Origin of the sequence: Paraburkholderia tropica, assembly GCF_900109265.1 — a bacterium.
Classification (GTDB): domain Bacteria; phylum Pseudomonadota; class Gammaproteobacteria; order Burkholderiales; family Burkholderiaceae; genus Paraburkholderia; species Paraburkholderia tropica.
In genome coordinates this window covers 21,021-77,715 of the sequence record NZ_FNZM01000018.1, presented here as the reverse complement: position 1 = coordinate 77,715, position 56,695 = coordinate 21,021, and the positions used below count along the sequence as shown (strand labels likewise).

Here is a 56,695-nt window from a genome sequence, read left to right as displayed (position 1 = left end):
CGAGCGCGTCGAGCAGCGCTTCGGCGCGCGGGTCGCCGTCCGGATAGAGGTGATGGCCGAAGCCCGGCAGCGGAATCGCCGAGCGCAGATGATGCGTGACGACCTGATCCGCGCCCAGCCGGTTCACGTCGTCGAAGACGGCGCGCACGCGCCCGGAGGCGTCGCCGTGCAGCGGCCCCGAAAAGGTCGCGAGACCCGTGAGCAGGCAGCCGGGCAGCGATGCGCCGGTGGAGGCCGTGATGCGCGCGGCAAACGCCGAACTCGTGATCTCGTGGTCGGCGACCAGCACCATCGCCTTGCGGATCAGCTCCGCGCCGGATGCGTCTTGTCCCCAGCCTTGTGCGAGCCGTGCGTGGATCGGCGTGCCTGCGCCTCCTTCACGCGTGTCGCCGCACGCACCGAAGGCCCGCGCGACGGTCGCGACCAGTTGACCGGCTTCGGCATGCAGGGCCGCGTCCGTGCGCCCGAGCGTGGAATGGCCGTTGGCCACGAGCGCGGCGAGCGACGTGAACGCGCATTGGCGACCGCGCGTTTCGCCCTGTAGCGCCGGGCCGTCGTCGTCGAAGGGGAACGAGACGGGCGCGCGCGCGTTCCAGAGCAGCGTGGCGACGTCCTCCAGCGTGGCGTGCTGCGCGAGCGCGATGGTGTCGCGTCCGCGATAGTACGGATGCCCTTTCGCGAAGGTGGTGATGCCGCTATAGATGCACGGTTCCGCGCCGAAGATCGTGCCCGCCGCGAGCGCCTCGCGCTTGCGGCCGACCTGCTTCTTGCGGCACAGTCGCGCGACGTCGTCGGCGCGATAGAGGCTTTTGCGCGGATCGTGCGGATCGGGCATCACGGCGATATTGCCGCGGCTCGCGTAGGCGTAGACGGTTTGCGCTTGCACGCCGAGCTGGCGGGCGGCTTCGGCCAGAGTGATCCAGTTTCGCATGTGAAAACAGGGAACGACGTAGTGAAAACGATGCGGGAGCGACGCGATAAGCGATGCAGGAAGCGCAGCGCGCGCCGTCGACATCGTCCCATCTTGCAGGCTTTCTAGCGAAAAGTCATCTCGGCGGGGCGGCGCTCCAGCACCTCGACGAGCACTTCGCCCGGCGCGCGCACGAAGCAAGCGCGCACGCCGGGCCGGATCTGGCGCACCGGCTCGACGATCTGCGCCTCGCAGCACGTGAGATGGGCGAAGGCCGCGTCGATATCGTCCACGGTCACGCCGAAATGGTCGATGCCTTCGCGGCGCGTGCGCGGCTCGCTCGATTGAATCTGCGCAGGCGCGAGCGGCGTAATGAACAGATCGACACCGCCGACGCGCAAATCCACGCGCCCAGGCCGCCGCACGATTTCGGCGTTCAGGCAGCGCGCGAACCAGGCGGCCGTGGCTTCGGCGTCGGCGGAACAGAGTTGCAGATGATCCCATCGGCATTCGACGGGCGATGACAGGTTCGACATGCGCGACTCCAGTGGGTTTGCGTTTGCGTTTGCGTGTGCGTGTGCGTGTTCGTGCATTTATTCGAGTTCGATGCGGGAGAGCTTGCCGAGCAGCACGGAATACGAAAGTGTGCCGACGAGGCAGATCGCGCCCATCAGATTCAGCGCCCAGTAGAAGTGCCCCGTGTGCTGCGTGATATAGCCGATCATGAGCGGCGTGGTGACGCCCGCGATATTGGCGGCGAGACTGGTGATGCTGCTCGTCAGGCCCACATACTGACGCGGCGCGATTTCGGCCACGGCGGCCCACGACATCGAGCCCACGCCCTGCGCGAAGAACGCGACGGTCAGCACGGCGATCACGAGTTCGTTCGACTCGACGAAATTCACCAGCACGATCGACGCGCCCAGCAAGGTGCCGACGATCAGCGGCGCCTTGCGCGCGGCGGACACCGACACGCCGCGGCGGATGCAGAAGTCCGAAATGAAGCCCGCGCTGAGAATGCCGACCGTCGCGCCCAGAAACGGCAGCGCCTGGAAAATGCCGACCTTGATCATCGACATGTGGCGCGCTTCGACCAGATAGGTCATGAACCACGTCGTGAAGAAAACGAGCAGCGTGTTGTTGCAGAACTTGCCGAGACAGATGGCGAGAATCTGGCGATAGCCGAGCAGTTTGAGCGCCATGCGCCAGTTGAACTTGTCGCGCGGTTTGCGCGAGGCGGGCGTGACGCCGCCGTTGATGTGCTGCAATTCGGCGGCGTTCACGGCGCGATGCCGGGCCGGATCGCGATAGGTGCGATACCAGAGCGCGCTGAACAGAATGCCGAATCCGCCCGTCACGAAGAAGACCGTGCGCCAGCCGTACATCGACGAAATCCACAACAGCAGCCCCGTGAACAGCGGCGTGCCGATGTATTGCCCCATCACGTAGACGCTGGTGGCGAAACCGCGTTCCTGCACCGGGAACCAGAGCGTGACGGCGCGCGTGTTCGACGGAAACGCGGGCGTTTCGAGCGCGCCCATCGCGAGGCGCGAACCGAGCAGCATGTGATAGCCGTTCGCGAAGCCCTGAGTGAGCGTCGCGAACGACCAGCCCACCAGCGAGAGCGCATAGGCGAGACGCGAGCCGAGCACGTCGGTGAGCACGCCGCCCGGCACGAGCGCGATCGAATAGGCGAGGCCGAATGCGGCGAACAACTCGCCCATCTGCATCTTGTTCAGGCCGAGATCCTTCGAGAGCGAAGGCGCGACGATGCCGAGCGCCGAGCGGTCGACGTAATTCAGAATGGTCGCGATCAGCAGCATCGAGAGCACGGCATAGCGGACTTTCGTGCGCTTCTCGCTCTGCGACCAGGCGGGCGTGCCGGCGGGTAACGGTTGTTCCTCTGCGTATTTCATCGGTGTCTCCATGTCAGGCGGCTTTTGTTATGAGGTCCATGTGAATGGACCGGCCTGCAGCGATTGCGGCTAGCCGCGGCCGACGAAAGGCATCGTGGTGGCCATGATCGTCATGTCGAGAATGTTGGCCTCGGGCGGCAGCATCGCCATATGCACGACCGCGTTCGCCACATGCGCGACATCCATGCGCGCTTCCGGCGCCATGCGTCCGTCGGGCTGCATGACGCCCTGATTCATGCGCTCCGTGAGCGGCGTCGCCGCGTTGCCGATATCGATCTGCCCACATGCGATGTTGTACGCGCGGCCGTCGAGCGCGATCGAGCGCGTGATGCCGGTCACGGCATGCTTGGTCGCCGAATACGCGATCGTGTGCGGACGCGGCGAATGCGCGGAGATCGAACCGTTATTGATGATGCGTCCGCCTTGCGGCGTTTGCGCTTTCATCTGCCGATACGCGGCGCGCGCGCACAGAAACACGCCTGTGAGATTGGTGGCGACCACGTCGTTCCAGAGATCGGGTTCGTAGTCTTCGAGCGGCACCGCGCCCGCGTTGCGGCCCGCATTGTTGAAGAGCACGTCGAGACGGCCGAAGCGGTGCGCGATCTGCGCGAAGGCGCGATCGACGGAATCGGCTTGCGTGACGTCGGCGCAAAAGGGTTCAGCCTCGCCGCCTGCGAGGCCGATGGCTTCGCGCGTTTCCAGCAAGGGTTCGATGCGGCGGCCAATCAGCGCGACGCTGAAGCCGGCCTGGGCGAGCGCGATGGCGCTGGCGCGGCCGATGCCGGAGCCCGCGCCCGTGACGGCGGCGATGCGCTTTGAAGCGGATGGCGAAGCAGGATGCGAAGCAGACATTTCCCGTCCTCTGGTCGATTCGGTTGAACACGGAAAAAGGATTGCATTCGCCTGACACGGCCAGCAATCTTGATTCGCTCAATCAACATCAGAGAGCCTGCTGGCCGGGGCGCCCATCAGGGAATGTCCCGATGCGGCGTGTGCATTTCATGCGCGGTCTGAAACCGCGAAAACACCACGAAATAGGGCGCAAAGCTCAGCGCCAGGCGCCACGCGAAGCCCAACGGCGTGCGCGCCGCATAAGTTGATTGATCGAATCAAGATTGACGCGCCGGTGTGCGGCTTCGTAGTCTCTCGTCGTCATTCGACCCAAAGGAAAGCACGATGCCGGACACTCAACGCACCCGATTGCTCATCGCACGCAAGGTCCCCGCGGCCGTGGCGAAACGCGCGGAAACCGAATTTCACGCCTACGTGACCGACGCCGACATGGACGCGTGGTCCGTGGTCGAGTTCTGCACGAAGCACGCGTTGCCCGCCGTGCTGATCGGCAAGAAGTCGGGCTTGCAGGCCGAGCACATCGCTGCGTTGCCGCCGACGCTGAAGATCGTCGCGAACGCGAGTGCGGGCGTCGATCATATGGACGTGGCGGCGGCGCACGCACGCGGCATCGTCGTGACCAACGCGCCCGATGCGTTGACCGAATGCACCGCCGATTTCACGATGCTGCTCGTGCTGGCGGCCTGCCGCCGCGCCTCGGAATACGAGCGCATCATGCGCGCGGGCTGGGGCAAATCGTTCGGCATGACCGACATGCTCGGCACGCGCGTGAACGGCAAGACGCTCGGCATCGTCGGCTTCGGACGGATCGGGCGCGCGGTCGCGCGGCGCGCGCAAGGGTTCGGCATGCGCGTGATCTATACGGATATCCAGCGCGCGGCGCCTGCGCTCGAAAACGGCGCGACGTATTACGAAAGTCTCGACGCCATGCTGCCGCACTGCCAGGTACTGACGCTGCACGTGCCCGGCGGCGGCGCGCCGCTGATGACGGCGCGCGAGTTCGGACGCCTGCCGCAAGGGGCGATCTTCGTGAATGCGGCGCGCGGTGGTCTCGTCGATGAAGACGCGCTGTATGCGGCGCTGACGTCGGGACAACTGCGCGGCGCGGGCCTCGATGTCTATCGCGGCGAGCCGAACGTCGATCCGCGTTTCGCCACGCTCGACAACGTGTTTCTCACGCCGCACATGGCGAGCGCGACCGTGGAAACGCGCGACCAGATGGGCTTTACCGCGCTCGATAACGTCGCGGCCGTGCTCGACGGCGCGAGCGCGCTGAATCCGGTTTAAGCCTCGGCAGGACACTCGCCGCCGTGCAATGCGGCGGCGAGGCGGCAAGACTGCCGGGTGATCCCACTATGTCGGATCGAGCCGCGACCCTCGCGCGGCGGCTGCTATCTAAACAGATCGCGACAGCGATATCGAAACGGATATCGAAACGGATATCGAAACGGATATCGAAAGCGTCCGGATTTTCATTAGATCGATATCGCTCCGGTCCTTAGACTCGGACGGCGGCTTCTTTTAACCGCCGCGCATCGCTTTCTTCACTGTTCGTCTGCCCGCGCGCCGCGCTGCCGGTGCCTCGTCCAGGGGCAAATCCCTATGGGTCAGGTGTTTTGCGCAACATTAGTATATTAGAAAGCCTCCATCGCCCAGATGGAGAACAAGCATGGAGACCTGCGTCGCCGGGATCGACCAATTGGTCGCGACCCGGGCAGACGCCCGCCGCGAAGCGATTTTCGGAGCACGGATGTGATCGATAACATCGAGTCGAAACAAAGCGCGTCCCCCCTCATACGTTTTTCCGGCATCGGCAAATCCTTCGGCAATGTGAGGGCCTTGTCCGATATCGATTTCGATTTTCTCGCGGGCGAGTGCGTCGGCATCGCCGGGCATAACGGCGCGGGCAAATCCACCTTGATGGCGGTGCTCGCGGGCGTCTATACGCCGACCGACGGCCGCATCGAGACGCACGGCACGCCCGCGCCGCACTACGACGCCGACGCGGCGCGCCTCGCAGGCGTGCGCTGCGTGTTCCAGGAACTGTCGCTCTGCCCGAACCTGAGCATCGCGGAAAACATGTGCGTCGTGCATCCGCGACTGCGTGGACGCGGCTGGCGCAAACGCGCGAGCACGCTCATGCGCGACAAGCTCGCCGAGATCTTTCCCGGCTGCGGCCTGAGCGGCGCGGAACTGGTTTCGGACCTCACGCTCACGCAGCGGCAAATGGTGGAGATCGCGCGCGCGTTCACGGAAACCGACACGCCCGTGCGCCTCGTGATTCTCGACGAACCCACGTCGAGTCTCGACGCGCACACGGCCGAGCAACTGCTCGACTACGTGCGCAAGGCCAACGCGCGCGGCGTGACCTGTCTGCTCGTCACGCACATGCTCGGCGAAATCGAGCGCGTGGCGGATCGCGTGATGGTGATGCGCGACGGCAAACTCGTGCGCATTCTGCCGCGCGAGAACCTCACGCGCGACGCCATCATCCAGGCGATGGGACAGCACGTCGACGTGGCGAACGCGCCGCGCGACGATGCCGCCGCGCACACGGCGCGCGAGCAGGCCACGCGCGATTATCGCTGGGTGATCGGACCGCATCGGCGCGCGGAAATCGACGCGTCGCGCGGCGAAGTGATCGGCTTCGGCGGACTCGCGGGGCAAGGGCAGACCGAAACGCTGCTCGCCATCTACGACATCGCGCAGCGCGCCTCGCGCGACAGCGTGGCCTTCGTCGCGGGCGACCGCGCGCGCGACGGCGTGTTTCCGGTCTGGTCGATTGCGCAGAATCTCGACGTGCGCTGGCTCGGGCGCGGCGGCATGACGGCGCATGAAACCGCCGATAGCGCAGGCAGCGGCCATTCGAAAGGCCTCGGCTGGCTGATCGACTTCAAGGCCGCGCGCGCGCTGGTGGATACGTGGCGCGCGAAGATCGGCATTCGCGGCGCGTCGATGCAATCGAACATTCTCTCGCTCTCGGGCGGCAATCAGCAGAAGGTGCTGTTCGCGCGCGCGCTCGCCTCGAACGCCACGCTGATCCTCATGGACGATCCCACGCGCGGCGTCGATATCGGCACCAAGCGCGAAATCTACGCGCTCGTGCGCGCCGAAGCCGCGAAGGGCCGCACCTTCGTCTGGTACACGACCGAAAACGACGAACTCGCCTATTGCGACCGCACGTTCGTGTTCCGCTCGCGCCGCGTCACGCGCGTGCTGCACGCAGGCGAATGCACGGAAGACGCGCTGCTGGCGGCGAGCTTCGAGGAGCTGGCTGCATGAGTACCGTTCTGACCCAGGCGCGTTTGCGCACGATGCTGCCCGCCGTTTCGCTGTGCGCGGTGCTGGTGCCGATCCTCTTTCTGCAACCGGCCACGCTCAGCTATTTCGGCTCGAATCTGCTGCTCAATCTCGCCGTGCCGCTGGTGCTCGCGACGCTCGCGCAACTCGCGATCATCACCGTGAACGATCTCGATCTGTCGATCGGGCCGTTCGTGAGTCTCGTCGCGTGCATCGGCGCGACGATCCTTGATCAGCATCCGCTGCTCGGCATGCTTGCGCTCGCGGGTTGCGTCGCCGGTTACGCCGCCATCGGCGCGCTGATCGAGATTCGCCGCATTCCGTCGATCGTCGTTACGCTCGGGCTCTCGTTCGTGTGGAGCGGTCTCGCGATCGTGCTGCTGCCTTCGCCGGGCGGCAACAGCCCCGGCTGGCTCGGCTCGGCGATGAGCTTTCAGACGCCGCTCGTGGCCGCGCCCATCGTCTGGTCGGCGGTGATCGCCGTGGTCGCGCATTTTCTGCTGATGCGCAGTTCCGCGGGCGTGCGCAGCCGCGCGGTGGGCGGCAATCCGCGCGCGGTGAGCCGCTTCGGCTGGTCGCTCGTCGGTCGCCGCGCGCTGATGTACGGCGTAGCCGGCGTGTTCGGCGTGCTTTCGGGTCTCGCGCTGCTCGGCCTCACGACCTCTGCCGATGCGAACATCGCGCTGCGCTACACGCTGCTTTCGATCGCGGCCGTGATTCTCGGCGGCGGCGAATTCGTGGGCGGACGCGTGTCGGTGGTCGGCGCGGTGCTCGGCGCGATCACGCTCACGCTCGCGGCTTCGTTTCTTGCGTTTCTCAACATTTCGTCGGACTGGCAGGTCGGCATGCAGGGCGCGATCCTGATCGTCGTGCTGTCGCTGCGCGTCCTGCTTCAACGTAACGGAGAGCGCCAATGACGACGCCTCGTTCCGGCGGCGTCGCCGCCACGTCCGCCGATTCCGCCGAATCGACGCAAGCCGGCCTCGTCGCGCGCCTCAAGGCGCTCGACGCGCCGTGGGCCCTCTCGTTCGCGGGCGCGGTGCTGGTCTGGGCCGCGACGGTCGGTTTCTTCGGCTTGCCGGTGGCCGCCAACGTGCTCGAAACCGCGCTGGTCTACGGCATCTTCATGGTGCTTGTCGGGCTCGGCCAGATGCTCGTGATCACTTCGGGGACCGGCAACATCGACCTCTCGGTGCCGTCGACGATCGCGCTCGCGGGCGTGATCGGCATGCACGTGATGAACGGCAGCGACGCGCGCATCGCGCTCGGCATCGTCGCGGTGATCGGCGTGGGGCTCGCGGTCGGGCTCGCGAATTACGCGCTGATTCGCCTGCTGCGCATTCCGCCGATCATCGCCACGCTGTCGTCGAGCTTCATCATCCAGTCGGTGGCGATCACGCAGGGCGGCAATCTGCCCGCGCCGCCCGCCGCGCTCGGCAGCTTCGCAACCGGCCGTCTGCTGCACATTCCGTATCTCGCGCTGCTCGCCGTGGTGCTCTCGCTGCTGATCGCGCTGCTCATGCATCGCAGCGTGTACGGGCGGCGGCTCTCGGCGGTCGGCCAGAATGCGCGCGCCGCGTGGCTCGCGGGCGTGAACGTGCATCGCACGCGCTGCACGGCCTACGTGCTCTCGGCCATCATCGCCTCGCTCGCGGCCGTGTGTCTCGCGGCGGTGGCGGGCGGCGCGGCGCTCGACATGGGCGTCGAATACATGCTGATCTCGATTGCCGTGGTGGTGATCGGCGGCACGCTCGTGACGGGCGGCAAGGCGTCGATACTCGGCGTCTGGGGCGCGTCGATGTTCCTCTTCATGATGACGTCGATCCTCAACGCGGTCGGCGCGGATGCGGGCGTGCGCTCGCTCGTCTACGGCGTGCTCATCATCGCGGTCACGGCGGTCGCGGGCGGGCAGAAGCTGCGCTGACGACTCCTGATCATTCATCAGGATGCCTGAATAAACCGGATGTGCGCGGCGCAAAGATGCGCCTGCGCCGCTGCGCTTGCGCCCGCCATCTTCATCGAATAACAAGGAGACACCATGAACGCGCACGACCACGAAGTCCACGATCCGCGTTTTCGGCGGCTGATCCAGCCTAACGCGCTGTTGCAGAAGATCGCGGGCGACTGCCTGTGGACCGAAGGGCCGGTGTATTTTCCCGCGAGCGATATGCTAGTCTGGAGCGACATTCCGAACAACCGCATGATGCGCTGGGCGCCCGGCATGGGCGTGGGCGTGTTCCGCGCGAACGCGAATTTCAGCAACGGCAACACGCGCGACGGCGAAGGGCGGCTCGTGAGCTGCGAACACGGACGGCGCTGTATTTCGCGCACCGAACACGACGGCAGCGTAACCGTGCTGGCCTCGCATTACGACGGCAAGCGCCTGAATTCGCCGAACGATCTCGTGGTCGATTCGCAAGGCACGATCTGGTTCACCGATCCCGACTACGGCATTCTCAGCGACTACGAAGGCTTTCGCGCCGAGAGCGAGATCGGCGGCTGCCACGTGTATGCGTTCGTGCGCGGCGCGCCGGAACCGCGCCGCGTCGCCGACGACTTCGTCAAGCCGAACGGTCTCGCGTTCTCGCCCGACGAATCGACGCTCTATATCGCCGACTCGGGCGCGTCGCATGTCGAGAACGGTCCGCGCCATATTCGCGCGTTCGACGTGCGCGACGGACGGCTCATGAACAGCCGCATTTTCGTGACGATGGAGCAGGGCATTCCGGACGGCCTGCGCGTCGACGAACACGGCAACGTCTGGACCAGCGCCGCCGATGGCGTGCACTGCTATGCGCCGGACGGCACGCTGCTCGGCAAGATCCTGATTCCCGAAGCGGTCGCGAATCTCACGTTCGGCGGCCTCAATCGCAACTGTCTGTTCATCACGGCGACGACCTCGGTCTATTCGCTGCCGGTTGGCGTGCGCGGCGCGCGCTGAATCGACATCGCTGCATCCCGCAAGACAAGAACCCTTAAGAGGAGATGAAATTCGATGCGTAAATTGAGCCACATTGCCAGCGCGGTCGCGCTGATGAGCCTCGCGTTCGCGACGACGGGCGCGCACGCGCAGGTCTCGCAGACCAGCACCGCGACGAAGAAGATCGCGCTGTCGAACAACTACGCGGGCAACGCGTGGCGGCAGACCATGATCAAGGACTGGCAGACGGTGACGAACGAAGCGGTCGCGCAAAAGCGCGTCGCGGCGGCGCCCACCTTCACGACGGCCGAAAACCAGGTGACGGAACAGGCGCAGCAGATCCAGAACCTGATCCTGCAAGGCTATAGCGCGATCGTCGTCGATGCGGCCTCGCCCACGGCGCTCAACGGCGTCATCAAGCAGGCCTGCGCGGCGGGCATCGTCGTGGTCTCGTACGACGGCATCGTGACCGAGCCGTGCGCGTATCGCGTGTCGTTCGACTTCCATGCGTGGGGCGCGAATCAGGTCGACTATCTCGCGAAACGTCTGAACGGCAAGGGCACGCTGCTCGAAGTGCGTGGTCTGGCGGGCGTGTCGGTCGACGAAGCGATTCACCAGGGCATCGTCGACGAACTGAAGAAGTATCCGGGCATGAAGATCGTCGCGAGCGTCAACGGCAACTGGACGCAGACGGTCGCACAAAAGGCCGTGGCGGGCGTGCTGCCGACGCTGCCGAAGATCGACGGCGTGACGACCCAGGGCGACGATGGTTTCGGCACCGCGCAGGCGTTCAAGGCCGCGGGCCGCCCGACGCCGATCATCGTGCTCGGCAATCGTTACGACGAACTCAACTGGTGGAAGAACCAGGCGGGTGCGGGCTATGAAACGACCTCGGTGTCGAATCCGCCGGGCGCGGTGACGGCGGCGTTCTGGGTCGCGCAGCAGGCGCTCGCGGGCAAGAAGATGCCGAAGGACATTCAGGTGCCGCTCGTGAGCGTGACGCGCGAGACGCTCGATGCGGAGCTTGCCAAACTGAAGCCGGGCGGCGTGAGCGACAAGCTGTATACGGTGGACGAAGCCGTGGCGGTGGTCGACAAGAAGTAAGCTTGAGCCGATGTGAAAAAGGCGCCGCGTTGACATACGTGGCGCCTTTTTTATTGTGTCGATGCGAGCTTGTTGCGGACTTGTCGAGGACTTGTTGCAGACTTACTTACCCCAGCGCAGCACCAGCGGATCGAGCCGCTTCGCGACGCGCAGCAGACTCGCGCGCGTGGCCTCGGCCACGCCCGGCAGCGGCGCGCGCACGGCGTCCGAGGCGATCACACGGCCGGCCTTCATCAGCACCTTCGCGGTCGCGATGCCGCCCTGGCGATTCTCGTGATTGATGAGCGGCAGCCAGCGCTCATACGCGTCCTCGGCAGCCTCGATCTGACCGGCGGCCCACGCGTCCACGATCTGGCGGATGCCGTCGGGATAGCCGCCGCCCGTCATCGCGCCGGTCGCGCCCGCTTCGAGGTCGGCGATCAGCGTGATGGCTTCTTCGCCGTCCCACGGACCGACGATCGCGTCGCCGCCCACGCGGATCAGCTCGCGCAGTTTCGACGCCGCCTGCGGCACTTCGATCTTGAAGTAGCTCACGTGCTCCAGTTCGTGCGCGAGGCGCGCGAGAAACGGCACGGAGAGCGTGGTGCCGCTCATCGGCGCATCCTGGATCATCACCGGAATCGTGACGGCCTCGGACACCGCGCGGAAGAAGCCGTAGATCGCGGCCTCGCTCGCGCGCAGCGTCGCGCCGTGATACGGCGGCATGACCATCACCATCGCGGCGCCCGCGTCCTGCGCGGCGCGGCTGCGTTCGGCGCACACGCGCGCGCTGAAATGCGAGGTCGTGACGATCACGGGCACGCGGCCCGCGACGTGTTCGAGCACGCAGCGCATGACGGTTTCGCGTTCGGCGTCGGTCAGCGAAAACTGCTCGGAGAAGTTCGCGAGGATGCACAGGCCGTTCGAGCCCGCGTCGATCATGAAGTCGGTGCAGCGGCGCTGGCCGTCGAGGTCGAGATCGCCATTCTCCGTGAAGATGGTCGGCATGACCGGGAAAACGCCGCGATAAGGAGTAGGGGATGTCATGGTCATCGGTGATTGAAGCAGTCAGGCCTGGAAAAGAGTGCGGAGTGCGGGCGTTTCAGGTAATCGCGCCGATCTGCCAGGGCACGAATTCGTTCTGACCGTAGCCATGCAGTTCGCTGCGCGTGCGCTTGCCCGAAGCGGCGTCGAGCATCATGCGAAAGAGCGTTTCGCCGAGCGTGTCGATGTCGTCGTGGCCGTCCACCACGCCGCCGCAATTCAGGTCGATGTCGTCGGATTGACGCTTCCAGAGCGCGCTATTCGTGGCGAGCTTCAGCGAAGGCGAGGGCGCGCAGCCATAGGCCGAACCGCGTCCCGTCGTGAAGCAGATCAGGTTCGCGCCGCCCGCAACCTGGCCCGTCGCCGAGATCGGGTCGTAGCCGGGCGTGTCCATGAAGACGAGGCCTTTCGCGAGCACCGGCTGCGCGTATTCGTAGACGTCGACGAGATTCGTGCTGCCCGCTTTGGCGATGCCGCCGAGCGATTTTTCGAGCACGGTCGTGAGGCCGCCCGCCTTGTTGCCCGCCGAGGGATTGTTGTTCATCGACGCGTTGTGGCGCGCGCAATAGTCTTCCCACCAGCGGATGCGCGCGACCAGTTTGTCGCCGACTTCGCGCGTGACCGCGCGGCGCGTGAGCAGATGTTCCGCGCCGTAGATCTCGGGCGTTTCGGAGAGGATCGCGGTGCCGCCGTGGCGCACCAGCCGGTCGACGGCCGCGCCGAGCACCGGGTTCGCGGTGATGCCCGAATAGCCGTCCGAGCCGCCGCATTGCAGGCCCACGGTCAGATGGCTCGCGCTCACGCGCTGACGCTGCACGTGATTCGCCGCGCCCAGCATTTCCTTGACGATCTCGATGCCCCTGGCGATGGTTTTCGCCGTGCCGCCGCTGTCCTGAATCGTGAAGGTGCGCAGGCCCGCGTGTTCCTTGAGGCCCTGCGTTTCGAGCAGACGCGGAATCTGGTTCGTCTCGCAGCCAAGGCCGATCACGAGCACGCCCGCGAAATTCGGATGGCACGCGTAGCCGCCCAGCGTGCGTTGCAGCAGCTTGAGCGCTTCGCCTTCGGTGTCGACGGCGCAGCCCACGCCGTGCGTGAGCGCCACCACGCCGTCCACGTTCGGGAAAGCGGCGAGCGCTTCCGGATGAATGTCGCGGCGGAAATGATCGGCGATGGCGCGCGCGACCGTCGCCGAGCAGTTCACGGAAGTCAGAATGCCGATGTAATTGCGCGTGGCGACGCGGCCGTCGGCGCGCACGATGCCGTCAAAGCTTGCGCGTTCGCTATCGGCGACGAATGCTGTCGCGCGCGCGCCTTCGCTGAACGCGTAGTCGCGCGCGAATTCGCCCATGTCGAGATTGTGCGTATGCACATGTTCGCCGGGCGCGATCGCCTGACGCGCGAAGCCAATGATCTGACCGTAACGATGCACGGGCGCGCCGGCCGCGATCGCGCGCGTGGCGACCTTGTGGCCCGGCGGAATCAGGCCGCTGACGCGCACGCCGTCGGCTTCGACCGGCATGCCGCCGATCAGTTGTTCGAGCGCGACGACGACATCGTCGGCGGGATGCAGGCGGATCACGCGCGCGGCGGCGGGTTGGGAAGCGTGCGTCGGCGGCATGGCGGAAGTGAGTGTGGACATGGTCGCAAGGTGAGTGAGTGCGCCGCGTGCTCAGTCGAGGCCGCGGTCGCGATAGTCGATGAGACTCGCGCAGACGGCGAGGCCGAACGCGGCGGCGACGAAGAACATCAGCGCGAGAAAATAGGTGCCGGTGGTCTGCACGATGATGCCGATCAGGATCGGCACCACCACGCCGACGATGTTGCCGGAGAAGTTCATCGCGCCCGCGAGCAGGCCGGCGCGCGACTGGCCGCCGAGCGTGGCCGGCACGCCCCAGAACATCCCGCACCAGCGGATGAAGAACAGCGCGATGGAGAGCAGCACGACCACGCTGACGAGGCCGGTGGCGTAGCTCACGGCGAGAATCGCGGCGGCCGAGGCGAGGCCCGCGAAGCCGAACATCGACTTCATCACGCGGTTCGGCTCGCCGCCCTTGGCGCGCCACGTGTCGGCGAGCCAGCCGCCGAACAGTTCGCCGATGAAGCCGCACAGGAAGATCACGAAGGTCGCGCCGCCCATCTGCTTGAGATCGAAGCCGTGCGCCTTGTGCAGATAGCTGGGCATCCACGTCATCAGGCCGTAGAACACGCTGTTGTAGCAGGCCCAGCTCGCGAACATGCAAAGCACCGAACGGTCGGCGAGCACGGCGCGCAGCGGCAGACGCTCGCGCGGCGCGTGTGCGCCCGTGCGTGCGCCCGTGTGACGCTGTGACGGGCGGCGCGCGCCTTCGACGTGCGCGAGTTCGGCGGCATTCACGCCCGGATGCTCGGACGGATGATTGCGGATGTACCACCACGCGATCACGCCCACGATCACCGTGCCCACGCCGGCCACCACGAAGGCGAGGCGCCACGAGCCGAGCCACGCGATCAGCCCGGTGATGATGATCGCGCCGAACGCGGAGCCGAGCGGCGCGCCGCCGTCGAGCAGCGCCGCGCCACGGCCGCGTTCGGACGGCGTGAGCCACGAACCGGCCAGCTTGGCGCCCGCGGGCATGATCGGCGATTCCGCCACGCCGAGGCCGAGCCGCGTGAGCAGCAGCGGAATCCAGTGGAAGCAGCCGGCGGCGACCGCCTGGCACGCGCCCCACGCGACCGTCGCCATGCCGACGAGATTGCGCGCCTTGAAGCGGTCGACCAGCAGGCCGCTCGGGATCTGCATCAGCGCGTAGGTCCAGAAGAACGCGCTCAGCAGCACGCCTTCGAGCGCGGGCGTGAGGTTGAATTCGGTCGAAATGAGCGGCAGCGCCACGGAAAGCGAGGCGCGGTCGATGTAGTTGATCGACGACAGCAACAGCAAGATCCAGAAAATGCGCCAGCGAACGGCGGTGGGCGCGGCGGCCCGGCTGTCTGCCATGGCCGCGGCGCGCGCGCTGCGGTCTCCTCCCGCCGTGGCGGTGTCTTCCAGTTGCATGGTGTCTCCTGTGGGGATCGACGCGGATTCCAGGCCGCGCTCAGTGCACTAGTAAATTAATATATTAGTTCTTCGATGATAGAAGAACCTGGTCGCGATCACAACGAAAGCGGGCGCGACCGAGGGAAATCCCTGGAGCGCCCGTCGGGCGGAGCCTAAAGAATTGGGACACTAATATACTGACGGGATGGTTCCGGCCCGCATGGCGGAACGCCCAGCGCAACCCATCCGAGATATGACAGAAAACCGCAACGAACCGGAGGCGTTCGTCGCCCGGCTCCTTCAGGCCGATTTCCAGCTGGACCGCGCGAACGCGCTATCCACGCAGCTTTACCAGTTGCTGCGCGACGCCATCGTGACGATGACGCTGCAACCCGACGACGTGATCTTCGAGCGCGCGCTGGCCGACGCGCTCGGCATTTCGCGCACGCCCGTGCGCGAGGCGCTGCTGCAATTGTCGCGCGAGGAACTGGTGCGCATCGCGGCGCAGTCGGGCACCTTCGTCGCGCCCGTGAAGCGCGAGCAGTTCGCGGAGAGCGCGCTGATCCGCAAAGTGCTGGAGACAGCGAGCATCCGCCGCGCCGCCGAGATCATCACGGCGCGCGAGCTTGAACAGCTGCACGACATTCAGGAAGCGCACCGCCGCGCGATTGCGCGCGATAACGCGGTGGCCGCGATCAGTTGCGACAACGCGTTTCATGCGACCGTTTGCGCGGCCGCGCGGCTGCCGCGCGTGCAGCAACTGGTGGAATTCGCGCGCGCGCCGATCGACCGCGTGCGTCACGTGACCGTGCGCGATCCCGTGGTCGCCGACGTCACGCTTCAGCAGCATCAGGCGATTCTCGAAGCGCTTGAGCGCCACGATCCCGACGCGGCGGAACGCGCGCTGCGCGATCACCTCGACGACGCGTTCGTACGTCAGCAAGCGGCTTACGACGCGAACGTCGATCTGTTCCAGGGCCGCTGAACGCCACGCGCCGCCGCACGCGCGCGATTACAGGGCGAATTGAAGCTCGCTGCGCGCGAGCGCGGGCGTCATGACACGGATCTGCTGAAGCGGCGTGCGGTCGGTCGGGGCGGTTTCGCGCATGCGCCGCTCGCGTTCCGCGGCGAACTGGCGGCGGTAGTCGGTCGGCGTCAGCTGAAAGTGATGGCGGAAGAGTTTGGACAATCCCGCGCCGCTGCCGATGCCGCAGCGCCGCGCGATTTTCTCGACGGGCAGATCGGTTTCCACCAGCAACTGGCAGATCGCCTTGATGCGCAGATTCAGCACGTATTCCGAGGGCGTGAAGCCCGTCGCGGCCTTGAAGCGGCGCAGATAATTGCGCTCGCTCATGGCGGCGGCCTGCGCGGCGTCGCGAATGCTCATCGGTTTGTCGACGTGCGCTTCGAGCCAGCGGATCGAGGCGTTGATCCGTTCGTTCGCGAGCGAGTTGTAAGCCGGGAGATCGGATAGCGGTTTGTTTGCATAGGTATCCGGACTATCCTGGTGCGTCGTTTTCTTGTCGCTGCGTTCGTCGTCGATCATGCTGCGTGCCGCAGCGATCAGATCGTGCGCAGCGTGAGTCGCATCGTGTGTGGTCACGCCCGCCGCGCGCAGGTGTTGCCGCGTCGATGCGGTCGCGATCACGCGTTCGCCGCTCGATTCCGCGCGCTGGAGCCACGCGACAAGACGCGTATCTTTGAGCGCGGCCGCAAGCCCGCTGCCGCTCAGCACGAAGAACGCGTGGAAATCGCCTTGCAACGGCATCGCTTCGATACGCTCGGTCCAGACGAAGACCGAATTCGCGCTCGCAATCCGGCCGCCCGCGGCGGAGAACAGCACTACGTCGCAAGGCGCGGCGTTGCCGGGAACGGCAGGCGTGTTGTCCGCATCGGCGGGCTGGAACGCGTCGACGAGTCGCGACAACTCGGACAGCGCAAAGCCATTGAACAGCACGATGCCGATCGGCTTTTTCCGGATGGCGTGCGGCGTGGCGAACGGATGCGCAGGACAATACACGATCTGACTTCCCGAAAGAGTGAAGCGAGTGAGTGATGCAGAGAGCGAAGCGCGGCACGCGGACCGGACGCGCGCGGTCCGCGCAGGCGTTTTAGCGCTGCGCCAAAGGCGCAATCGAGCGGGGCGAGCGCCCCTGGCTCACGCTGCGTCGAGTTCGCCGCCGATCATTTCGAGCACGTGGTAGCGCAGTGCAAAATCACCCGACGACGTGGGCATCGCCGCCGCGCCGATCAGATGCGCGAGCCGGAACAGCGCAGCGCGCGGCGGCAGCGCGCCGGACGTCATCCACAAGCCGTCGCGCGTCGGCGGCAAGGCCTTCGCGTGACCGGCGAACAGCGCGATGGCCGCGCCGTCGGCCGGATCCATGCGCGCAATCGCGCGATTCGCGCCCATGCAATTCCAGCAGAACGTGGCGCCGGGCATCTGCGAAGGCTTGATCATATGCACGACCATGTGCGCACCGGGGCTGTCCGGCGCGAGCGCGATGCTCCACCCGATCAGGCCGTCGAGCGTGGGCAGCGCGTCGAGCCACGTCTGCGCGACGGCGGCATCGTAGCCCCACAAGCGGATGGCAATGCGCAGCGGCGCATGCGCAAGCGGGCGCGCGGAATCGGGCAGCGCGGCATCGCGACGATTCACGTTTCGTCCGCCGGTTTGACTGTGCTTCATCATGATGTGGTGAGTCCCGATTGCCTTGGAGAGTGCAGTTTGCAGCGCAAATCGGACAACGCGTGTCCGGATTGCCACACAATTCCAGAAATGAAATGACGAAATTGCCGCCGCGAATTGCGCTCCTTCCGGACACGCTTTGTCCGGCTGATACCCATTGGCCGACGCCTTGCCTGAACTGCCGCGCGCCCTAAATCAGTGTCGCCATATCCGCCGCCGCGAGCGCATAGCGAATCAGTCGGCGGTCGCCGGAATCGAGCGTGTCGGCGTGAAAGCGCAGCAGATCGCGCAGCGCGCCCGAGAGCCGTTTGGCGCGATGCGCGCCCGGATCGGCCATCGGCCACGCGTGCATCAAATAGGCGAGCGGCACGACGCGGCGGCTCTCGCACCAGCGCTCGAACAGCCGCGTGCAACAACGTTCGATATTGTCGAGCGCATTCGAAGCCTGGACGGGCAATCGCGAATCGACGTCAGATGCACGCATGGCAGGTTCACGTTCCGGTTGAGGTTCAGCGCCAGGATGGCGCGACAGTGCAACAGTGCGCCGTGCAGTTCGCGATGCCGATGGGCCGTTATGAGCGCCAGCCCACATTTCCCGCGCTTTCTGGTACTGACCGGCTTCACAGGCATCGTTGCGATCAGCAATCAATTTAGCAATCCAATATGACGCACGCGCCCGATTGGCTAAATCGCACCCGGTTTGGCCGATCACGACAATCGCGCGCACTCGGGCGCACGTGGGCGCAAAGCAGGCGACGCGATCAGCCCTTGTGCGAGGCCTGCATTTGCGCGCGGTAATCGGTGGGCGTGGTGTTCAAGCGCCGCCGCAGCAGTTTGGACAGCTGCGCGCCGCCGCGCAGGCCGCAACGGCGCGCGATTTTATCGACGGGCAGGCGCGTGTCGGCGAGCATCTTGCAGCACAGTTCGATGCGTGTCTGCTGGAGATAGTCGGACGGCGTCACGCCGGTTTCCGCCTTGAAACGGCGCTGGAAATTGCGGTTGCTCATCGAGGCGAATTTTGCCGCGTCGTCCGTGCTGATGTCGCGCGTGGCGTTGGTCTCCAGCCAGTGCGCCGCACGCTGGATCTGCTGACTGAGCGCCGCCACCGAGCGTTTGCCCGCGAGCGAGCAGAACTGCCAGCGCAGCGGCTGGCTTGCGCGGCGGCCGATGTCCTGCGCGATGGCCGCGCCGAGGTCGGCTTCAACCAGCGCGAGCGCGAGTTCGACCGGGCTCATGGCCGCGCCGCTGCGCTCGATGCCGTCGTGTTCCGCCATCGTGCGCGCCACCTGCGCGCGCAGCCACGCGGGGCGCGCCGCTTCTTCGTGCGCTCTGTCGAGTGCTTTGTCGTGTGCTTCACCGTCGGCGATGGCGAAAACCTTGTCGGCCAGTCCGACGAAGCGGTTCAGCGCCGTGCTCGCCGGTTCCTGGGCGGCGTCTTCGCGCGCGGGGTCGCCGGTCGCGACGAACACGGCATGGAAGGCCTCGGCGTGAGCGGGCGGTTCCGCGCGCGCGGTCTGCAGCCCGATCGACGACGCGCTGCGCACGACGCCGCCGTGCACGGAAAGCAGGCGCACGTCATAAGGCAACTCCGCCGTGGCGCCGCCGGCCCGCACCCGGTTCGCGAGATGCAGGATCTCGACGACCGCGCCGACCGGCAACAGCGCAAAACCGTCGCAAACCACGATGCCGATTTTTTTCGCGCGATGACGCCCGGCATTCGCTCGGGGCGTTGCATCGGGCGAAAGTTGTTGCAGCCCCGCATCCGCCATGTTCAGCCATCCTCCCGCCATCGTCGCGATGTCTCTGTGTGTTGGTCCGGCCGTGAGTCCGATTGCCGGTACATCATTGCCGGTGCATCTTAGTCAGCGCGAATCGAAAGGGCGCGGGCGTGGCCGATTGCAACCCATCCTGGGCGGATTCGCGCACATGGGCGAATCCGCCGAGCTGATGTTGAAAACCGACAGGGCCCGCAAGCGCGCGCCGCGACAACACTATGATGCGACGCGACGGGAGGCGAATTCATCCATGCAGAGTTCAATGACGCAGAAAGACGATCGAGCCGTGAATGCCGAGGTGGAAGCCGCCGGCCGCACCATCGGCGTGGTGCTGTTCGAAGGCTTCAGCTTCTTGATGATGAGCGTGATTTCCGATTTGTTCCGCTTCGCCAATGAAGCACACGCGGCGCGCTCGAATGGCGCGACGTTTTACGACGTGCGCTTTTTATCGCTCGACGGTGGGCAGATTCGTTCGTCGTCGTCGCTCGATGTGTGGACGCATGCGTGCGAGATGCATCGCGCGACGCGCTTTGACGTGCTGTTCATCGGCGATGGCGAAGGCGCGCGCCTTGCGGCGGCGCAGCCGCGCCTGTTGCGCTGGCTCGCGGCCACGCTGCCCGGCTGCCCGATGGTCGAAGCGTTCGCCGAAGGGCGCGAGGTGCTCGACGCCGCGCGCGCACGCGGCTGGCGCGATGGCGGATGCGGCCAGGCGACCGTGCGCGCGGCCGCCGACGCTTCGGACTGGGCCACGCCCACCACCACCGCGCTCGCGCGCGTGAAGCGCGATCTTGGCGTGCTCGTCGCGCACGAGGTGGCGAGCCGATTGTCGTCGGCGGGTGCGAGCGCGCTGAACTCGGTATTCGTGAAGGGCAGCGCCGCCTCGTCGACGCAACGCGTGCGCGCGGCCGTGCAGTGGTTCGAGGCGAATTGCACGCATGCCGTGCAGGTGTCCGACGTCGCGCGCATGGCGGCGATGAGCGAGCGGAATTTCCTGCGCTGCTTCAAGGTGGAAACCGGACTCACGCCGCTGAAATTCCTGTTGCGCGCGCGGCTTGAATTGACCTCGACGCTGCTCGTCTCGACCGACCTTTCGCTCGACGGTATCGCGAGGCGCTGCGGCTGGCGCGGCGGAGAAACCATGGCGCGCGTATTCGTAAAACGTTTTGCGTGCACGCCGGCGGAGTATCGCTTGCGCGCGCGCTCGCGCATGCCGAAAGCCACCGAATGCATTCCTGTCGTGCAGGGCGCGAACTGAATCTGTTCGGCAATCAACATAATTCACCTAATCGGATATTCGCTCTCTATATAGATCCGCCAAAGGTCGCGCGACTTTGGTGCAAAATTGCATAAATGTGAATTGCCGATTCATCGCGCATAAGTAGAAGCCCGAATTGCAGGGTAATGCGCGCGGCGACGCACTCGGCTAAGCCTCGGGCAGGGCATGAAACATCAATGAAAACAAGGATTTCATGGCTGCCTCGATGGTGCGATCCGCGCTGCTTCGGCAGCGGAATCTGGCGGATTTCAACCGGTTTTCTTATGCCATGTCTTATCGGCAATATTGAAAAGGGAGGCAAACGTTTTCCCGATTTTTGCCGAATGCCATTTGCCGCCAACATGTTGGCGATTTCCGCCAGTCGGTGTTTAAACGTGTACCCACATACTGTACGATCAGATCAGTCGATTAAGTCAGCTCGACGCAAGCTGATATGACAATTGATTAGCGGGGTAACCGATGGAGTGTGGGACACGTAGTCAAAGAAATAACGTCGCGGAGTTGCGCGTCTTACCGCATCTGGATGCGGCGAGACGCATTGGCCTGCTCCTTTTTAGTGGCTTTGCGTTGCCCGAAGCGGCAACGGTTCTGGAGATGTTCCAGTCGGCGAATGCGTTATCGCAATCGGAGCCGGCCATGAGCGGCAAGCTCCGCTACGACGTGACCCTGCTGTCCATCGCAGGCGGACGCATCGACAGTTCTTCGTCCGTGTTCGTGTGGACTGAAAGTGTCGAAAACCGCCGCTTCTCGGACGGCTTCCATACGCTCTTCGTTGCGGGCGGCGCCGGTGCGCGTCATGCATTGCGCGACGAGCGGCTGATCCGCTGGCTGCAACGCGAGGGCTCGCGCAGCGAAGCCGTGGTGCCGATCGGCGACGGGCGGCTCTTGCTCGACGCCGCCGGTGTCGAGCGTTCGACGCATGGCTGGGACGCGTTCCTGCGCGGCGCAGGCGAGCCGCATCGTTCGGCCGAAGGCGGGTTTGCGGCCGTCGCGACCGCGCCGGTGCGCAAGGCGCTTGCGCTGATCGAGCAGGATTTCGGCGGCGATTTCGCACGCGAGGCCGTGGGCCGCGTCATGACGCAGCAGCAGACGTCATTTACCGCGACGATACGCGAGAACGTGTCGGGCTTCGTCAGCGAACGCATTCAGGCGTCGGCGAAATGGCTTGAGGCGAATGGCGACCGCCCCATCACGATCGACGACGCGGCGCAGATTGCCGCGATGAGCGAACGCAATTTTCTGCGCCGCTTCAAGATCGAAATGGGCGTGACGCCGTCGGACTATCTGCTCTACGTACGGATCGACATGTGTTGCCGTTTGCTCGTCGACACCGATCTGCCCGTCGACAAGGTTGCGCGGCGATGCGGTCTCGGCAGCGGCGGCTGGCTGGCGAAGCTGTTCCGCAAGCATCTCTCGACCACGCCCACGGAATATCGCACCAACATGCGCCGCACGACCGCGTGAATGCGAATCACGCCGATTACGTTGAACAGATCGATCACGCTCTTTGAATTGCGGGCGTGCGCGTGATGTCTTCACACGCCGCGTGCGCGATTCGCGCGGCGGCACGCAGGATTCAGGTTTCAATCCGGATTTCAGGTTTCAAAGCACGGGCGCGCGCCGATATTCAGCAGGCGTGACGCCGAGCCGACTGCGCAGCAGACGCGCAAGCCGCACGCCATTGCCGATGCCGCAGCGGCGCGCGATGTGCTCGACGGGCAGATCGGTTTGCACAAGCAGTCGACAGATCGCGTCGAAACGCAGCCGCTGCAAAAACGCGTTGGGCGTTTGTCCGGTTTCAATCTTGAAGCGGCGCAGAAAATTGCGTTCGCTCATCGCGGCCGCGTCGGCGGCTTCATGCATCGCCACGGATTCGTTCCAGTGCGCTTCGAGCCAGTGCATCGCGGCTTGAATCTGCTCACTCGGACCGCGCTTCGCGATAGCGTCGGCGCTCACGGGGAAGGGCGATTCGGTGCGATGCGCGATTTGCCTTTGCACGCGTTGCGCGATGGCCGCGCCCTGGTCCGCTTCGATCAATTGCAGCGCGGCGGCGAAGCGTGTTTCGCTGACGCGGCTCGCGTGGCGCATTGCGTCGTGATGAATCGTGTGCGCGTCCTCGAACGCGGCGGCATGCCGGCTCGGTGCGCGTAGCCATCGCAAACTCCGCGCCGATGCGATCAGCCGCTCGCCGTTCGACTCCGCACGCGTGAACCAGTGCGTGACGCGCCGATCGCGCAACGCGGCAGACAAGCCGGAACCTTCGACGAGAAACAGCGTGTCGAATGGAGACGACGGCACGTGCTCGTCGAATCCCTCGGTCCAGACGAAGGCCGACGAGTCGCTGGCGATGCGGCCGCCCGAAGGCGAGAGCAGCGTGACGCGCCACGGGGCGCTTTGCAGGCCGGCGTCCGCGTGCGGTGCGGACATCGTGTTGGCCAGCTGGAACGCTTCCACGAGCCGCGCCATTTCCGGCAAGGAAAATCCATTGAATACGACGACGCCGATGGCTTTACCCGCGCTGCGCGCGGCGAAAGCGACGGCGCTGCCGCCACGGCTCGGCTGATGCGCGGTGAGAGGCACGATGTAGTTTCCCGGGAGAATGAGGCAGCCAGTTTACTGCACGGTCATGCGCAAGGCTGTGCGCGTCCGTCGACGATGCGTGTCTGCTGTCGGGTGCTTGCGCGTGCGTGTCCGCGCGACGACGTCGCGTGGAAGCGCGCGAACCGCGCAACGATATAACGCCCATTGCTTTGCGCTATACCGTGCGTCTCAGTGTGCGTGCGGGCTCGTGCGTTGTTGATGGATGCGGGGGCGCGGCCATCGTGCGCCATTCAAGTCGACTGTCGCCTGCGAGGCGAAACGACGCGCAGTGAAAGTTTTCGTAGCGCTCACCACCGACTTTCAAATACCCTGAGCGGGCACGCCCGAAAATGTGCGAATTGCATAAAACCGACCCGCTGATTCGATGACGCGCCGATTGGAATCGGGCTGGATTCATCCTCTGAATTATCGGCAGAGGCAAAGAAAAGTTTAATCATTCTTCGCGATGCCAGGATATCTCCCAGGTATTAACCTTTTCTGACACTTTTTCCGAAAACTTCGCGTAGACTTTTTGGAACGTCACCACGTTGCTCGTCGCGCGGGTTATGCGAACGGTTGAATCCAGTGGTGCCCAAACCCTGGTTAATGGCGTCGTTGCAGGTGCTCCCACTCACATGAAATTTGCCCTTCTGGAACCCGATCTGGCAGAGCTCGACCGCGTCCTCGAAACCTGTGCGTTGTCGGGGCACGTCTGTTTCGCCGCATCGAACGACGAAGCGTTCCGGAGCCTGCTGGCGGAGGTCTCGGTCGACGTCTGCCTGATCGACTGGATCAACCCGGACTGCTGCCGCTACGAGACGTTGTATCAGCTCGCGCAGTCCGAATCGGCCGTGCCCGTAGTGCTGTGCGTGGCCCCGGGCACCTCGCATGACGTGATCGATTCCGGGTTGAAGCACGGCGCGAGCACCAGCATCGAAAAGCCGTTTCGCGGCATCGAATCGCTCGGTTCGCTCTACGCCTGGGAAAGCCAGGGCTTTGCGCACGCGTACGTGCCGAGCAACAGAATGATGTGACGTTTCGGTCATTTCGGCCATTTTGGCGTTTCGGTAAAAATCGCCGCGCCGTCATTCTGCTATCCCGCTTGATTGAGTTCGAATTACCGATTTTTTCCGCCTGAATATTCCCTTCGCGATTCCCGCACGAACGTGCGCTGTATTCTCGTCATTCTTCGCGTCATTCTCTCTATTCTGTTTTTCAATCGCTTCTGCCGGTTTTCGCACGGTGGATTCGCATCGGCCATTCCGTACGCGCCAATTTCCTTCTCGATAGCGCCAATTCAATCTGCGCTTCATCGGCCTTCGCATTCGCGTTGATATCGCGCGGCGGCGGATTCGCCGTCTTGTCGCTGCCTGGCTGATTGCGCGCGGCCGCCTGACCCGATCCCGCCAACATGTTGGCCGGATCGGTCAGGCGCGAAGCCGCTGCGGGCCGCCTGTCTATGATGCATTGCAACGAGCGGAGGCTGGCCCGGGTCGCACCGGGCGTCGACAAGGCGATGGCGCCAGCCAAAGCAGCCGAAGCCCGCGATGACGCGATGCGCCAGAACACGGGCGCGCCGCTCGCCATTCAGGCAGGAATGCGAATCGATGGGCTGCGTGCCCTCGCCGCAGACCTCACGCACGGGAGTCGGATAATGCCAGGAATACAAGGACTGCTTGCGCGGCTGCTTGACGCCGCGCTCATCGGGTCGGGCGCGCTGCTGGCTTCGCAGATCCGCTATCAGGACGCTGTCGTCAATCCGATGAACAGCGCGTTCATCGCCTTTGCAATTGCCTTTGCGCTCGCCGCGTTTCCGGTGTTCGGGCTCTACGAGTCGTGGCGCGGCCGTTCCTTGCCGGCGCTTGTCGGCAAGACGGCGCTCGCATGGATCGTGGTGCAGGTCTGCGGTCTCGTGTTGATGTTTACGCTGCATCGTACCGATCTGGTCTCGCGCCTGTGGTTCGTGTATTGGACGGCGATCTCGGGCGGCGCGCTGATTGTTTCGCGTCTCGTCGTGCATGGCGTGATGCGCCGCGTGCGCCATGCGGGCATGAATCTGCGCGACGTGGCGATCGTCGGACACGGCGAGCGCGGCCGCGAACTCGTGCGCAAAGTGCAGACATCGCCCGCAAGCGGCTTTCGCGTGACGGCGATGTTCGATCCCGCCGCGATGGAGCGCCGCGACGCGAATGGCGAGAGCGAATTCGAGCGCTTCGTCGCGCGCGTGCGCGGCAATAAGGTGCGCGAGATCTGGCTGGCGCTGGCGCTTTCGGAGAGTCAGACGATCCAGCATTTCGTGCGCGAATTCCGCAACGAGCTGGTCAATATCCGTTTTATTCCCGACATGCAGAGCGTCGCGCTATTCGACGGCGGTATGACCGATCTGATCGGCGAACCCGCCATCAATTTGATCGCGTCGCCGCTGCCGCCACATGCGATGGTGAAGAAGGACGTCTTCGACCGCCTGTTTGCCGCGGCCGCGCTGCTTGCGTTGTCGCCGCTGCTGATCGCGATTGCCGTGGCGGTGAAGCTCTCGTCGCGCGGCCCGGTGTTCTTCCGTCAATACCGCAAGGGTGCTGACGGCCACGCGTTCCGCATCTACAAGTTCCGCTCCATGCGCGTGCATGCCGAACAGCATGGCGTGGTCACGCAGGCGACGCGCGGCGATTCGCGTATCACGCGCGTCGGCGCATTCTTGCGGCGCACGAGTCTCGACGAACTGCCGCAATTCATCAACGTGCTGCGCGGCGAAATGTCGGTGGTGGGTCCGCGTCCGCACGCGCTCGAACACGACGAGTTCTATCAGGACGTCGTGGCCGACTATATCCACCGTTATCGCATCAAGCCCGGCATTACAGGCTGGGCGCAGGTGAATGGCTATCGCGGTGAAACCGATCGCATCGAGAAGATGGAAAAGCGCGTGGAGCACGATCTCTATTACCTGCGCAACTGGTCGTTCGCGCTCGACATGCGCATCGTGATGGCGACGGTGGTGAAGGGCCTCGTCAACAGCAACGCGTATTGAATGCATGGCACCGCGACGAATCGAAACCCGATTGGGAGATGAACAGATGAGCAGCAGTATCGGCGTGCAAAACGGGCGCGCGACTCCGCTGATTTTGCTGACCGGCCGTAACGGCCAGGTCGGCCACGAACTGATGCGCTCGCTACAGGGGCTGGGCCGCGTGGTCGCGCCGGAGCGCGTGGGTCTGGATCTCAGCGATCCCGATTCGATCGTGCAGGTCATGCGCGATCTGCGTCCGCAACTGGTGATCAACGCGGCGGCCTATACGGCGGTCGAGCGCGCCGAGACCGAGCGCGAACTCGCGTATCGCATCAACGCCGAAGCGCCGCATGTGATGGCGCTCGAAGCGAAGCGCGCGGGCGCGGTGCTGATCCACTATTCGACCGACTATGTGTTCGACGGCACGAAGACCGCGCCCTATGTCGAGACCGACACCGCGCGTCCGCTGAGCGTCTATGGCTTTTCGAAGCTGGCGGGCGAGCGCGCGATTGCGAACGTCGGCTGCCGCCATCTGATTCTGCGCACGAGCTGGGTCTATGGCATGCGCGGCAAGAACTTCCTGCGCACGATGCTGCGGCTCGCCCAGGAGCGCGATACGTTCGACGTCGTCGCGGATCAGTTCGGCGCGCCGACGTGGAGCGCGACGATTGCCGCGCAGACCGCGCATATCGTCGCGCAAAGCCTCGCGGCGGACGATCGCGGCGCGTGGTGGGATGCGCGCTCGGGCCTTTATCACCTCACGGCGTCCGGCTGCGCCTCGTGGCACGACTTCGCGTCGACCATTGCCGCGATCGCGGGCAGCACGGCGGACGTGCGCCCGATCGACAGCGGCGCATGGCCCACGGCCGCGCAACGCCCCGCGAATTCCGCGCTCGATTGCAGCAAGCTCTGGCGTACTTTCGGTCTGCGCGCGCCCGAATGGGACGCCGCGCTGCGCTGCTGTCTCGACGGCGTGGCGCTGCCCGAAACGCTTGCTGCGGCGACCTGATGGCCCCACGTGACGGATCACTCATGACACACACCGAGACCGGCGCTCGCCGCCGGGCACGCGCATGCTGACGGGCATGGTTAACGCTGCGCTGCGGCGCATTCGCCCCGGAAAAGCGCTGGCGCCCGATATCGGCGGCTTGGACGTGCTGCTGTTTCTCACCGAGCAGAGCGTGAATCTCGCGCGTGGCACGCTGCTGACGACATTGCGCTGCGCGCGCGCGACGCCGTGCTTCGTGGGACGCGGCGTGCGACTGCGCTTTGGCCGCAAGGTGCGCATCGGCCGTTACGCGACCGTCGGCGACGGCGCGATCCTCAGCGGCCTCGGGCGCGACGGATTGCGTATCGGCGCGCGCGCGACGATCGGCGCGTATGTGCGGCTCGTCGTGGGCACCGATATCGCGCGGCCTGGCGCGTACATCGAGATCGGCGACGGTTGCGGTATCGGCGAATTCTCCAGTGTGGGCGGTTCGGGCGGCGTGCGCATCGGGCGCAATACGATCATCGGCCAGCATTTCAGCGCGCATCCGGAGAATCATAATTTCGCCGACCTTGCGCGGCCGATCCGCGAGCAGGGCACCACGCGCAAGCCGATTGCGATTGGCGAGGATTGCTGGATCGGCGCGCGCGTGACAGTGCTGGGCGGCGTGACGATCGGACAGGGCTGCGTGATCGCGGCGGGCGCCGTGGTGACGCGCGACGTGCCGCCGTATTCGATCGTGGCGGGCGTGCCCGCGCGCGTCGTGGGCAGCCGGCTGGAGAGCGAGCATCATGCAGGCGATTGATCTGATCGTCGTGCTGTATCGACGCCATCCTCAGGATGCCGAAACATTGATGACGCTGAGTCAGATCGATTTCGCCGCCCTCGGCATCGACGCCGAAGTGCACATCTGGGACAACGCGCGCGAGCAGCCTGCGCCGCCGCCCGCCGATTTTCTGCGCATGCCGTGGCGTTACTGTTCGTCGGCGGCGAACGAGCCATTGTCGAAGGTCTATAACACGCTCGTGCGTGCGAGCAGCCGTCCTTACGTGACGATCTTCGATCAGGACTCTCGCGTGGATGCGCGCTTCTTTCGCGAACTGATCGAGGCGATCGAAACACGCGAGGCCGATGTGTACGCGCCGCGCATCATGCACGGCGACAAGACCATCAGCCCCGGTTGCCTCAAGTGGATCAAGGGTGCGTCGCTACCCGGCGTAACGGGCAAGGCGATGCTGCCGCGCAACTTCACCGCGATGATGAGCGGCATGTGCATGAGCCGCGCCTTGCTCGCGCGCCTCGGTCCGCGCCCGTTCGACGAACGTCTGCGCCTTTATGGCGTGGATACGCGTTTTTGCCGCGATCTCTCGCGGCTCGGCGCGCGCGCGTGGATCACCGGCGCGCAACTCGGTCACGATTCCGCGCTGCGCAGCACGACCGATCCCGCCGCGATCCTGCAACGGCAGATCTGGCTGTGGCAATCGTGGCTGCGCGTGTTCGATCGCAATCCGCTGGAAATGCTGGCGATTCGTGGCTATGTGTTGTGGAAGGCGTGGCGCGTTGCGAGCGCCGTGCGAGCACGTAGCCGATTCTTCCACGTCGTTGCCGAGGTGTTTCGTTGAGCAAGCCGCTAACCATCGTCATGGTGCATCAGGGTGCGGAACTGTATGGTTCCGACCGGAGCTTTCTTTCGGCGCTGGCCGCGTTGCGCGAGCGCCATCCCGACGCGTTGATTGATGTGGTGCTGCCCGAGCCTGGGCCGCTCGTCGACCTGGTGGCGCGATATGCGAGCCGGATTCAGTACGACGAGAATGGGGTGTTGCGCAAGAAGAAGCTTAAGGCGCGGCCGCTCGGCACGCTTGCGAGCATGGCGTCGTCGTGGCGGCGCTACGTGCGCGCGTTCCGGCAATATGACATCTGCTACGTAAATACCGTGGTGTGCGTGGCCGCGATCGCGGCGTTGCGCATGCGCCGCGCGGGCACCTACGTGCATGTTCGGGAGATACCGTCGCGGCTCGCGCTGAGTGTGTTTCGCGCATTGTTGCGCTTCTCGCGCGCCGCGCTCGTCTATAACTCGCACGCGACGGCGGCCGCGTTCGCGCTGCCGGGCAAGGTGATTCACAACGGCGTCGACGTCGAGGGCAGCGTTGCGCCCGTGAGGCCGCGAGAGGGACGCGTACTGCGCCTCGCGATCATCGGCCGCGTCAATCCCTGGAAGGGTCAGCAGTTCGTGGTCGATGCGCTGCGCACGCTCGGACACGCGCTGCCGCTGGAATTGCGCATCGTCGGAGATGTCTTTCCGGGTTATGAGGCCGTGCTCGACACCTTGCGCGAAACGGCGGCGAGCTGCGCGCAGCGCGTGGAGATTCATGGCTTCACCGACGACCCTTCCGTGCATTACGCGTGGGCCGACTACGCGCTCGTGCCGTCGGTGTTGCCCGAGCCGTTCGGGCGCGTTGCGATCGAAAGCTTCGCCTGTGGAAGGCCGGTCATCGCGGCGGCGACGGGCGGTCTCAAGGAGATCGTGACGGACGGCACGACCGGCTTCCTGTTCGAAGCCAGCGACGCCGACGATTTCATCCGCGCCGTTCAACGCGCCGTGGCGTTGAGCGATACCGACTACGCGCGCCTCGCCGCCGCCGCGCGTGAGCGCTACGTGGGCGCGTTCACGGTCGACACCTATATGCGCGCGATCGCCGATACCGTGTGCGCGTCGGCTCGTCCGGCGAGCGCCGCGCGCGATGCCACTGCGCTTCCGCAAGAAAGCCGCTGATCCCAACCGCATGAAAATCACCTTTGTTTTGCCGCGTCTCACGCCCCGGCCCACGGGCGGCGGAAAGATCGTCTACCAATACGCGAATGCGCTCGCCGAAGCGGGACACGAAGTCGAAGTACTGCATCCGCGTACGCTGTTTCTCTGGCGTTTCCGGCCCACGACGCGCACGAAGCTGCGCTCGCTGGCCGCCGATTGCGCGAAGCTCGCAGGCGTGGGCCAAGGGCGCGAACCGGCAACGGTGCCGTGGATGAAGATGCACGCCGATGTGAAGATCAGCGTGGTGCCCGCGCTTTACTCGCGCTACATGCCTGACGCTGACGTAGTGGTGGCGTCGCTGTGGCGGACCGCAGAGTACGTCGAACGGCTTCCCGTGAGCAAGGGTGAGAAATTCTATTTTATTCAGCATTACGAAACATGGTCCGGTCCGGAACGGCGCGTGAACCAGACGCTGCGTTCATCGCTGCGCAAGATCGTCATATCGAGCTGGCTCGGCGATCTGGTGCATGAGTTGGCGGGCGAAGCCGCGTGGCAGGTGCCGAATCCCGTCGATCACGATGAGTTCTTCGTGACCGCGCCGCTCGACGAGCGCACGCGCACCGTGAGCATGCTGTATTCGCCCCACACATGGAAGGGCGCGGCGGAGGGCGTGGCGGCGCTGGTGCAGGCGAAGGCCGTTTTCCCCGATTTACGCGCGAGGGTGTTCGGCACGTCGGCGCGTCCGGCGTTGCTGCCTGACTGGATCGACTATGTGCAGGATGCGCCGCGCCACGTGTTGCGCGAGTCGATTTACAACGCCTCGTCGATCTATCTGTGCCCGAGCTGGAGCGAAGGTTGGGGGCTGCCCGCACTCGAAGCGATGGCGTGCGGCTGCGCGGTGGTCACGGCGGACAACGGCGGCACGCGCGACTTCGTGGTGGATGGCGAGAACGGCTTCGTCGTGGCGCCGAAAGCGGCGCAACCGCTGGGCGATGCGCTGGTCGCGCTGCTCGGCGACGACGCGCGGCGCGCGGCGTTCGCGGCGCGTTCGATCGGGCTCGCGAAGCAATTTACGCTGGAAGCGTCGGTGCACAAGCTGCTCGACGCGCTCGCGCAGCACCGACCGGTGGACGCGTCATGAATACACGCTTGCGCAAGATCTGGTCGACTTATGTGCCTTACGCGCTCGGCATCGGCAGCAACGCGGGACTCAACATCGTCCTCATCTCTTTGCTGACTCACCGCCTTGCGCCCTCGATTTACGGCGGCTATACCGTTGCGATCACCGTGATCGTGCTGGCCAGTTCGGTTGCAGGACAATGGTTGCAGCAGGCCACGGGCCGCTATCTGGCCGGGTCGGGCGCGCGCGCGGCGAGTTATGCGAAAGCGGCGGTGCTGATCGGCGCTAGCGCGATACTCGGCGTGCTTGCCGTCCTCTATTTGCTGGCGCGCATTGCGGTCCTGGTCGATCCGCACGACGGCGCGCTCTGGCCGGTCTGCGTGCTCGCGATCGCGGCGCAGACGCTGTTTACGCTGGTGGGCACGGCTCTGCAATCGGAGCAGCGTGCGTGGCCGTATGCAATTCAACAGGCGAGTGCGGGCGGGTTGAAGATCGCGTTGTCGCTGCTCGTGTGCGAGCTGTGGCAGGGCGACGTGAGCGGCTTGTTACTCGCGGTAACGTCAGCCCAGGCGCTGGGCGCGATGTTTGGCGCGTGGCGTGCGGGGCTATTCGCGCGTTCGGTGCGCGACAAGCTGTTTTCCCGCCGCGCGCGTACGGTATTTCATAAGTTGCGCATTTACGGCGGCGCGATGACGCTCTGGTTCATCTTCATGAATCTCGCGATGTATTGCGATCGCCTCCTCGTGCGCGCGCTGTCCGGTGCGGAAATGGCGGGCCTGTATGGCGCGGCGTCGACGCTCGTGGTGGGATCGGTGAATCTCGTGATGGCGCCGATTCTCGCGGCGACCTGGCCGCAATTGATGGCGGCGTGGAATTCGCGCAACGAGCAGGCGGCGGCGCGCCAGCTTGGCGATCTGATTACGTGGCTGCTGTGCGCGGGCGCGGTGCTCGTGGCGCTCGTGTATGCCGTGGCCGAAACGGCGACGCGGCTTTTCCTCGGTGACCGGTTTGGCGCGGCGGCGACGCTGTTGCCGCTGCTGGTGGCATCGTCGTTCAGTTTCTCGCTGGGGCCGTTCTTTCACAAGCCACTGGAATTCAAGGAACGCAAGGCGACGATGTGCATCGCGGCGGCGCTGGTGCTGGCGTTGAATGCGCTGCTGAGCTGGGTGCTTACGCCGCGCTTTGGCGGCGTGGGCGCGGGCTGCGCGGCGTTGGCGGCGGGGGCGACGTATTGCTTTGGGTGTTCGGTGGTGGGGCGCAAGATTGTGCGGTGGAAGCTGCGCCTCGATGTGCTTGGCGTGACGGTCCTCGTTGCGGTGCTGATCGCAGGCGCGACGCGTCACTTTGCGTGGCTTTGGCGCGATAGCGGCAAGCTCGGCGCATTCCTCGCGGCAAGCTGCGTGTTTGCGGCGCTATGCGCAGTTGCGCTGGGTTTGCTGATTTTCGCGCGCGCGCTTCAGCGCAAACTGGACAGCGGGGCGCTCGAAGGACGCTGATTCCGTGCGCAATTGCGCACAACGTTGCATTCCCGACCGGCGCGCCTCATAGCAAGAGGTACGCCGGTCGTTTTCATTTCTGCTGCAGGCGTTAACCCAGCGGTTGAGCGCGTTCTGCGGATATCGCGTCATGCGCGATGCGCTCCTGTGCGTGATAACGGCCGGGAGCGGACACGCGGCGTCCCTCTGCGATGAACATCAGCACGACAATCGCGAGAAAGAACTGCATCGTTTCCAGGACGCCGGTCGAGATCACGAAGACGATATAGCCCGCCGTCATACCCACCACGACTGCGCGTCCCGACTGGTTCGGCAGCTTGCGGGCTTGCGCGAAGATCCTGGTGAACAGGGCCACGAAAGCGAACAGCCCGAAAGCGCCCATATCGATGGCCCACTGGAAGATCGCACTCTCTGCGCCATAGAAGTCGGGGTAGGCGCCCGAGCTGAGAATCGAGCGTGTCTTCGATACGCCGCCGCCGAACCACGGCGCGTCGGTAAAGAAATTCCAGGCGATGAGCGCCTGGCCGAGACGCATATCGAGCGAACTGCCAGACTGGCTGGCGGCGCTATTCGCGCTGAATACCGAAAGGGCGAAGTCCATCACTTTCTCGATGTATTGCAGACCAATTACGCTGGCGATCGCACAAACGGCGACGCCCACCTGCACCACGACAATCTTGTGCCGCGTGCGCGCGAGGCAGACGAAGGCGAGCGTCGAAAACAGCGCGAATACGAGTGGCGTTCGCGAACCCGTGGCGAAGATGCCGACAAACAGAACGAGCTGACCCAACACGTACCAGAGCAGTCGCGAGGCGGAGCGATTCGCGCGCAGCAGGAAAATGCCGATCAGGAAAGTCATGGCCTGAAATGCGCCATATGTGATGGCGTTCGACATCATGCCCACCGCACGCGCGCCGCGCACCGAGCCGCTATAGTCCGCAGCGAGCACCCGGCCCGTGGGCGTCGTCATTTTCATGTAGTCGAGAAACGGGTTGAAGTGCGTCGCGAACGCCACCGTGCCGTAAATCGACGCGACGATACCGGCGATATAGATGTATCGCAGCGCGCGTTCCGCATCGCGCGACGATTGGCAGAAATTCCAGATCAGAAAGCACGGGAAGAACAATTCGGAAAACAACATGAATGTCGTGACCGCGTCGGACGCCCAGGTATCTGGATTCGAAACCAGCGAAGCCAGAAACGAGAGACCGAGAATGGTGAACGCGGAAGCCAGCGGAAAATGTGTCTGCTTGATCCTGAATCCCGCCGCCATCACGTAAAGCACGAACGACAGCATCATGAACAGGACAATCGCACGATTCAACGACAAATAGGGTAATGCGGCGACGTCGATCAGCCCGAATCCTTTTGGCGTGAAGAAGCACAGAATGGGAAATAGCAGCGCCATTTTTCTCTGGCGCAACATCGCGAGCGACAGGCACCAGAGAGCGAGAAGATAGTTCATGGGCAAATGGAATGCGTAGGTGAATGAGTGAGGCGCGCAATGCGATTCAATCCGACGCCGAGATTTCGAACCACGGCGCGGGCGTTTGTCCGGAGACTTGCAAATCGATCTCGAAGCCCGTCGCGGTCTTTCTGATGAAACGTGCCGCGATCTCGCTTCGGCGCTGGCCGCTTGCATCGAGCGCGAATACGCGCAGCGACTTCGCGTCGGACGAAAACGAGAAGGTGCAAGCAATACGCTCCATCCAGACCGGCGCTTCGATCGCGCGTAGATTGACGGTTGCCTGCGTGGCCGGATCGGCCATGCGCCATCGCGGCGACGTGATATCGAGCGGGTTCTTGAGCGCCTCGCGCAAGGGCGGTGAAGCCGGTGTCAGGTCGAGCGGCGCGGGGCCATGTGCGGAAGCGGTTGATCCCACCGCATAGCCCGGTAAGGTGAGCAGCATCGAACGCGAGTGTTCGATCGTGCGGCCGTCGCGCGCGGAAAGCATGAGCGAAACAAAGCCGCGCGTGCTGCGATCGAGCTTGAGCTGAAAGCGTCCGCCGTTGCCGAGGCGGTACGCGCGGCCGGGTTCAAGATAGCCCGTGACGCCTTCTATGGCGGGTGCGTCGATCACGGTCGTGCGCGCGTTCATGTCGAATTGCGCGTCGGGTTGTGTCGTCGTGTTCACGGTGGGATTGGTACTGTCCGCTTGCGCGGCGGGCAGCGGCGCGTCAGTCGCGGAAAACCCTACGCGCGCGGTGAAGGGCGCGGACGCCTTCGCCACGCCGCGCTGTTCGAGCAATGCGGCGATACCGTCCATGGTTCGTTTCTTCACCGCATCGAGCATCACGCTGTTGTCGAAACGATAGGGCGCGACCGCATTGAGCGGGGCGATAGCGCGGGTCCTGAACGCCCACGCCGCCTGTCCGAACTGGACGAGCTTCGTCGCGTCGCCGGCCAGGCTGAATTCCAGTGGCGCCTTGGTGTCGTAGCCCTCGCGCGTTTGCGCATAGTCGTGAAAAGTCAGACCGCTCCAGTCCTGCAGACTCGCGAACGCAACGGTCTCCGGTAAAATTTCCGACGCCTGCCGGTTCGGCCAGGGCTGATTGAATTCGGTGATCAGAAACGGCTTGTCCAGCGACCGGTAAAAAGCTGCGCCAATCAAAGGAATCAAACCGGTGCCGATATTCGAACGGTCCGTGATCTGCCAGTTGTTCCACCGCCACATGCCGCCCGGAAAAGCATACTGATCGACATAAAAGTGCGCGTCGATCACGTCCATGTTGGCGAGCGAACGGAAGTTCGCAAGGGTGCCGAAATTCATCTGCGTGCCGATTACGAGCACGTGGTCGTTCGCCTGCCTGATCGCGCGCGCGATGGTGTCGAGATATTGCCGGTCTTTATCGACGAGAAAATCGAGGTAGGCCGCCGCGCGCGTTGCATCGCGTGTGTCGAGCGGCACGACGCCGCGGTCGTCCTCGTCGTCATCCGGCGCGATCCGGTGCGCGGCGCAGTAAGCGAGCCATTGCGCCCGCAGGGTGTCGCGCAGCGGGCTGGTCACGAGACGCGCGAGCGTGCCGTCCATCCAGTGATAGACGAGCGAACTCTCGTTGTTGATTTCGACCACGGCGAGAGACGGCTCGCCCGCGCCGCGTAGCGCTTCGAGTAGTCGTTGCGCGTAGAGCGCTTGAAGACGGATCGCGGTTTCGTCGATCATCTGCAGCGGCTTTGACTGCGTCGGCCACGCGCGGCCGTCGGGCAACGCCTGGGTATGGTCGATGTCCGGCCGAAACGTGTACGCGACGTGCAGATTGAGATCGGTATAGATGCCGTTCGAGCGCAGCTGTTCGAGAAATGCGCGCAGACGGGTGAGCGCTTCGTCGTTCAGCGTCGGGAACGGGCCGGCAGTGAGCAATCCCGTGGGCCCGCCGGCGTTCGACGAAGCAATTGAATCGAGCCCGTGCAGTCTCACGAAATTCACGCCAAGTGCGCGTAAGCGCTGCGCGAGTTGCGCGCCCTCGGCGGCGTTGGGCAGTGCGGCGCCGAACAACAGGTTCACGCCGAACAAACGCACGGGATGTTTCGTGCAGAGCGTGTTACCGCAGCTCGTGAGGCGATCGGCGGCCTCGAGCGGCGCATTGAGCGCGCTGAAATCGGCAATCGAGTGCGGTGCGATCTTCGGAATGTCGAAGCGATAAAACGACGCTGCTGCGGCGACAGGCGTACAGGCAAAGACCAGTGCGCCCGTCAACGCGAGGACGGCGGCGAACACGCTCGCGCGTTGCGCGCGCGAACGTGGGGAGGCAGGGCTTGAAGATGACATGGGGAACGTCGCTCAGTCTGGCGTTCTCGCGTGCGAGGAGTGAAGCCCTGCACGCACGGGTGGGCAAGCAGGGCGCGCCCGGGCGGGCGCAGCCACGTGTGGCGACCTTCAGTCGATCTGGCTGCCCGCGCGTTCGCCGCTCATCGCCGTCGCGATGTCGGCTTGCTTACGCTCGGTGCGCACGCCGAGATCGAGTGCGGCAGCGGGGCGCGTGGCGGCGCGCGGTGCGTGCGCAGCGGGCGCGTATCCGGTCTCGGTGCGCCCATGCCGATCCAGCAACGCCTCATACTGCGCGAGCACGTTATCCCAGCGGAATGTGCTTCTAAACCGCTGCGCGCTCGCAATACCCATGGCTGTCGCCGTCGCCGGATCGCCGATCAGCGCGGAGATGTGCATATCGCAATCGGCCTCGGTCGCGAAGAAGCGCGCCTCCGGTCCCGCGACCCAGCGGTTGAACACATTGTCGTGCGCGATCACCGCGCTGCCCGCGCCCATCGCTTCGACGAGCGACGGGTTCGTTCCGCCAACGCGATGTCCGTGCACATAAAAATTCGCGTGATAACGCAGCGAGCGCACGACCTGCTGATCGTAAATCGCGCCCGGGAAAAACACTTCCTCGCTGGCCGCATCGAGCACCGCGCGATGATAAGGATGATCGCGATGATACGTGCCGAGCACGACCAGCCGCGCGCCGCGCGGCCGCCGCGAAAACGCCGTCACGATTTCGAGCACCGAATTCTCCGGCTCGGGCCGCGCGATTACGAGACCGTAACGCACTTCGTCGAGACCGAGCGCGCGAATCGGCATCGTGCTCACGACATCCACGGCGTCGGCGCCATACGGAATCGTCGTGATCTTTTTGCGCTTTACGCGCGTGGCCAGATGCGCCGCAATCGCCGGATGATCGGCGATCAGATGATTGCCGGTCCAGCATCCCACGCGCTCGTTGAGCCACAGCCAGACGCGCTCGTGAAATTTCCACTTCTCGCGACGCCATTCGAGGCCATCCATGTTGATGATGTTCGTGATGCCGTGCCAGCGCAGATACGTGCAGAACAGCGCCGTGTTGTAGCCGAGCGTGAGCACGAGCGCGGGGTCGCGCGTGGTGACGTCGCGAATCGATTTCCAGTCGAATTCCATCGTGCCCAGCGCGCCCGCGCGCGTGACCGGCACGATTATGCGGCGCACACCTTGCCAGCTGTCTTCGCTGATTTCGCTGCCGGGCGTGTCGCTCTGGCAGTAGACCGTTACTTCCCAGCCGCGTTGCGTGAGGTAGAGCGCGAGGCGTTCGGCGAACGTCTCGAAGCCGCCGTGGCGCGCGGGAATGCCGCGCGTGCCGAGGATGAAGAGCTGTCTGACTGCCATGTGATCGAATCCCGTCGTTGGTCCATGTTGTGATGCTGCGGCGAACAAGCGCCGCCATGCCGATAGCGTATGCCATCGGGTATGGCGGATTCGGCCACCGTATTCATCGATTCGGACAAAGTCGATGCGGCACGCGTGCATGCGGAAATTGCACGTTCGATCCGCGATGGACGGCGCCAAACGTGTGCATTCTTTCAATGGCGTACAACGCCGGACGTTGTCGGAACGCGCCAACGATATGACCGAATCGGCGCGATCAGTGCACCTAACATAGCGATCCGCTGGCTTCGCTTTTTCATGCACTGCGTCATGGCCGACCGGCTTGCGCGAGCGTGGCGCTTCGGGCCATCTTCGCGGCCTCTTTCCTAACTCAACGAGTGCTCAACATGATCCTTGTGACCGGCGGCGCCGGCTTCATCGGAGCCAATTTCGTCATCGACTGGCTGGCGCGCAACGACGAGCCCGTCGTCAATCTCGACAAGCTCACTTACGCGGGCAATTACGCCACGCTGCGTCCGCTCGATGGCGATCCGCGCCACCATTTCGTGCAGGCCGATATCGGCGACCGCGCCACGCTCGACGCCGTGCTGCACCAGCATTGTCCGCGCGCGGTGCTGCATTTCGCGGCCGAAAGTCATGTGGATCGCTCGATCGATCGCCCCGACGACTTCGTGGCGACCAATGTGGTCGGCACGGCCACGCTGCTCGAAGCGGTGCGCGCGTACTGGATCGCGCTGCCCGTCGCACAGCGCGACGCATTCCGTTTCCTGCACGTCTCGACCGACGAGGTCTACGGCACGCTCGCACCGCACGATCCCGCCTTCACCGAGACCACGCCGCACGCGCCGAACAGTCCTTATGCGGCTTCGAAAGCGGGCTCGGATCATCTGGTGCGCGCATGGCATCACACCTTCGGTCTGCCCACGCTCACCACGAATTGCTCGAACAATTACGGTCCGCACCAGTTTCCCGAGAAGCTGATTCCGCTGATGATCCAGCGCGCGTTGCACGGCGAGGCGCTGCCGGTGTACGGCGACGGCCTCAACGTGCGCGACTGGCTCTACGTGGGCGACCATTGCGATGCGATTCGCACGGTGCTCGAACGCGGCACGCCGGGCGAGACCTACAACGTGGGCGGGCGCAACGAGCACACGAACGTCGACGTGGTGAATCGCATCTGCGCGTTGCTCGACACGCTGCGTCCGCGCGCGAGCGGCAGCTATCGCGAGCAGATTGCCTACGTGACCGACCGTAAAGGCCACGACCGCCGCTATGCGGTCGACGCAACGAAGCTCGAACGCGAACTCGGCTGGCAGCCGAAGGAGACCTTCGACACCGGTCTCGCGCGCACGGTGAAGTGGTACGTGGACAACGAAGCGTGGGTCGACGCGATTCTCTCCGGCGCCTATCGGCAGGCGTATTTCAGCAACGAACTCGAACGGGCATAAGCGATGAAAACGAAGCGTAAAGGCATCGTCCTCGCCGGTGGTTCCGGCACGCGGCTCTATCCGATCACGCGCGTCGTCTCCAAGCAGATGCTGCCCGTGTACGACAAGCCGATGATCTACTACTCGCTCTCGACGCTGATGATGGCGGGCATCGACGACATTCTGCTGATCTCCACGCCCGACGACACGCCGCGTTTTCGCGCAATGCTCGGCGACGGCAGCCAGTGGGGCGTGAGCATCCGCTATGCAGTGCAGCCTTCGCCGGACGGTCTCGCGCAGGCCTTCGTGATCGGGCGCGAGTTTATCGATGATCATCCCTCGGCGCTGATTCTCGGCGACAACATTTTTTACGGCGCGGATCTTACCGCGCATCTGCGCGCGGCGGATGCACGCGAAAGCGGCGCAACGGTTTTTGGCTATCACGTTCACGATCCGCAGCGCTATGGCGTGGTCGAATTCGACGCATCGGGCAAGGTCGTATCGATCGAGGAAAAGCCGGAAGTGCCGCGCTCGAATTACGCGGTGACGGGCTTGTATTTCTACGATCGCGACGTTTGCGAAATCGCCGCGGGCATCGCGCCTTCGGCACGCGGCGAACTCGAAATCACGGACGTCAATCGTCATTATCTGGAGCGCGGCGATCTGCAGCTCGAAACGTTGAGCCGTGGTTTTGCATGGTTCGATACGGGCACGCATCAGTCGCTGATCGATGCGGGCATGTTCATCGCCACCGTGCAGCAGCGTCAGGCGCTGCTCGTGTCGAGCCCCGAGGAAATCGCTTACCGGCAGGGCTGGATCGACGCGGAACAACTCGAACGGCTCGCCGAGCCGCTGCGCAAGACTGCGTACGGCGTGTATCTGAAGTCGCTCGTGGGAGCGGTCACGTCATGACGATCAACGTGAGATCCGCGGCGATCGCCGACGTGAAGATCATCGAGCCCGCCGCGTTCGGCGACGCGCGCGGCCTGTTCTTCGAGAGCTTCAATCAGCGCGAATTCGAGGAGCAGGTGGCGGGCGGTCTGCGCTTCGTGCAGGACAACCATTCGGTGTCGTCGCGCAACGTGCTGCGCGGTTTGCATTATCAGGTGGTGCGTCCGCAGGGCAAGCTCGTGCGCGTGGTGGTGGGCGAGGTGTTCGACGTGGCGGTCGATCTGCGCCGCGCGTCGCCCACGTTCGGGCGCTGGACCGGGGTGCATCTGTCCGCCGCGAATCGTCTGCAATTCTGGGTGCCGCCGGGTTTCGCGCATGGGTTCGTCGTGCTCTCCGAGCGCGCCGAGTTTCTCTACAAGACCACCGATTACTGGTATCCCGAGCACGAACGCACGTTGCTCTGGAACGATCCCGAACTCGACATCGCGTGGGGTTTCCAGGGCGAACCGGTGATCGCGCCGAAAGACGCAGCCGCTGCGCGCCTCGCGCACGCAGACGTGTACTGAAGAAGGAAGGCGGCGGCCGGCGGAACGCCGTGTCCACCGGTTCGCCGCTCATGATCGTGGCTGGACCAATGCAGGACTAAATGGGGGCGCTCGCGGCTGCATCGGAGCGCGAAGAGATGGATGCTCAAACGAGTAAGCAAAGCATGATTCCTGGTATTCCGAATCAAATATCGGCGCGTCTGAATGAAACATTCAAAGCGGGCCTGTTGCGAAAGGGCGTCGCCTGGGCGGCCACGCTGGCGCTCGGCGGCTGCGTGCTCGCGCCCGGTCCGTATATGGGCGTGGCGCCGCGCGAAGACACGACGACGCAGGCGGACGGTCAGTCCGCGCCCGCGGAGATCGTGCAGAACGGCATCACGTTCCGGCTGCACGCGTTGAATGGGGAAATGATCGCGCAACTGGCGGCGGCGGCGGCTGCACCGTTTGCGCCATCCGCACTGCCGCGCGTGGTGCCCTCGGCGTATCGCGTGCGCAGCGGCGACGTGTTGCGCGTGATCGTCTGGGATCATCCCGAGCTGAATAACCCGGGTTTTTCGGCGCTCACGACGTCGATCGTCTCCGTGGGCGCAACGCAGAGCACGGGCATGCCCGCCGCGACGTCAGGCGGCAATCTCGATCCGAATGGCCGCGTCGTGCAAACCGACGGCACGATTTATTACCCGTATATCGGTCGTGTGAAGGTGGCGGGTTTGACGGTCGATCAGATTCGCCAGGACATTTTCAAGCGTCTCGACAAGGCGGTGTCGAATCCGCAGGTGGATGTGTCGATCGCGTCGTATCGCAGCCAGAAGATCTATGTGTCGGGCGCGGTGCATACGCCGGGCACGATCTCGCTTACGGACGTTCCCGAAAGCGTCTCGGATGCGATCTCGGGCGCGGGCGGTTACAGCCAGGGCGCCGATCTGTCGGCGGCCACGCTCAATCGCGGCGGCAAGGTGTATCCGCTCGATCTCTACGCGTTCTTCTACGACGGCGACGTTTCACAGAACGTCATGCTTGAAGACGGCGACGTCATCAATCTGCCGGAACGCCGCCTGAAGAAAGTCTTCGTGCTCGGCGAAGTGAACAAGCCTGTTTCGCAGATCATGCCGGTGGGGCCGTTTTCGCTGTCCGAGGCGCTTTCCGATGCGGGCGGTCTGAACGGCATCTCGGCGAATGCCTCGCAGGTCTATGTGTTCCGCCAGGGGCCGGGACGGACCGTCGACGTCTTTCAACTCGACGCGGCGTCGCCCGGCATGCTCGTGCTCGGCGACCGCTTCGAACTCCAGCCGCGCGACGTGGTGTTCGTCGACGCCGCGCACGTGACGCGTTTTTATCGCGTGGTCTCGCAGATCCTGCCGTTCGCCAGCTCGCTCTATCTGGGCACCGAGGCGTTCAAATGACGAAGCCGCCGCTCAAGCTACTGCTGATCTGTCACGCGAATGTCTGCCGCAGCCCGATGGCCGAGAGTGTGTTTCGTCACGTGCTGGCCGACGTGTATGACGCGCAGATTCATTCGGCGGGCGTGGAGGCGATGAGCGGCGCGCCCGCGCATCCGCTCGCGCGCGCGGCGCTCTCGTCGCGCGGCTACGGTTTGCCAGACGAAGCCAACGCGCTGCGCTTGTCCCAGCCGATGCTCGAATGGGCCGATCTGGCCTTCGCGATGGAGCGTTCGCAGCGGCTGGAGATCATCCGCCGGTACCCGGTGGCGGCGCGCAAGCTCTGGACGCTCGGGCACTGGCTCGACCGCGAAATCGACGATCCGGTTGGCGGCGATGCGGCGCGCTTCGACGCGACGCTCGACCTCATCGAACTCAGCGCGTGGAGCTGGCTGCCCGCGCTGAATCAGCAACTTTCCCTTTGACGCGGGAACCCCACATGAAGTCCGAATCGACACTGCCCAACATGCTGGCCAATGCCGCGGCGCAAGACCGGTCCGACGATGACGTCAGCCTGTTGATGCTCTGGCAAAACGTGCTCAGCCACCGCCGTTTGTTTTACGGCATTACCGCAGGCGTTGTTGCGCTTGCCGTGCTGTATCTGCTGGTGGCCGCGCCGGTCTATAAGGCCGACGCGCTGATTCAGGTCGACGAGCAGCAGGGCTCCGCGCTCGGCGCGCTCTCCGACGTGGCCAGCGCGCTGAGCCTGAACAAACCGATCGACGGCGAACTGGATATTCTCACCTCGCGCGCCGTGCTCGAACCGGCGATCGATGCGACGCAGGCGCGGACGACCGTGAAGGTCGCGAATCGCGTGCCGCTGCTCGGTCGTCTGTATGGCCGCTATTACACGCCGCCCGACGGCATCGCCGACGCGCCGCTCGGTCTCACCGGCTTCGCGTGGGGCGGCGAACGTCTCGTGCTGAGTGCGTTCGATGCGCCGCGCGTGCTGTACGGCAAGAAATTTCGCGTGCGTGCGCAGGGCGGAGGGCGCTGGACGCTCGAAGATCGCGACGGCAACCTGCTCGCGCGCGGCGCGCTGAATCAGCGCGTGGCCTTCGAGGCGCCCACTGATTTCGGTCCTGCGCCCGGTTTCATCGAGATCCGCGAATTGCACGGCCGGCCCGGCGCGTCGTTCACGCTCGTCGAGTCGTCGCTCGACGACACCATCGACGTGATGCGCAAGCGCATGACGGTGCAGGAGACGACCAAGGGTTCGTCGATGATCGCGCTTTCGGTGAAGAACAGCGAACCGGGTCTTGCCGCGGCGTTTGCGAACGCGGTCGCGCGCGCTTACGTGGCGCTCAACATCAAGCATCGCGCGGAGCAGTCGCGTCTGAGCCTCGAGTTTCTCAACCGCAAGCTGCCCGCGTTTCGCGAGGAACTGGCGCAGTCGGAGGACCGGCTCAACGCTTATCGCATCCGCACCAAGACGATCGACATCGAGGAACAGACCGAGGCGCTGCTCACGCGCGCAGTCGACCTGACCAAGCAGAAGACGCTGATCGACCTGAATCTGCAGGCCACGCGCGAACAGTTCCGCCCCGGTCATCCGGCCGTGAAAACGCTCGAAGCGCAGGACTCGGTCCTTGACGGCGCGCTGCGCGATGTCGAAAAACAGGTGCAGGCGCTGCCTTCGACGCAGCAGGATTATCTGCGTCTCGCGCGCGACGTGGCGGTGGACACGCAGCTTTATACGGCGCTTGTGGCGAACGCGCAGCAGCTTGAAGTGGCCGAGGCGGGCACCACCGGCAATGTTTCGGTGATCGACTTCGCGGCGCGGCCGGATTCGGCGGCGTGGCCGAAGACGCCCATCGTGCTCGCGGGCGGCGTGTTCGGCGGCGTATTTCTGGCCTTCCTCGTGGTTCAGGCGCTGGCTGCGTTGCGCGACACCTTGCGCGATCCGCTCGATGTCGAGCGCGTGGGCCAGGCGCCGATCTTCGCCGTGGTGCCTGCCAGCACGGCCGAATCGCAGGCGGCCAGAGGCCAACGACGCGGCAACAAACGCCAGTCCGCTCAGCCCGTCGCGCTGCTCGCGAGCAGCAGCCCGGGCGACCCCAGCGTCGAGGCGTTGCGTTCGCTGCGCACGACACTGCGCTTCTCGCTGCTTGGCAAGGAAGGTGGTTCGATCCTGTTCACGGGGCCGACCGAAGGCGTCGGCAAGACCTTCGTGGCGCTCAATTTCGCTTATGTGCTCGCGCTCAAGGGCCTGCGCGTGCTGATCGTCGATGCCGACTTGCGGCGTGCCGGGGCGCGGCGTTACTTCAGCGCCAATACGTCGTACAAGGGGCTCGCGAACGTGCTCGCCGGCGACGCACAACTCGAAGATGCGCTCGTGCAGACCGGTTTCGACGGCCTCGATCTGCTGCCCGCTGGCAGCGCGTTGCCGCCGAATCCGGGCGAACTGCTCGAGCGCCCGGCATTCGCGGCCATGCTCAAGGAAGCGGCCACGCGCTACGACTACGTGATCGTCGACTCGCCGCCGGTGCTGCCGGTCAGCGACGCGGTAACGCTCGCCCAGGTCTGCGACGCGACCTTCGTCGTCTCGCGCGCGGATACGACCAGCCGCCATCAGCTCGCCGAGACCATGAAGCGCCTCAATCAGTCGGGCATCCGCGTGACGGGGCAGGTGTTCAACGGCTTCCGCGCCACGCGCTATGGCTACGGTTACGGCTATCGTTATCAGGCGCAAGGCTGACGCCGCGCGCGCCACACGGACGCGGACGCGCGCATGCGCCAGGACGACACCGTGAAAACCATCGGTATTGCCTTGTTCGACGGTTTCGCGCTGCCGCGCGTCGCGCGCATCGTGGAGGCGCTCCAGCGTGCGAACGAGCTCGCCGGAGCGCAGGTGTCCGAGCCCGCGCGCTTTAACGTTGCGCTGCTGTCGACGCTGGGCGGGCGCATCGCGGCGTCGTCGTCGGTCTATGTGTGGACCGAGAGCATGCTGACCACGCGTGCGCAGGCGCGCTTTCACGCGCTGTTCGTGGCCGATGGTCCCGGCGTGGACGATGCCCTGCGCGACGAGACGCTGATCGGCTGGTTGCGCCGGGCCGCGGCGCTCGCGGAACACGTGATCGCGCCAGGCGACGGACAACGGCTGCTCGATGCGGCCGGTCATCGGCGGGCCGCGGCGCACGGTTTGTCGGCGAGCGGGACGTTGCCGAGCTTTCAGGACATCGCCGCGCCGCTGCCGGACGCCTTGCATGAGATCGTCGAGCAGGCGCTGGGCGCGGAGGCCGCACACTCGTTCGACGCCGTGGCTGCCGATGCGGCGCGCGGTGCGGTCGGCGCATTCTCTACGATCAGCACGATCAGCACGAGCGCGAAGATGCGCGCGTCGGCGCGCTGGTTCAAGGAGAACTGCCATCGACCGGTGAGCATCGACGAGGCCGCGCAATTCGTGACGATGAGCGAGCGTAATTTCCTGCGCCGTTTCAAGGCCGAATTCGGCCTGACCCCTTCCGATTACCTGCTTTACGTGCGCCTGCATATGGCGTGCCGATTGCTTGCCGATACCGTGCTGCCCATCGACACGATCGCACGGCGTTGTGGCGTCGGCAGCGGCGGCGCGCTGGCCAAGCTGTTCCGCAGGCACTTCGGCGAGACGCCGAGCACTTTTCGCACGCTGCACACTCATCATCGACCGGCCGATGCGTCCGAGCGCGGACAGCCGGATTTTTCGGGTACGACATGACTTCCATTGATTCAGGCCGGAGCCTTCTTCTTGTATCGACGATCGCGATCGCGATCACGACTGCACTGACGCTGTCCGGCGCACCGAGCGCGCACGCGCAAATGATCGGCGATACTTTTGCTTCGCCGCTCACGAAGTCGCGTCTGCAAACGACCACGCAGCGCGCCCAGCGGCGCGCGCATCATTCGAGCGATCCGTATATGGCGATGATCGAGCAGAGTTCGCCGGACAACTATTTGCGCGACATTGCCGCGAGCCAGGATCCGCTTTCGGTGGCTTCGCAGGCGCGTCTCGCGAGTTCGGTGCGCACGGGCGCGATGGCGGGCGCGCTGGGCGTATCGGGCGTGGCGGGCGCTTCGGCCATGAGCGGATTGCCTGGCGCTTCGGGAATCGGCGCGGCAACGTTGCCGTCGATGGCGGGCGCGGCGCTTTCAGGTGGCGCGTTTTCGGGCGGTGTGGGCATGCCGGGCACGTCGCTGGGCATGGCGCGCGGCGCGGGCGCTTATGGCTGCTTGCCGTCGCTCGCGACCATCGGCACGTCGAGCGGTAGCGGCGGCGCTTGCCGCTGATCGCGCTTGCAACGTCGCTTGAGGCGTCACATTAGGCGTCACTTGAAGCGTCACTTTAAGCGTCGCTTCAGGCATCCTCACCCGGCAATCCAGCGGACAAAAAAAGAGGCGGGACGACCAGCCGGTCGTCCCGCCTTAAAGCCGCCCGTTCAAGCAGCGGTGCTGGCCGTATCGCGTCCGATCGTGTAGTAGGTCCAGCCGTGTGCACGCATCACCGTCGGCTCGTAGAGATTGCGGCCGTCGAAGACCACCGGCTGACTCAGCGCCGCGTTCATCTGCTCGAAATCGGGGCTGCGGAATTCCTTCCACTCGGTCAGGATCACGAGCGCCTCGGCGTGTTGAAGCGCGGCGTCGCGTTCGCGGCAGAAGCGCACGTGCTCGAATTCATCGGGCGTGAGATCCTCGGCGAGCGTGCGGCGCGCTTCGTCGAGTGCGACCGGATCGTAGACGTTCACCGAGGCGCCCGCGCGAATCAGATCGGCGATCAGCACGCGGCTCGTCGCGGCGCGCATGTCGTCGGTATTCGGCTTGAAGGCGAGGCCCCAGATCGCGAAACGGCGCTGCGCGAGCTGGCCGTCGAAGTGACGATGAATCTTGTCGAACAGCACGCTTTTCTGGCGCTCGTTCACGCGTTCGACGGCGGCGAGCACATCGAGCTGCATGTCGTATTCGTTGGCGGTCCGCATCAGCGCGTGCACGTCTTTCGGAAAGCACGAACCGCCGTAGCCGCAACCGGCGTACAAAAAGCTGTAGCCGATGCGCGGGTCCGAGCCGATGCCGCGACGCACCTGTTCGATATCGGCGCCGACGCGATCGGCGAGATTCGCGAGTTCGTTGACGAACGAAATGCGCGTGGCCAGCATGGCGTTGGCGGCGTACTTGGTGAATTCTGCCGAGCGCACGTCCATGTGCAGCGTGCGCTGATGGTTGCGGTTGAACGGCGCGTAAAGCTGCTCGACGAGACTCTTCGCGCGCAGACCCGCCACGTCGGGCTCATAGCCGATCACGATGCGGTCGGGACGCATGAAGTCCTCCACGGCCGCGCCTTCCTTGAGGAACTCCGGGTTCGAAATCACCGCGAATTCGGCTTGTGCGCTGCGCAGCGCGAGTTCTTCGGCCACGACGGCGCGCACCTTGTCGGCGGTGCCGACGGGCACGGTCGATTTGTCGATGATGACCTTGAACGCCGTCATATGGCGGCCGATGTTGCGCGCGGCTTCGAGCACGTATTGCAGATCGGCGGAACCGTCTTCGTCCGGCGGCGTGCCCACGGCGATGAACTGGATGTCGCCGTGCGCCACGGAGGCGGCGATATCGGTCGAGAAACGCAGACGTCCCGCCTCGCGATTGCGCGCGATGATCTCCGCGAGACCCGGTTCGTAGATGGGAACGGCGCCGCCGTTCAGCAGGTCGATCTTGCCGGCGTCGACGTCGAGGCAGAGCACCTGATTGCCGAGTTCGGCAAGGCAGGCGCCGGTCACGAGCCCGACGTACCCGGTTCCAACGATAGTGACTTTCATGGCTCTGGATGAATGATTCAAGCGATGTGGTTCGGGAATCGATGGCGATGTGTTGACGCAATCGCCACGGGCCTGCTGCATCTTTGGCGCGCGAGCGTGTCGCCGGAGCAAGCTGGCGTGATCGGCCAGGATGTTTTCCGTTTTCGACATCGCATAGGGACCACGTATTGAATCGCGAAGAACGTGTCTTGAATGCGTAAAAAGTGCGACGTTTGTGGAGTGAGTAGCCAAAACCGGGGCGTTTTCCGCCGCGTGCCGTTGCAGGGAAGTTCGCTCGCCTAGTCTGTTCGCACAGCCGCCAGAAACGCGAGTGACGTGCTCGCGCCGAACCACCTTACGAACGCGAACTTACCCATGCTGAAGGTCACCAAGGCAGTGTTTCCAGTTGCAGGTCTCGGAACCCGCTTTCTTCCCGCGACGAAGGCCAGCCCCAAGGAGATGCTGCCGGTCGTCGACAAGCCGCTGATCCAGTACGCCGTGGAAGAAGCGATGGCCGCGGGCATCACGGAGATGATCTTCGTGACGGGGCGCAGCAAGCGCGCGATCGAGGATCACTTCGACAAGTCGTATGAAGTCGAGGCGGAACTCGAAGCGCGCGGCAAGGCGAAACTGCTCGAACTCGTTCGCAGCATCAAACCGAGTCACGTGGACTGCTTTTACGTGCGCCAGCCCGAAGCGCTGGGTCTGGGTCATGCAGTGCTGTGCGCGGAAAAACTCGTGGGCGACAATCCGTTCGCCGTCATGCTCGCCGACGATCTGCTTTACGGGCAGCCGCCCGTGATGAGGCAGATGATCGACGTGTTCGATCACTATCACAGCTCGGTGATCGGCGTGGAGGAGATTCCGCCGGAGGATACGAAGTCGTACGGCATTGTCGATGGCCGCGAATGGGGCGAGTCGATCATCAAGATTTCGGGCATCGTCGAAAAGCCCGCGCCGGAAGTCGCGCCGACGAATCTCGGCGTGGTGGGCCGCTATGTGCTCAAGCCGCGCGTGTTCTCGCATCTGCGTGCGCTCAAGCCCGGCGCGGGCGGCGAGTTGCAGCTCACCGACGCGATCGAGGCGCTGCTCGCGGACGAACAGGTGCTGGCCTACAAGTATCGCGGCACGCGTTTCGATTGCGGCAGCAAGATCGGCTATCTCAAGGCGACCGTGGAATTCGCGCTGCGGCATCCGGAAGTGGCCGGCGAATTCGGCGAGTATCTCGCGACGCTGCCCGGCATCGCGCAGGCGGCTTGAGTTCCCGCATGGCCGACACCGCGCCTGTCATTTTTGTCGAACCCGTTGCGCGAGGCTTTCGCCTCAATGTGCTCGCCAGTGCGATTTCCGCGGTGCGCGAGCGATCGCGTCGGCCTGTTTTCATCGTGACGCGCGAGGACTTCGCGTGCAGCGAACTCGCGCGCCGCATTGCGCCGACGTGGACCGATGTGCGCTTCGTGGCGTCGCGTCTGAATTTCGACGGCGCGAATACCCGTGTGCTCGGCGACGACGCGGCGCAAGCCTTGCTCGACGCCGCCGAAGATGTGTTGCCCGATGCGCGCTCGAATCAGCCGGCCGATCTCGTGCTGCTGGGCGCCGACGACTATCTCGATGCGCTCGCCATTCGCCTCGACGAACGCGGCGAGCGTTTCGCGCGCACGCGTCGCTTCGTGTTTCTCTACAACAGCGACGACTTCGTGGCGGGCGAACTGAATGGCAGCGCGTCGCCGCATCTCGGCCAGAACGCGATCGAGGCGATCGAAGCGATGGACGCGACGCTGCTCTCGTTCAACGAGCGTCTGCGTGGGGAATGCATCGGCGAGCGCGCGGTGAGGGTATTGCCCGATCCGTGGCACGGACAGTTCGCGCCGCCGCAGCGCAAGCTCGCACGCGAAGCGTTCAAGGTCGGCGAAGACGGCCTGCTGGTGACGGCCGATGTCGATCTGCTGCTCGATGCGGGCGATCTGTCATGGACGCCGCTGATTGCGCGGCTGCTCGAGTTGCCGGGGGTGCGCTTCGCGTTGCAGGGCAACGTGTGGGCGCTGCGCAATTCGCCGCTGCGTGAGTTGATCGCGAGTCTCGGTGAACGGCTCGTCTATGCGGGCATGGTGCGCGACGCGGAGCAGAACAGCAAGCTCATTGCGGCCACCGATCTGCTGCTGAGCCGTCGGCCGGAGCGGCACGGTTCGAGACGGCCGGCTCGCACGAGCGTCGCGCGGCGGGTGCGTGCCGAGTCGCTCGGTGCAGCGTTCGACCGCGATGTGATGCGCTGGCTGGTCGACAGTGTGGACGATCTGTTGTCGATAGCCGGCGTGGGCATGGCGGTGATGCGTAGTGAACTCGATCGCATCGCACACGAGCGACTGACGCGCGCCTTTGGTCTGCAATTGCGTACGGCGCTACGCCGCGCGCACTGAAACTGCGCGATGACGCTTGTGACGAGCCTCATGTTGAGTTTCGTGATGAACGTTTGAGCTGAAGCGTGCGTTCAGCACGATTGGTCCCGGGAAGGTCCCCCGCCTTTCCGCTTTACCCGCCGTTTCCGCAAGGAATCGGCGGGATTTTTTTGCGCATCGCTTTTTGTGCATTCACTTGATTGTCGATTGATTCGCCGCTAACTGTGCTATGGCGTCTACAATCCCGTTTCTATTCCATATATGAAACGGTCAATCGCGGATGAATCACTATTACGGTGCATTCGTCTGCGCTAAAAGTCTGGAATCCGCACCATAAAAGGGTTTAAGGGAAAACCTGTAAACCGACATCCCATTCCATCGCGCTCAATTAAAAGAGACGATCGGCAACTTTTTTGAGCCTTCACGCCATTGCCGGTGATTTTGTCCACCCCAAGAATTTCACACATCGCCGCAGGCTTTTGAAGCGCGATTCAAGTCGGCTTCTGGGGAGGGAATACGTGCACGTGCGGTACGCCGCGCAAAGCGCAACGGTTTCCGGCACCGGGCAACAACAATAGCAACACAAACTGATTCTCTCGCACGTAGCAAGCCGGGCACGCTCCACGGCCCGGCATTTCCACAATACATAAGTATCACTAATTAAATGGTTCGGAGATCGGCATGAAGAAAATGGTTGCGGCAGCGTGCCTGGCGAGCGCGTCGGCGCTTGCGTGGGGGCAAAGCAGCGTTTCGCTGTACGGTATCGTCGATACGGGCATCGAGTTCTATAACAACGCGGCGAAAGGCGGCTCGTTCGTCGGCATGCCGACGCTCACGGGCGAAGTGCCGTCGCGCTTCGGTCTGCGCGGCCAGGAAGATCTCGGCGGCGGCTACAAGGCGTTCTTCGTGCTCGAGAACGGTTTCGCGGCCAATAGCGGTGCGCTCAACTACGGCGGCCGCCTGTTCGGACGGCAGGCGAACCTCGGCATCAGCAGCGACTACGGCACGCTGACGCTCGGCCGCCAGATGAACATGTCGATGTACGTGCTGCTCAACGCCGACGTGATCGGCCCGTCGATCCATTCGATGGCGAGCTTCGACAGCTATCTGCCGAACGCGCGCAGCGACAACGCCGTGGGCTATCTCGGCAAATTCCACGGCGTGACGGTTGGTGGCACCTACAGCTTCGGGCGCGACGCGGCGGGCCCGGCCGGTCCCTCGGCGACCAACTGCGGAGGCCAGCTGGCCGGCGACGCCGTCGCCTGCCGCCAGTACACGATGATGCTCGCCTACGACAGCGCGTGGGGCGGCGCGGCGGCATCGTACGACGTGATGTACGGCGGACCCGGCGCGTCGGCGCCGCTCGTGAGCAGTGCGGATACCGACAAGCGCGTGATCGTCGACGGCTATGTAAAATTCGGCTCCGGCAAGATCGGCGGCGGCTGGATCCGTCGCAACACGGCGGCGGCGACGCACGCGCAATCCGACCTCTTTTTTCTGGGCGCAAACTACTACCTGACGCCGACCGTCGCGTTCGACGCCCAGGCGCTGCGTTACATTCTGCGCGAGCAGTCGAGCTCGACGCTGCTGGTCGCGCGCGCGAATTATTTCATTTCGAAGCGCACGACGCTTTATGCTTCGCTCGGGTACATGCTGAACAGCGCGCTCGCGGCGAATGCGGTGGCCGCCGCCGGCACGGTCACGACGGGCGCGAACCAGTTCGGCGCGATGATGGGCATTCAGCAGCGCTTCTGACGCGGCGCACGCCGAAGCAAACACGCGGCGCGGCGCAACGGTCGCGCCGCGCAAAAACAAGTTTTTCGGAGAGACAAATGGCGACTGACCTGTTGAGCGGCGCGCTGGCCGACCTGCGCGCCGACGCGGTGGTGACCGGCCATTTCTCGCTCACTGCGCCGTGGGCGTTCGACAAACCCGCGGTGGAGGGCGCCGTGTTCCGCACCGGCTTCGGCGAGCCCTACATCATCAGCGTGGAGGGCATGGCGCCGCTGCGCGTGGAGCCGGGTGACTTCGTGCTGCTGCCGCATGGCCACGCGCACGTGCTGGCCTCGGCGGCGGGCGTCGCGCCCGAGCGGTTCGACGACCTCGTCGCGCGTGCCGGTATCCGGCCGAGTTTCGACACGCCGCTGCGCCTGAACGCGGGCGGCGGCGGCGCGGTCTGCGATCTCTACACGGGCATCGTGTTTTATCGCGAGGCCGTGCGCAATCCGCTCTTTTCGGTGCTGCCGCCGCTCATTCACGTGCGCAAGCACGATGCGGCGGTCGGTTCCTGGCTCGCCGACACGCTGATGTCGTTCATCCGCGAATCGATGGCTTGCCAGCCGGGGTGGGCCGTCGCGGCCGCGCGTCTCGCGGATGTGCTGCTCGTGCAGTTGCTGCGCGCGCATCTGGCGTCGGCGATCAGCCATACCGGCTGGCTGCGCGGTCTGATGGACCCGCAGATCGGCCGCGCGATCGCGCAACTGCATCGGCATCCGGAGCGCGACTGGACGGTCGAATCGCTGGCGGCCACGGCGGGCATGTCGCGATCGCGTTTCAGCGCGCGCTTCGTCGAACTGGTCGAGGAAACGCCCATCGGCCATCTGACCGCGTATCGCATGTATGTGGCGAGCGGCGCGCTGCGAGACTCGCGGCGACGGCTCATCGAGATCGCGACCAGCGTGGGCTATGCGTCGGAAAAAGCCTTTATTCGCGCGTTCCGGCGCTGGTCGGGCATGGCGCCCAAACAGTACGCGCGCAGCCTGCGCGATGTGACTTACGTGCCGCATCCGGCGGCCGCGTCGCCGCATTGACGCGGCATGTCAAATAAATAGTACGGATGCCGAATTATTTGGCGTTGCCGTGATCGACTCGAATCAGGGCGGCGGCGCCGGCATGAACGTGAACGAAGGCGTAGCGACGAATTTGTCGGCGGTCTCGCCCGAGAACATCTGGCCGGAATCGATCGTCAGTTTCAGGACCGGCGCGCCGGGCTTGAGATCGAGTTTGCGCAGCGAGACCCAGAACGTGTCGGGGCGCGTGGCCGAATCGAAGTAATAGACGAGATCGGTCTGATCGGCCACCGTGCGCCAGATCGTCGAGGAAAGATTGGGCGTCTCGGGCGTGCGGATGCCGAGCGGCACGCTCACCGAACGCATCACGCTCATCACGCTCGCCACCTGCTGAAACGCGCCGTTCTGCTGCGGCACGCCCGCCATGTAATTCGGATCGGGGCTCTTGGGAATCGCGTCGAGCAGGAACGAGGCGCGCACGAAACGGTCGGCGGCGCGGTTCGTGCCGGGCAGGAAGCTCAGGCCGCCGACGCTCTTCCAGTAAGTGTCGAGCGCGAGCTGTTCGCTGTAGATCGGCGAGTTCGTCATGATCTTGTAGGGTTTGCCGTGATGAATTACGAGCTTGCCGTCGAGATATTCGAGGATCGCCGAGTCGCCGCTCGCGTCGGAGAGCGAGAGGTGGATCGAAACCGGTTTGCCGCCGGGCAGCGGCGGCGCGATGATCTGGAACGGCTCCTTGCCGAGCGCGTCGACGGCCTCGCTCACGGTGGCGTAGCGGTCGAGTACGTATTGCGCCCACAGGCTGATCGCCATCGGTGGGCGGCCCGAGTCCGGCTTGCCGTAATCGGTCTCCGCGAGGTACAGCGCGTTGGCCACGAGGCCGCGCTCGTTCATGCCGTCCACGCTGCCGATGTCGTAACCCGAGACGACCACGCTACCGTATTTCGAGCGCCAGCGCGGCGATTTCGGGCCCGCTTCGCCGGTGCGTTCGATGCCCGCCGGGAACACCCAGAGATTCGAGCGCATGTCTTCGGACCAGTCCATCGTGCGCCCCGTGATGACGAGGCCGCTGTCGCCGACGTAGAGCGCGCGCGTGCAGGCTTCGGCGAGCGGCGAGAGCGCGAAGGCCGTGCAGGCGAGCGCGGCGGCGGCAGCGAGCGCGGCGACGGGGCTCAGGGCGCGGCGTGTGAGGCGGGATTCAGCGGAAAGCGGCGACGCAGACGAGGCGGGAGTGCTCGGCGTGAAACGGGACATGGTGGCGCGCTCCAGAAGCGTGACGTACCCGGGACGGAAACTGGGAGAACGCCTGGATCATGCCACGGGAACGCGATGCGACGCGTCGTGCGTGGCCGGACACTTGAGAGCGGGGGGAATGCACAGAAAGGCGCAGAAATGCGCGGATAGCGTGTTCGCCGACGAAGCGGGCCGTGCGTCGCCCGCCCGCTTCGCTTTTACTTCGCGCGGCTGCGCGTGGTTTTCTTCGCGGCGCTCGCGCGCGGCGCTTCCTTCGCTAGCGGCGCGCCGCCGCCGTTGAGATCCTCGATCCACGACAGCGCGTCGGCATACGCGAGGAACTGGCGCAGATAGCCCGGCGAGAGTTCGCGCATCAGCAGCAGCGCGCGGTGCACGAGGCTGCTCGAATTCAGCGGGCCGGCGTTTTTCGGCACCTGATCGAGCGACTGCTGAACCTGCTGGTCGGCGCTGAGTTTCGACCAGACGTCGCGGAAGTAGTCGAGCAGATCGGCGGGCGGTCCGTTGCGGGCGTCGCGCGAGGCGTCCGCCGCGAGCGACGCGAATGCGCGCTGCGGATCGTCTTTGGCGGACACCGCATCCTCAGCGCACGCGGCATGCGTCGCCGCCGCTTGCTCGATTCTCGCCGCGTAATCGGCGATCAGCGTATCGATGCGCGCGTCGAGCACGTGACGCGCCGCGCCGTCATGAGCGCTCGCGCGTTGCTCCAGCGCGTCGATCAGCGCATAGCGCACGGTGTCGAGCCGATCCGCGCCTTGCTCCCGCCACGCATCGAGCGTCGCGCGCGCGGACACCGAGGTTGATGCCGCAACCGGCGTATCGTCATTCATGAGCATTCGCCGCGGGCGCAGCCGAGGTCGGACGCGGCACGGCCGCGATTTCCACACGACGGTTCTTCGCGCGGCCGCTTTCGTCGGCGTTCGAACTGACGGGCTGCTCGGAACCGAACGCCGCCGCGAACACCGAACGCGCGGGCACGCCCGCGTCGATGAACGCGCGCGTCACCGTCAAGGCGCGCTCGGCGGACAGTTCCCAGTTGTCCGCGAAACGGCGATTGCCCGCGTGCACCTGCTGGTCGTCGGCGAAACCGCTGACCATCAGGATCTGGTCGCGGTCGCGCAGATACGCGGCGAGCGGCCCGGCGAGACTCTTGAGCAACTCACGGCCCTCGGGCTGCAATTGATCGGAGTTCAGCGCGAACAGCACGTTGCCGCTGATGCCGATGCGCCCGTTCACGAGCGTCACGCGTCCCGCCGCGAGCGGCCCGGCGAGCGCCTGTTCAAGCGTCTTGCGGCGCTGCGTTTCAATCTGCCGCTGCTTGACCTCGCTCGCGAGCTTCGACGACGCTTCGAGCTGCATGCCGATCACGCCGACGAGGATCAGCACGAACGCGCCTAGCAGCGCCGCCATCAGGTCGCCGAATGCGGCCCAGACCGGCGCGGTCGGCTCCGCGCCGCCGTCGATCTCGTCGTTCATGCGGCTTCAGCTCCCGCCTGAATGCTCAGGCGTTGCAGGTTCTCAACGATCTGCTTCTGCGACAGCAGGCTCAGATCGATCACTTCCTTCGCCTGCGCGACGTAGTAGGCGAGCTGGTCGTCGCTGCGCGCGAGCGACTTGTCGAGCGCGGTTTCAATACGCTGCAACTGCGTCATCAGCTTGTCGTTCGACTCGCCGAAGTGCTGCACGGCCTGGCCGAATGCATCGCCGAGGCTCGCCATTTCGACGGCGCTGCCCGTCACCTGGGCGGCCGCGCCTTCGAGCGTCTGCGCGCCGGTCTCGACCTGCTGATCGAAGCGCGCGCCCACGCGTTCCATGAGACCCGACGAGGTCTGCACGAGCGCGTCGATCGCCGTGCGCTGCTCGGTGCTCGCGTGATTCACGGCGTCGAGCAGCGTAGTGACGGTCGCGAGCAGACGGCCGCGCTCTTCGAGCATCGCGGTGTCCTGAACCATGCTCTCGGAGAGCTTCTGGCGCAGTTCGGCGACGACTTCGGCGGCCACGCGCGGGGCTTCCGAAGCCGCTTCGACGAGGCGCGAGATTTCGGCGATGGTGCCGTTGGCATGCGCTTCGGTTTGCGTGGCGATGTCGGTCGCGGTTTGCGCGAGCGCGTCGCAGATCGCCTGCTGGCGTTCCGTGGCGTGCGTGCTGGCGCGCTCCCAGGCGGCGGCGTTCGCGTCGACGAGGCGCGCGATTTCAGCGAGCGTGCCGTTGGCGTGCGATTCGGTTTGCGTGGCGATATCATTCGCGGTTTTCGCAAGCGCATCGCAAATGAATTGCTGACGCTCGGCGGCTTGCGTGCTCGCAGCTTGCCATGCGTTTGCGTTCGCTTCGGCAGCGCG

Annotated in this window: 49 protein-coding genes and 1 pseudogene (1 of these 50 running past the window's edge); 29 read left to right on the top strand and 21 right to left on the bottom strand. The window is 64.9% G+C overall.

Features of this window, described 5'->3' with window-relative positions; translation table 11 throughout:
* The 4 genes from BMY06_RS27860 to BMY06_RS27845 form a co-directional block, all read right to left on the bottom strand.
* Positions 1 to 931, bottom strand: partial view of a citrate synthase gene (locus BMY06_RS27860; protein ID WP_074986625.1) — the 5' portion only. 353 nt of this gene lie to the left of the window's left edge; only the first 931 of its 1,284 coding nucleotides appear in the window; its start codon is at positions 929 to 931; the stop codon falls past the left edge of the window.
* A 104-nt stretch (positions 932 to 1,035) separates the two neighbouring features.
* Positions 1,036 to 1,446 (bottom strand): VOC family protein, encoded by a 411-nt coding sequence (locus BMY06_RS27855; protein ID WP_065057915.1) that lies wholly within the window; start codon positions 1,444 to 1,446, stop codon positions 1,036 to 1,038.
* 57 nt (positions 1,447 to 1,503) lie between these two features.
* The gene (locus tag BMY06_RS27850) at positions 1,504 to 2,826 is read right to left on the bottom strand and encodes an MFS transporter (RefSeq protein ID WP_074986552.1); all 1,323 of its coding nucleotides are present in this window, start codon (positions 2,824 to 2,826) and stop codon (positions 1,504 to 1,506) included.
* 69 nt (positions 2,827 to 2,895) lie between these two features.
* Positions 2,896 to 3,678: an SDR family oxidoreductase gene (locus tag BMY06_RS27845; RefSeq protein WP_074986550.1), complete on the bottom strand. Its 783-nt coding sequence runs from the start codon at positions 3,676 to 3,678 to the stop codon at positions 2,896 to 2,898.
* 324 nt (positions 3,679 to 4,002) lie between these two features.
* Here BMY06_RS27845 and BMY06_RS27840 point away from each other — a divergent pair, with 324 nt between their 5' ends.
* From BMY06_RS27840 to BMY06_RS27815, 6 genes are all read left to right on the top strand, one after another.
* Positions 4,003 to 4,965: a 2-hydroxyacid dehydrogenase gene (locus BMY06_RS27840; protein WP_074986548.1), complete on the top strand. Its 963-nt coding sequence runs from the start codon at positions 4,003 to 4,005 to the stop codon at positions 4,963 to 4,965.
* A gap of 468 nt (positions 4,966 to 5,433) precedes the next feature.
* Positions 5,434 to 6,960, top strand: a complete 1,527-nt coding sequence (locus BMY06_RS27835) for a sugar ABC transporter ATP-binding protein (RefSeq protein ID WP_074986624.1) — start codon at positions 5,434 to 5,436, stop codon at positions 6,958 to 6,960.
* On the top strand, positions 6,957 to 7,895 hold the full coding sequence (locus BMY06_RS27830; RefSeq protein ID WP_065057855.1) for an ABC transporter permease: 939 nt from the start codon (positions 6,957 to 6,959) through the stop codon (positions 7,893 to 7,895). Before BMY06_RS27835 ends, BMY06_RS27830 begins: the two co-directional genes overlap by 4 nt.
* On the top strand, positions 7,892 to 8,902 hold the full coding sequence (locus BMY06_RS27825; protein ID WP_074986546.1) for an ABC transporter permease: 1,011 nt from the start codon (positions 7,892 to 7,894) through the stop codon (positions 8,900 to 8,902). The genes BMY06_RS27830 and BMY06_RS27825 overlap by 4 nt, the downstream gene beginning before the upstream one ends.
* A gap of 114 nt (positions 8,903 to 9,016) precedes the next feature.
* Positions 9,017 to 9,919, top strand: coding sequence for an SMP-30/gluconolactonase/LRE family protein (locus tag BMY06_RS27820; RefSeq protein WP_065057857.1), 903 nt, complete (start codon positions 9,017 to 9,019; stop codon positions 9,917 to 9,919).
* A 54-nt stretch (positions 9,920 to 9,973) separates the two neighbouring features.
* Positions 9,974 to 11,002, top strand: a complete 1,029-nt coding sequence (locus BMY06_RS27815) for an ABC transporter substrate-binding protein (RefSeq protein WP_065057858.1) — start codon at positions 9,974 to 9,976, stop codon at positions 11,000 to 11,002.
* 102 nt (positions 11,003 to 11,104) lie between these two features.
* Here the strand turns inward: BMY06_RS27815 and BMY06_RS27810 are convergent, their stop codons facing one another.
* Genes BMY06_RS27810 through BMY06_RS27800 form a run of 3 tightly spaced genes read right to left on the bottom strand, consistent with a single transcriptional unit; the run spans position 11,105 to position 15,056 of the window.
* Positions 11,105 to 12,034: a dihydrodipicolinate synthase family protein gene (locus BMY06_RS27810; protein WP_074986544.1), complete on the bottom strand. Its 930-nt coding sequence runs from the start codon at positions 12,032 to 12,034 to the stop codon at positions 11,105 to 11,107.
* 49 nt (positions 12,035 to 12,083) lie between these two features.
* Positions 12,084 to 13,664 carry a UxaA family hydrolase gene (locus BMY06_RS27805; RefSeq protein WP_080180331.1) on the bottom strand — a complete coding sequence of 527 codons (1,581 nt, stop codon included), beginning with the start codon at positions 13,662 to 13,664 and terminating at the stop codon, positions 12,084 to 12,086.
* Between the two features lie 30 nt (positions 13,665 to 13,694).
* On the bottom strand, positions 13,695 to 15,056 hold the full coding sequence (locus BMY06_RS27800; protein ID WP_065057861.1) for an MFS transporter: 1,362 nt from the start codon (positions 15,054 to 15,056) through the stop codon (positions 13,695 to 13,697).
* A gap of 235 nt (positions 15,057 to 15,291) precedes the next feature.
* Here BMY06_RS27800 and BMY06_RS27795 point away from each other — a divergent pair, with 235 nt between their 5' ends.
* On the top strand, positions 15,292 to 16,023 hold the full coding sequence (locus tag BMY06_RS27795) for a GntR family transcriptional regulator (RefSeq protein WP_080180332.1): 732 nt from the start codon (positions 15,292 to 15,294) through the stop codon (positions 16,021 to 16,023).
* Positions 16,024 to 16,050: 27 nt separating this feature from the next.
* On the opposite strand, the gene BMY06_RS27790 is transcribed toward BMY06_RS27795, so the two are convergent.
* The 4 genes from BMY06_RS27790 to BMY06_RS27775 all read right to left on the bottom strand — a co-directional run bounded on the left by BMY06_RS27790 (position 16,051) and on the right by BMY06_RS27775 (position 19,496).
* Positions 16,051 to 17,058, bottom strand: a complete 1,008-nt coding sequence (locus tag BMY06_RS27790) for a helix-turn-helix domain-containing protein (protein ID WP_074986543.1) — start codon at positions 17,056 to 17,058, stop codon at positions 16,051 to 16,053.
* A 138-nt stretch (positions 17,059 to 17,196) separates the two neighbouring features.
* A complete protein-coding gene (locus tag BMY06_RS27785) occupies positions 17,197 to 17,697 on the bottom strand; it encodes a hypothetical protein (protein ID WP_124261618.1) in 501 nt (166 codons plus the stop codon).
* A gap of 220 nt (positions 17,698 to 17,917) precedes the next feature.
* Positions 17,918 to 18,211: a hypothetical protein gene (locus BMY06_RS27780; RefSeq protein ID WP_080180334.1), complete on the bottom strand. Its 294-nt coding sequence runs from the start codon at positions 18,209 to 18,211 to the stop codon at positions 17,918 to 17,920.
* A 277-nt stretch (positions 18,212 to 18,488) separates the two neighbouring features.
* Entirely contained in the window at positions 18,489 to 19,496 is a 1,008-nt protein-coding gene (locus BMY06_RS27775; protein ID WP_074986542.1) for a GlxA family transcriptional regulator, read from the bottom strand.
* A 268-nt stretch (positions 19,497 to 19,764) separates the two neighbouring features.
* Here BMY06_RS27775 and BMY06_RS27770 point away from each other — a divergent pair, with 268 nt between their 5' ends.
* Positions 19,765 to 20,757: a helix-turn-helix domain-containing protein gene (locus BMY06_RS27770; protein ID WP_065057865.1), complete on the top strand. Its 993-nt coding sequence runs from the start codon at positions 19,765 to 19,767 to the stop codon at positions 20,755 to 20,757.
* Positions 20,758 to 21,414: 657 nt separating this feature from the next.
* A complete protein-coding gene (locus BMY06_RS27765; RefSeq protein ID WP_231957419.1) occupies positions 21,415 to 22,242 on the top strand; it encodes a helix-turn-helix domain-containing protein in 828 nt (275 codons plus the stop codon).
* 138 nt (positions 22,243 to 22,380) lie between these two features.
* Here BMY06_RS27765 and BMY06_RS27760 read toward each other — a convergent pair whose 3' ends face one another.
* Positions 22,381 to 23,358 (bottom strand): helix-turn-helix domain-containing protein, encoded by a 978-nt coding sequence (locus BMY06_RS27760; RefSeq protein ID WP_080180336.1) that lies wholly within the window; start codon positions 23,356 to 23,358, stop codon positions 22,381 to 22,383.
* 635 nt (positions 23,359 to 23,993) lie between these two features.
* Here BMY06_RS27760 and BMY06_RS27755 point away from each other — a divergent pair.
* Positions 23,994 to 24,392, top strand: coding sequence for a response regulator (locus tag BMY06_RS27755; RefSeq protein ID WP_065057868.1), 399 nt, complete (start codon positions 23,994 to 23,996; stop codon positions 24,390 to 24,392).
* Positions 24,393 to 24,573: 181 nt separating this feature from the next.
* Here the strand turns inward: BMY06_RS27755 and BMY06_RS39000 are convergent, their stop codons facing one another.
* A complete protein-coding gene (locus BMY06_RS39000; RefSeq protein WP_124263295.1) occupies positions 24,574 to 24,927 on the bottom strand; it encodes a hypothetical protein in 354 nt (117 codons plus the stop codon).
* 85 nt (positions 24,928 to 25,012) lie between these two features.
* Between BMY06_RS39000 and BMY06_RS27745 the strand changes: the two genes are divergently transcribed.
* The 7 genes from BMY06_RS27745 to BMY06_RS27715 all read left to right on the top strand — a co-directional run bounded on the left by BMY06_RS27745 (position 25,013) and on the right by BMY06_RS27715 (position 32,718).
* Positions 25,013 to 26,383: an undecaprenyl-phosphate glucose phosphotransferase gene (locus BMY06_RS27745; protein WP_074986536.1), complete on the top strand. Its 1,371-nt coding sequence runs from the start codon at positions 25,013 to 25,015 to the stop codon at positions 26,381 to 26,383.
* A gap of 46 nt (positions 26,384 to 26,429) precedes the next feature.
* Positions 26,430 to 27,371, top strand: coding sequence for a dTDP-4-dehydrorhamnose reductase (gene rfbD, locus BMY06_RS27740; RefSeq protein ID WP_065057871.1), 942 nt, complete (start codon positions 26,430 to 26,432; stop codon positions 27,369 to 27,371).
* A gap of 76 nt (positions 27,372 to 27,447) precedes the next feature.
* Positions 27,448 to 28,155 carry an acyltransferase gene (locus BMY06_RS27735; RefSeq protein WP_161495548.1) on the top strand — a complete coding sequence of 236 codons (708 nt, stop codon included), beginning with the start codon at positions 27,448 to 27,450 and terminating at the stop codon, positions 28,153 to 28,155.
* Complete coding sequence (locus BMY06_RS27730; protein ID WP_074986534.1) at positions 28,142 to 28,972, top strand: glycosyltransferase family 2 protein; 831 nt, start codon at positions 28,142 to 28,144, stop codon at positions 28,970 to 28,972. The genes BMY06_RS27735 and BMY06_RS27730 overlap by 14 nt, the downstream gene beginning before the upstream one ends.
* Positions 28,969 to 30,123 (top strand): glycosyltransferase family 4 protein, encoded by a 1,155-nt coding sequence (locus tag BMY06_RS27725; protein WP_124261624.1) that lies wholly within the window; start codon positions 28,969 to 28,971, stop codon positions 30,121 to 30,123. Before BMY06_RS27730 ends, BMY06_RS27725 begins: the two co-directional genes overlap by 4 nt.
* A 10-nt stretch (positions 30,124 to 30,133) precedes the next feature.
* Positions 30,134 to 31,243 carry a glycosyltransferase family 4 protein gene (locus BMY06_RS27720; RefSeq protein ID WP_161495549.1) on the top strand — a complete coding sequence of 370 codons (1,110 nt, stop codon included), beginning with the start codon at positions 30,134 to 30,136 and terminating at the stop codon, positions 31,241 to 31,243.
* Positions 31,240 to 32,718, top strand: a complete 1,479-nt coding sequence (locus BMY06_RS27715; protein WP_074986528.1) for a lipopolysaccharide biosynthesis protein — start codon at positions 31,240 to 31,242, stop codon at positions 32,716 to 32,718. The genes BMY06_RS27720 and BMY06_RS27715 overlap by 4 nt, the downstream gene beginning before the upstream one ends.
* 91 nt (positions 32,719 to 32,809) lie before the next feature.
* Here BMY06_RS27715 and BMY06_RS27710 read toward each other — a convergent pair whose 3' ends face one another.
* From BMY06_RS27710 to BMY06_RS27700, 3 genes are all read right to left on the bottom strand, one after another.
* On the bottom strand, positions 32,810 to 34,183 hold the full coding sequence (locus BMY06_RS27710) for an O-antigen ligase family protein (RefSeq protein WP_074986526.1): 1,374 nt from the start codon (positions 34,181 to 34,183) through the stop codon (positions 32,810 to 32,812).
* A gap of 46 nt (positions 34,184 to 34,229) precedes the next feature.
* The gene (locus tag BMY06_RS39725) at positions 34,230 to 36,437 is read right to left on the bottom strand and encodes a glycoside hydrolase family 5 protein (protein WP_074986524.1); all 2,208 of its coding nucleotides are present in this window, start codon (positions 36,435 to 36,437) and stop codon (positions 34,230 to 34,232) included.
* Positions 36,438 to 36,596: 159 nt separating this feature from the next.
* A complete protein-coding gene (locus BMY06_RS27700) occupies positions 36,597 to 37,853 on the bottom strand; it encodes a DUF1972 domain-containing protein (RefSeq protein WP_074986523.1) in 1,257 nt (418 codons plus the stop codon).
* Between the two features lie 386 nt (positions 37,854 to 38,239).
* Between BMY06_RS27700 and rfbB the strand changes: the two genes are divergently transcribed.
* The 8 genes from rfbB to BMY06_RS27660 all read left to right on the top strand — a co-directional run bounded on the left by rfbB (position 38,240) and on the right by BMY06_RS27660 (position 46,421).
* On the top strand, positions 38,240 to 39,301 hold the full coding sequence (gene rfbB, locus BMY06_RS27695) for a dTDP-glucose 4,6-dehydratase (RefSeq protein ID WP_074986521.1): 1,062 nt from the start codon (positions 38,240 to 38,242) through the stop codon (positions 39,299 to 39,301).
* A 3-nt stretch (positions 39,302 to 39,304) separates the two neighbouring features.
* Complete coding sequence (gene rfbA / locus BMY06_RS27690; RefSeq protein ID WP_065057879.1) at positions 39,305 to 40,192, top strand: glucose-1-phosphate thymidylyltransferase RfbA; 888 nt, start codon at positions 39,305 to 39,307, stop codon at positions 40,190 to 40,192.
* The gene (gene rfbC, locus BMY06_RS27685) at positions 40,189 to 40,737 is read left to right on the top strand and encodes a dTDP-4-dehydrorhamnose 3,5-epimerase (protein WP_065057880.1); all 549 of its coding nucleotides are present in this window, start codon (positions 40,189 to 40,191) and stop codon (positions 40,735 to 40,737) included. Before rfbA ends, rfbC begins: the two co-directional genes overlap by 4 nt.
* Positions 40,738 to 40,943: 206 nt before the next feature.
* A complete protein-coding gene (locus BMY06_RS27680; RefSeq protein WP_065057922.1) occupies positions 40,944 to 42,119 on the top strand; it encodes a polysaccharide biosynthesis/export family protein in 1,176 nt (391 codons plus the stop codon).
* Positions 42,116 to 42,580, top strand: coding sequence for an arsenate reductase/protein-tyrosine-phosphatase family protein (locus BMY06_RS27675; RefSeq protein ID WP_065057881.1), 465 nt, complete (start codon positions 42,116 to 42,118; stop codon positions 42,578 to 42,580). The genes BMY06_RS27680 and BMY06_RS27675 overlap by 4 nt, the downstream gene beginning before the upstream one ends.
* A 14-nt stretch (positions 42,581 to 42,594) precedes the next feature.
* On the top strand, positions 42,595 to 44,853 hold the full coding sequence (locus tag BMY06_RS27670; protein ID WP_074986519.1) for a polysaccharide biosynthesis tyrosine autokinase: 2,259 nt from the start codon (positions 42,595 to 42,597) through the stop codon (positions 44,851 to 44,853).
* 33 nt (positions 44,854 to 44,886) lie between these two features.
* Positions 44,887 to 45,852 carry a helix-turn-helix domain-containing protein gene (locus BMY06_RS27665; protein ID WP_074986518.1) on the top strand — a complete coding sequence of 322 codons (966 nt, stop codon included), beginning with the start codon at positions 44,887 to 44,889 and terminating at the stop codon, positions 45,850 to 45,852.
* 101 nt (positions 45,853 to 45,953) lie between these two features.
* Positions 45,954 to 46,421, top strand: a complete 468-nt coding sequence (locus tag BMY06_RS27660; protein WP_143064440.1) for a hypothetical protein — start codon at positions 45,954 to 45,956, stop codon at positions 46,419 to 46,421.
* A gap of 149 nt (positions 46,422 to 46,570) precedes the next feature.
* Here BMY06_RS27660 and BMY06_RS27655 read toward each other — a convergent pair whose 3' ends face one another.
* Complete coding sequence (locus BMY06_RS27655) at positions 46,571 to 47,941, bottom strand: UDP-glucose dehydrogenase family protein (RefSeq protein WP_074986515.1); 1,371 nt, start codon at positions 47,939 to 47,941, stop codon at positions 46,571 to 46,573.
* Positions 47,942 to 48,295: 354 nt separating this feature from the next.
* On the opposite strand from BMY06_RS27655, the gene galU reads away from it, so the two are divergent.
* The 4 genes from galU to BMY06_RS27635 all read left to right on the top strand — a co-directional run bounded on the left by galU (position 48,296) and on the right by BMY06_RS27635 (position 53,126).
* A complete protein-coding gene (galU, locus tag BMY06_RS27650) occupies positions 48,296 to 49,180 on the top strand; it encodes a UTP--glucose-1-phosphate uridylyltransferase GalU (RefSeq protein ID WP_074986513.1) in 885 nt (294 codons plus the stop codon).
* Between the two features lie 8 nt (positions 49,181 to 49,188).
* Positions 49,189 to 50,337, top strand: coding sequence for a hypothetical protein (locus tag BMY06_RS27645; RefSeq protein WP_074986511.1), 1,149 nt, complete (start codon positions 49,189 to 49,191; stop codon positions 50,335 to 50,337).
* Positions 50,338 to 50,997: 660 nt separating this feature from the next.
* Positions 50,998 to 52,071: a porin gene (locus BMY06_RS27640; RefSeq protein WP_074986509.1), complete on the top strand. Its 1,074-nt coding sequence runs from the start codon at positions 50,998 to 51,000 to the stop codon at positions 52,069 to 52,071.
* Positions 52,072 to 52,148: 77 nt separating this feature from the next.
* Entirely contained in the window at positions 52,149 to 53,126 is a 978-nt protein-coding gene (locus tag BMY06_RS27635) for an AraC family transcriptional regulator (protein ID WP_065057889.1), read from the top strand.
* Positions 53,127 to 53,189: 63 nt separating this feature from the next.
* On the opposite strand, the gene BMY06_RS27630 is transcribed toward BMY06_RS27635, so the two are convergent.
* The 4 genes and pseudogenes from BMY06_RS27630 to BMY06_RS27615 form a co-directional block, all read right to left on the bottom strand.
* Positions 53,190 to 54,359, bottom strand: a complete 1,170-nt coding sequence (locus BMY06_RS27630; protein ID WP_080180341.1) for a linear amide C-N hydrolase — start codon at positions 54,357 to 54,359, stop codon at positions 53,190 to 53,192.
* Positions 54,360 to 54,556: 197 nt separating this feature from the next.
* Complete coding sequence (locus tag BMY06_RS27625) at positions 54,557 to 55,186, bottom strand: DUF2894 domain-containing protein (RefSeq protein ID WP_074986620.1); 630 nt, start codon at positions 55,184 to 55,186, stop codon at positions 54,557 to 54,559.
* Complete coding sequence (locus BMY06_RS27620; RefSeq protein ID WP_074986507.1) at positions 55,179 to 55,832, bottom strand: OmpA family protein; 654 nt, start codon at positions 55,830 to 55,832, stop codon at positions 55,179 to 55,181. Before BMY06_RS27620 ends, BMY06_RS27625 begins: the two co-directional genes overlap by 8 nt.
* Positions 55,829 to 56,695, bottom strand: a pseudogene (locus BMY06_RS27615) (DUF802 domain-containing protein); the annotation flags it as partial. The gene BMY06_RS27620 and the pseudogene BMY06_RS27615, both read right to left, overlap by 4 nt.

What these genes read in the sequence shown, in the direction of transcription:
- BMY06_RS27855 (WP_065057915.1), bottom strand. Translation starts at nt 1,446, where the DNA reads ATGTCGAACCTGTCATCGCCCGTCGAATGCCGATGGGATCATCTGCAA.
- BMY06_RS27850 (WP_074986552.1), bottom strand. Translation starts at nt 2,826, where the DNA reads ATGAAATACGCAGAGGAACAACCGTTACCCGCCGGCACGCCCGCCTGG.
- BMY06_RS27845 (WP_074986550.1), bottom strand. Translation starts at nt 3,678, where the DNA reads ATGTCTGCTTCGCATCCTGCTTCGCCATCCGCTTCAAAGCGCATCGCC.
- BMY06_RS27840 (WP_074986548.1), top strand. Translation starts at nt 4,003, where the DNA reads ATGCCGGACACTCAACGCACCCGATTGCTCATCGCACGCAAGGTCCCC.
- BMY06_RS27830 (WP_065057855.1), top strand. Translation starts at nt 6,957, where the DNA reads ATGAGTACCGTTCTGACCCAGGCGCGTTTGCGCACGATGCTGCCCGCC.
- BMY06_RS27825 (WP_074986546.1), top strand. Translation starts at nt 7,892, where the DNA reads ATGACGACGCCTCGTTCCGGCGGCGTCGCCGCCACGTCCGCCGATTCC.
- BMY06_RS27820 (WP_065057857.1), top strand. Translation starts at nt 9,017, where the DNA reads ATGAACGCGCACGACCACGAAGTCCACGATCCGCGTTTTCGGCGGCTG.
- BMY06_RS27815 (WP_065057858.1), top strand. Translation starts at nt 9,974, where the DNA reads ATGCGTAAATTGAGCCACATTGCCAGCGCGGTCGCGCTGATGAGCCTC.
- BMY06_RS27810 (WP_074986544.1), bottom strand. Translation starts at nt 12,034, where the DNA reads ATGACCATGACATCCCCTACTCCTTATCGCGGCGTTTTCCCGGTCATG.
- BMY06_RS27805 (WP_080180331.1), bottom strand. Translation starts at nt 13,664, where the DNA reads ATGTCCACACTCACTTCCGCCATGCCGCCGACGCACGCTTCCCAACCC.
- BMY06_RS27800 (WP_065057861.1), bottom strand. Translation starts at nt 15,056, where the DNA reads ATGCAACTGGAAGACACCGCCACGGCGGGAGGAGACCGCAGCGCGCGC.
- BMY06_RS27795 (WP_080180332.1), top strand. Translation starts at nt 15,292, where the DNA reads ATGACAGAAAACCGCAACGAACCGGAGGCGTTCGTCGCCCGGCTCCTT.
- BMY06_RS27780 (WP_080180334.1), bottom strand. Translation starts at nt 18,211, where the DNA reads ATGCGTGCATCTGACGTCGATTCGCGATTGCCCGTCCAGGCTTCGAAT.
- BMY06_RS27775 (WP_074986542.1), bottom strand. Translation starts at nt 19,496, where the DNA reads ATGGCGGATGCGGGGCTGCAACAACTTTCGCCCGATGCAACGCCCCGA.
- BMY06_RS27770 (WP_065057865.1), top strand. Translation starts at nt 19,765, where the DNA reads ATGACGCAGAAAGACGATCGAGCCGTGAATGCCGAGGTGGAAGCCGCC.
- BMY06_RS27765 (WP_231957419.1), top strand. Translation starts at nt 21,415, where the DNA reads ATGAGCGGCAAGCTCCGCTACGACGTGACCCTGCTGTCCATCGCAGGC.
- BMY06_RS27755 (WP_065057868.1), top strand. Translation starts at nt 23,994, where the DNA reads ATGAAATTTGCCCTTCTGGAACCCGATCTGGCAGAGCTCGACCGCGTC.
- BMY06_RS27745 (WP_074986536.1), top strand. Translation starts at nt 25,013, where the DNA reads ATGCCAGGAATACAAGGACTGCTTGCGCGGCTGCTTGACGCCGCGCTC.
- rfbD (WP_065057871.1), top strand. Translation starts at nt 26,430, where the DNA reads ATGAGCAGCAGTATCGGCGTGCAAAACGGGCGCGCGACTCCGCTGATT.
- BMY06_RS27735 (WP_161495548.1), top strand. Translation starts at nt 27,448, where the DNA reads ATGGTTAACGCTGCGCTGCGGCGCATTCGCCCCGGAAAAGCGCTGGCG.
- BMY06_RS27730 (WP_074986534.1), top strand. Translation starts at nt 28,142, where the DNA reads ATGCAGGCGATTGATCTGATCGTCGTGCTGTATCGACGCCATCCTCAG.
- BMY06_RS27720 (WP_161495549.1), top strand. Translation starts at nt 30,134, where the DNA reads ATGAAAATCACCTTTGTTTTGCCGCGTCTCACGCCCCGGCCCACGGGC.
- BMY06_RS27715 (WP_074986528.1), top strand. Translation starts at nt 31,240, where the DNA reads ATGAATACACGCTTGCGCAAGATCTGGTCGACTTATGTGCCTTACGCG.
- BMY06_RS27710 (WP_074986526.1), bottom strand. Translation starts at nt 34,183, where the DNA reads ATGAACTATCTTCTCGCTCTCTGGTGCCTGTCGCTCGCGATGTTGCGC.
- BMY06_RS27700 (WP_074986523.1), bottom strand. Translation starts at nt 37,853, where the DNA reads ATGGCAGTCAGACAGCTCTTCATCCTCGGCACGCGCGGCATTCCCGCG.
- rfbB (WP_074986521.1), top strand. Translation starts at nt 38,240, where the DNA reads ATGATCCTTGTGACCGGCGGCGCCGGCTTCATCGGAGCCAATTTCGTC.
- rfbA (WP_065057879.1), top strand. Translation starts at nt 39,305, where the DNA reads ATGAAAACGAAGCGTAAAGGCATCGTCCTCGCCGGTGGTTCCGGCACG.
- rfbC (WP_065057880.1), top strand. Translation starts at nt 40,189, where the DNA reads ATGACGATCAACGTGAGATCCGCGGCGATCGCCGACGTGAAGATCATC.
- BMY06_RS27675 (WP_065057881.1), top strand. Translation starts at nt 42,116, where the DNA reads ATGACGAAGCCGCCGCTCAAGCTACTGCTGATCTGTCACGCGAATGTC.
- BMY06_RS27670 (WP_074986519.1), top strand. Translation starts at nt 42,595, where the DNA reads ATGAAGTCCGAATCGACACTGCCCAACATGCTGGCCAATGCCGCGGCG.
- BMY06_RS27665 (WP_074986518.1), top strand. Translation starts at nt 44,887, where the DNA reads ATGCGCCAGGACGACACCGTGAAAACCATCGGTATTGCCTTGTTCGAC.
- BMY06_RS27660 (WP_143064440.1), top strand. Translation starts at nt 45,954, where the DNA reads ATGATCGGCGATACTTTTGCTTCGCCGCTCACGAAGTCGCGTCTGCAA.
- BMY06_RS27655 (WP_074986515.1), bottom strand. Translation starts at nt 47,941, where the DNA reads ATGAAAGTCACTATCGTTGGAACCGGGTACGTCGGGCTCGTGACCGGC.
- galU (WP_074986513.1), top strand. Translation starts at nt 48,296, where the DNA reads ATGCTGAAGGTCACCAAGGCAGTGTTTCCAGTTGCAGGTCTCGGAACC.
- BMY06_RS27645 (WP_074986511.1), top strand. Translation starts at nt 49,189, where the DNA reads ATGGCCGACACCGCGCCTGTCATTTTTGTCGAACCCGTTGCGCGAGGC.
- BMY06_RS27640 (WP_074986509.1), top strand. Translation starts at nt 50,998, where the DNA reads ATGAAGAAAATGGTTGCGGCAGCGTGCCTGGCGAGCGCGTCGGCGCTT.
- BMY06_RS27635 (WP_065057889.1), top strand. Translation starts at nt 52,149, where the DNA reads ATGGCGACTGACCTGTTGAGCGGCGCGCTGGCCGACCTGCGCGCCGAC.
- BMY06_RS27630 (WP_080180341.1), bottom strand. Translation starts at nt 54,359, where the DNA reads ATGTCCCGTTTCACGCCGAGCACTCCCGCCTCGTCTGCGTCGCCGCTT.
- BMY06_RS27625 (WP_074986620.1), bottom strand. Translation starts at nt 55,186, where the DNA reads ATGAATGACGATACGCCGGTTGCGGCATCAACCTCGGTGTCCGCGCGC.
- BMY06_RS27620 (WP_074986507.1), bottom strand. Translation starts at nt 55,832, where the DNA reads ATGAACGACGAGATCGACGGCGGCGCGGAGCCGACCGCGCCGGTCTGG.